At 71.2% G+C, this 57671-nt stretch carries 49 protein-coding genes and 1 tRNA gene (1 of these 50 running past the window's edge); 17 read left to right on the top strand and 33 right to left on the bottom strand.

Annotated elements, in window-relative coordinates; translation table 11 throughout:
- From rpe to V1260_RS09935, 12 genes are all read right to left on the bottom strand, one after another.
- A protein-coding gene (gene rpe / locus V1260_RS09990; protein ID WP_329746666.1) for a ribulose-phosphate 3-epimerase crosses the window boundary here: on the bottom strand, nt 1-634 show its 5' portion. 53 nt of this gene lie to the left of the window's left edge; 634 of the gene's 687 nt are visible here — the first part of the coding sequence; the start codon lies at nt 632-634; its stop codon lies beyond the left edge, outside the window.
- Entirely contained in the window at nt 631-2256 is a 1626-nt protein-coding gene (locus V1260_RS09985; RefSeq protein WP_329746665.1) for an RsmB/NOP family class I SAM-dependent RNA methyltransferase, read from the bottom strand. The genes rpe and V1260_RS09985 overlap by 4 nt, the downstream gene beginning before the upstream one ends.
- Nucleotides 2253-3221, bottom strand: a complete 969-nt coding sequence (fmt, locus tag V1260_RS09980) for a methionyl-tRNA formyltransferase (RefSeq protein ID WP_329746664.1) — start codon at nt 3219-3221, stop codon at nt 2253-2255. The genes V1260_RS09985 and fmt overlap by 4 nt, the downstream gene beginning before the upstream one ends.
- Nucleotides 3222-3293: 72 nt before the next feature.
- The gene (locus V1260_RS09975; protein ID WP_329746663.1) at nt 3294-5351 is read right to left on the bottom strand and encodes a primosomal protein N'; all 2058 of its coding nucleotides are present in this window, start codon (nt 5349-5351) and stop codon (nt 3294-3296) included.
- Nucleotides 5352-5503: 152 nt separating this feature from the next.
- Entirely contained in the window at nt 5504-5884 is a 381-nt protein-coding gene (locus V1260_RS09970; RefSeq protein WP_329746662.1) for an FKBP-type peptidyl-prolyl cis-trans isomerase, read from the bottom strand.
- Between the two features lie 35 nt (nt 5885-5919).
- A complete protein-coding gene (locus V1260_RS09965; protein ID WP_329746661.1) occupies nt 5920-6852 on the bottom strand; it encodes an FKBP-type peptidyl-prolyl cis-trans isomerase in 933 nt (310 codons plus the stop codon).
- Between the two features lie 74 nt (nt 6853-6926).
- Nucleotides 6927-8339, bottom strand: a complete 1413-nt coding sequence (gene pafA, locus V1260_RS09960) for a Pup--protein ligase (RefSeq protein WP_329746660.1) — start codon at nt 8337-8339, stop codon at nt 6927-6929.
- 4 nt (nt 8340-8343) lie between these two features.
- The gene (locus V1260_RS09955; RefSeq protein ID WP_329746659.1) at nt 8344-8532 is read right to left on the bottom strand and encodes a ubiquitin-like protein Pup; all 189 of its coding nucleotides are present in this window, start codon (nt 8530-8532) and stop codon (nt 8344-8346) included.
- Between the two features lie 49 nt (nt 8533-8581).
- Nucleotides 8582-10246 (bottom strand): depupylase/deamidase Dop, encoded by a 1665-nt coding sequence (gene dop, locus V1260_RS09950; protein ID WP_329746658.1) that lies wholly within the window; start codon nt 10244-10246, stop codon nt 8582-8584.
- Nucleotides 10243-11820, bottom strand: coding sequence for a proteasome ATPase (gene arc / locus V1260_RS09945; protein ID WP_329746715.1), 1578 nt, complete (start codon nt 11818-11820; stop codon nt 10243-10245). Before arc ends, dop begins: the two co-directional genes overlap by 4 nt.
- Nucleotides 11821-11899: 79 nt before the next feature.
- Nucleotides 11900-12982: a tRNA (adenine-N1)-methyltransferase gene (locus tag V1260_RS09940; protein ID WP_329746657.1), complete on the bottom strand. Its 1083-nt coding sequence runs from the start codon at nt 12980-12982 to the stop codon at nt 11900-11902.
- 68 nt (nt 12983-13050) lie between these two features.
- On the bottom strand, nt 13051-14166 hold the full coding sequence (locus V1260_RS09935; protein ID WP_329746656.1) for a site-2 protease family protein: 1116 nt from the start codon (nt 14164-14166) through the stop codon (nt 13051-13053).
- A gap of 109 nt (nt 14167-14275) precedes the next feature.
- On the opposite strand from V1260_RS09935, the gene V1260_RS09930 reads away from it, so the two are divergent.
- Complete coding sequence (locus V1260_RS09930; RefSeq protein ID WP_329746655.1) at nt 14276-15085, top strand: PAC2 family protein; 810 nt, start codon at nt 14276-14278, stop codon at nt 15083-15085.
- A 43-nt stretch (nt 15086-15128) separates the two neighbouring features.
- Here the strand turns inward: V1260_RS09930 and mshC are convergent, their stop codons facing one another.
- The 3 genes from mshC to V1260_RS09915 form a co-directional block, all read right to left on the bottom strand.
- Nucleotides 15129-16412: a cysteine--1-D-myo-inosityl 2-amino-2-deoxy-alpha-D-glucopyranoside ligase gene (gene mshC, locus V1260_RS09925; RefSeq protein WP_329746654.1), complete on the bottom strand. Its 1284-nt coding sequence runs from the start codon at nt 16410-16412 to the stop codon at nt 15129-15131.
- A gap of 34 nt (nt 16413-16446) precedes the next feature.
- Nucleotides 16447-17319: an undecaprenyl-diphosphate phosphatase gene (locus V1260_RS09920; RefSeq protein ID WP_329746653.1), complete on the bottom strand. Its 873-nt coding sequence runs from the start codon at nt 17317-17319 to the stop codon at nt 16447-16449.
- A gap of 193 nt (nt 17320-17512) precedes the next feature.
- Nucleotides 17513-17842, bottom strand: a complete 330-nt coding sequence (locus V1260_RS09915; RefSeq protein ID WP_329746652.1) for a DNA primase — start codon at nt 17840-17842, stop codon at nt 17513-17515.
- Between the two features lie 131 nt (nt 17843-17973).
- Here V1260_RS09915 and V1260_RS09910 point away from each other — a divergent pair, with 131 nt between their 5' ends.
- Together V1260_RS09910 and V1260_RS09905 are read left to right on the top strand one after the other, a co-directional pair.
- A complete protein-coding gene (locus V1260_RS09910; protein ID WP_329746651.1) occupies nt 17974-18270 on the top strand; it encodes a DUF5703 family protein in 297 nt (98 codons plus the stop codon).
- 67 nt (nt 18271-18337) lie between these two features.
- Nucleotides 18338-18838: a prepilin peptidase gene (locus V1260_RS09905; protein ID WP_329746650.1), complete on the top strand. Its 501-nt coding sequence runs from the start codon at nt 18338-18340 to the stop codon at nt 18836-18838.
- Nucleotides 18839-18871: 33 nt separating this feature from the next.
- On the opposite strand, the gene V1260_RS09900 is transcribed toward V1260_RS09905, so the two are convergent.
- From V1260_RS09900 to V1260_RS09830, 15 genes are all read right to left on the bottom strand, one after another.
- Nucleotides 18872-19717 (bottom strand): TrmH family RNA methyltransferase, encoded by an 846-nt coding sequence (locus V1260_RS09900; protein WP_329746649.1) that lies wholly within the window; start codon nt 19715-19717, stop codon nt 18872-18874.
- Nucleotides 19717-20184: a tRNA (cytidine(34)-2'-O)-methyltransferase gene (locus V1260_RS09895; RefSeq protein ID WP_329746648.1), complete on the bottom strand. Its 468-nt coding sequence runs from the start codon at nt 20182-20184 to the stop codon at nt 19717-19719. Before V1260_RS09895 ends, V1260_RS09900 begins: the two co-directional genes overlap by 1 nt.
- A 38-nt stretch (nt 20185-20222) precedes the next feature.
- Nucleotides 20223-21077: a ChbG/HpnK family deacetylase gene (locus tag V1260_RS09890; protein ID WP_329746647.1), complete on the bottom strand. Its 855-nt coding sequence runs from the start codon at nt 21075-21077 to the stop codon at nt 20223-20225.
- A 13-nt stretch (nt 21078-21090) separates the two neighbouring features.
- Nucleotides 21091-22467 (bottom strand): MFS transporter, encoded by a 1377-nt coding sequence (locus tag V1260_RS09885; RefSeq protein WP_329746646.1) that lies wholly within the window; start codon nt 22465-22467, stop codon nt 21091-21093.
- 176 nt (nt 22468-22643) lie between these two features.
- Nucleotides 22644-22729: transfer RNA gene (locus V1260_RS09880), tRNA-Leu, on the bottom strand.
- 91 nt (nt 22730-22820) lie between these two features.
- Nucleotides 22821-23240, bottom strand: coding sequence for a hypothetical protein (locus tag V1260_RS09875; protein ID WP_329746645.1), 420 nt, complete (start codon nt 23238-23240; stop codon nt 22821-22823).
- A 142-nt stretch (nt 23241-23382) separates the two neighbouring features.
- Nucleotides 23383-24345 (bottom strand): shikimate dehydrogenase, encoded by a 963-nt coding sequence (locus V1260_RS09870; RefSeq protein WP_329746644.1) that lies wholly within the window; start codon nt 24343-24345, stop codon nt 23383-23385.
- A complete protein-coding gene (gene mltG, locus V1260_RS09865; protein ID WP_329746643.1) occupies nt 24327-25484 on the bottom strand; it encodes an endolytic transglycosylase MltG in 1158 nt (385 codons plus the stop codon). The genes V1260_RS09870 and mltG overlap by 19 nt, the downstream gene beginning before the upstream one ends.
- Complete coding sequence (gene ruvX / locus V1260_RS09860; RefSeq protein WP_329746642.1) at nt 25481-26029, bottom strand: Holliday junction resolvase RuvX; 549 nt, start codon at nt 26027-26029, stop codon at nt 25481-25483. Before ruvX ends, mltG begins: the two co-directional genes overlap by 4 nt.
- A complete protein-coding gene (alaS, locus tag V1260_RS09855) occupies nt 26026-28734 on the bottom strand; it encodes an alanine--tRNA ligase (protein ID WP_329746641.1) in 2709 nt (902 codons plus the stop codon). The genes ruvX and alaS overlap by 4 nt, the downstream gene beginning before the upstream one ends.
- Before the next feature lie 110 nt (nt 28735-28844).
- Nucleotides 28845-29471: a 30S ribosomal protein S4 gene (rpsD, locus tag V1260_RS09850; RefSeq protein WP_329746640.1), complete on the bottom strand. Its 627-nt coding sequence runs from the start codon at nt 29469-29471 to the stop codon at nt 28845-28847.
- 169 nt (nt 29472-29640) lie between these two features.
- On the bottom strand, nt 29641-31005 hold the full coding sequence (locus tag V1260_RS09845) for a replication-associated recombination protein A (protein ID WP_329746639.1): 1365 nt from the start codon (nt 31003-31005) through the stop codon (nt 29641-29643).
- Between the two features lie 57 nt (nt 31006-31062).
- Entirely contained in the window at nt 31063-32196 is a 1134-nt protein-coding gene (locus V1260_RS09840) for a quinone-dependent dihydroorotate dehydrogenase (RefSeq protein ID WP_329746638.1), read from the bottom strand.
- The gene (locus V1260_RS09835) at nt 32193-32678 is read right to left on the bottom strand and encodes a hypothetical protein (RefSeq protein WP_329746637.1); all 486 of its coding nucleotides are present in this window, start codon (nt 32676-32678) and stop codon (nt 32193-32195) included. Before V1260_RS09835 ends, V1260_RS09840 begins: the two co-directional genes overlap by 4 nt.
- The gene (locus V1260_RS09830; RefSeq protein ID WP_329746636.1) at nt 32675-33037 is read right to left on the bottom strand and encodes a hypothetical protein; all 363 of its coding nucleotides are present in this window, start codon (nt 33035-33037) and stop codon (nt 32675-32677) included. Before V1260_RS09830 ends, V1260_RS09835 begins: the two co-directional genes overlap by 4 nt.
- An 89-nt stretch (nt 33038-33126) precedes the next feature.
- Here V1260_RS09830 and V1260_RS09825 point away from each other — a divergent pair, with 89 nt between their 5' ends.
- The 3 genes from V1260_RS09825 (at nt 33127) to sucB (ending at nt 38053) form a co-directional block, all read left to right on the top strand.
- Nucleotides 33127-34596, top strand: coding sequence for a leucyl aminopeptidase (locus V1260_RS09825; protein ID WP_329746635.1), 1470 nt, complete (start codon nt 33127-33129; stop codon nt 34594-34596).
- 220 nt (nt 34597-34816) lie between these two features.
- Complete coding sequence (gene lpdA, locus V1260_RS09820) at nt 34817-36220, top strand: dihydrolipoyl dehydrogenase (RefSeq protein WP_329746634.1); 1404 nt, start codon at nt 34817-34819, stop codon at nt 36218-36220.
- Nucleotides 36221-36244: 24 nt separating this feature from the next.
- Nucleotides 36245-38053: a 2-oxoglutarate dehydrogenase, E2 component, dihydrolipoamide succinyltransferase gene (sucB, locus tag V1260_RS09815; protein ID WP_329746633.1), complete on the top strand. Its 1809-nt coding sequence runs from the start codon at nt 36245-36247 to the stop codon at nt 38051-38053.
- 96 nt (nt 38054-38149) lie between these two features.
- On the opposite strand, the gene V1260_RS09810 is transcribed toward sucB, so the two are convergent.
- On the bottom strand, nt 38150-39709 hold the full coding sequence (locus tag V1260_RS09810) for a hypothetical protein (RefSeq protein ID WP_329746632.1): 1560 nt from the start codon (nt 39707-39709) through the stop codon (nt 38150-38152).
- A gap of 85 nt (nt 39710-39794) precedes the next feature.
- On the opposite strand from V1260_RS09810, the gene lipB reads away from it, so the two are divergent.
- The 3 genes from lipB to V1260_RS09795 all read left to right on the top strand — a co-directional run bounded on the left by lipB (nt 39795) and on the right by V1260_RS09795 (nt 42347).
- A complete protein-coding gene (lipB, locus tag V1260_RS09805; RefSeq protein ID WP_329746631.1) occupies nt 39795-40511 on the top strand; it encodes a lipoyl(octanoyl) transferase LipB in 717 nt (238 codons plus the stop codon).
- A gap of 63 nt (nt 40512-40574) precedes the next feature.
- Nucleotides 40575-41597, top strand: a complete 1023-nt coding sequence (lipA, locus tag V1260_RS09800; RefSeq protein ID WP_329746630.1) for a lipoyl synthase — start codon at nt 40575-40577, stop codon at nt 41595-41597.
- Between the two features lie 30 nt (nt 41598-41627).
- Entirely contained in the window at nt 41628-42347 is a 720-nt protein-coding gene (locus tag V1260_RS09795) for a DUF4191 domain-containing protein (RefSeq protein WP_329746629.1), read from the top strand.
- Between the two features lie 202 nt (nt 42348-42549).
- Here the strand turns inward: V1260_RS09795 and V1260_RS09790 are convergent, their stop codons facing one another.
- Nucleotides 42550-42705: a hypothetical protein gene (locus V1260_RS09790; protein WP_329746628.1), complete on the bottom strand. Its 156-nt coding sequence runs from the start codon at nt 42703-42705 to the stop codon at nt 42550-42552.
- A gap of 194 nt (nt 42706-42899) precedes the next feature.
- Nucleotides 42900-43334 (bottom strand): RDD family protein, encoded by a 435-nt coding sequence (locus V1260_RS09785; RefSeq protein ID WP_329746627.1) that lies wholly within the window; start codon nt 43332-43334, stop codon nt 42900-42902.
- 191 nt (nt 43335-43525) lie between these two features.
- Between V1260_RS09785 and glnA the strand changes: the two genes are divergently transcribed.
- The 8 genes from glnA to V1260_RS09745 all read left to right on the top strand — a co-directional run bounded on the left by glnA (nt 43526) and on the right by V1260_RS09745 (nt 57314).
- Complete coding sequence (glnA, locus tag V1260_RS09780; protein WP_329746626.1) at nt 43526-44956, top strand: type I glutamate--ammonia ligase; 1431 nt, start codon at nt 43526-43528, stop codon at nt 44954-44956.
- 273 nt (nt 44957-45229) lie between these two features.
- Nucleotides 45230-46246 (top strand): tyrosine-type recombinase/integrase, encoded by a 1017-nt coding sequence (locus V1260_RS09775; RefSeq protein WP_329746625.1) that lies wholly within the window; start codon nt 45230-45232, stop codon nt 46244-46246.
- 1056 nt (nt 46247-47302) lie between these two features.
- A complete protein-coding gene (locus V1260_RS09770) occupies nt 47303-48721 on the top strand; it encodes an AAA family ATPase (protein ID WP_329746624.1) in 1419 nt (472 codons plus the stop codon).
- A gap of 440 nt (nt 48722-49161) precedes the next feature.
- Nucleotides 49162-49866, top strand: a complete 705-nt coding sequence (locus V1260_RS09765; RefSeq protein ID WP_329746623.1) for a hypothetical protein — start codon at nt 49162-49164, stop codon at nt 49864-49866.
- A 47-nt stretch (nt 49867-49913) separates the two neighbouring features.
- A complete protein-coding gene (locus tag V1260_RS09760) occupies nt 49914-50372 on the top strand; it encodes a hypothetical protein (protein WP_329746622.1) in 459 nt (152 codons plus the stop codon).
- Between the two features lie 257 nt (nt 50373-50629).
- Complete coding sequence (locus V1260_RS09755) at nt 50630-55495, top strand: DEAD/DEAH box helicase (RefSeq protein ID WP_329746621.1); 4866 nt, start codon at nt 50630-50632, stop codon at nt 55493-55495.
- The gene (locus V1260_RS09750) at nt 55492-56856 is read left to right on the top strand and encodes an HNH endonuclease (protein WP_329746620.1); all 1365 of its coding nucleotides are present in this window, start codon (nt 55492-55494) and stop codon (nt 56854-56856) included. The genes V1260_RS09755 and V1260_RS09750 overlap by 4 nt, the downstream gene beginning before the upstream one ends.
- On the top strand, nt 56853-57314 hold the full coding sequence (locus V1260_RS09745) for a hypothetical protein (protein ID WP_329746619.1): 462 nt from the start codon (nt 56853-56855) through the stop codon (nt 57312-57314). The genes V1260_RS09750 and V1260_RS09745 overlap by 4 nt, the downstream gene beginning before the upstream one ends.
- Nucleotides 57315-57671: the final 357 nt, after the last annotated feature.

Below are 57671 nucleotides of genomic sequence, written 5' to 3'. Positions count from 1 at the left end.
CCGCGTTCTGCGCGCGGTAGATCGCGGAGCCGGCGACGAAGACGTTCGCCCCGGCCGCGGCGCAGCGCTCGATCGTCTCCCGGGAGACGCCCCCGTCGACCTGGATCGAGACCTCGAGGTTCGCGGCGCTGATCGCCCGGCGGGCGCGGCGGATCTTGGGGAGCATGGTCTCGAGGAAGGACTGACCGCCGAAACCGGGCTCCACGGTCATGATCAGCAGCATGTCGAACTCGCCGATCACGTCGAGCAGCGGCTCGACCGGGGTGGCCGGCCGCAGGGCCACGCCCACCTGGGCGTTCTTGCGCCGCAGCTCGCGCGCCAGGCGGATCGGGGCGGCGGCCGCCTCGAGGTGGAAGGTGACCGAGGAGGCGCCGGCCTCGGCGAAGACGGGCGCTTCCCGGTCGGCGTCCTCGATCATCAGGTGCGCGTCCACCGGGATCGCCGACCGCCGCACGATCTGCTCGACCATGCTCGCGCCGAAGGTCAGGTTGGGCACGAAGTGGTTGTCCATGACGTCCACGTGCACGCTGTCGGCGGTGCCGATCTTCTCCAGCTCGGCGCCGAGGGCGAGGAAGTCGGCGTTGAGGATGCTGGGGTGGATGTACTGGCCATCGGTTGAGTAGGCAGCGTTCATCGGGACTCGGATCCTTCCACGGAGGGGTCGGCGGGGGTGCGCAGCAGCGCGATGTACATGGCGTCGGTCCCGTGCACGTGCGGCCACAGCTGGACCGAGGGGCCGTCGCCGAGCTCGATCTCGTCCCGGCGGCCGGGCAGCACGCCGGCGCGCACGGCTGGCCGGGCGTCGAGCTGCTCGACCTCCGGCCGCTCCTTGAGCACATCGGCGACGACGAGGCGGGTCTCGGCGAGGTGCGGGGAACAGGTCACGTAGGCGACGACGCCGCCGGGGGCCGCGGCGTCGAGCGCGGAGCGGAGCAGGTCCCGCTGCACCCTCCCCAGGGTGGCGATGTCGGAGGGGCTGCGGCGCCAGCGTGCCTCGGGCCTGCGACGCAACGCTCCGAGCCCTGAGCAGGGGACGTCCGCGAGGATGCGGGAGAAGCGACCCGGCAGCTCCGCGCCGATGGTGGTGCCGTCCGCGGTGCGGGTCTCGATCTCGCAGCCGGCGTCCCGCAGGCTCGCGACGGCGCGGTCGACGAGCTCGGTGCGGTGGGGCTGCAGCTCGACGGCGAGGAGGTCCGCGTCGTGGTCGACGGTCAGCCCGCCGAGCAGGGCTGCCTTGCCTCCGGGACCGGCGCACAGATCGAGCCAGTGGGCGTCGTCGGCGCGGACCAGGTCGTCCGCGCCGAGGGCGAGGGCGAGGGCCGCGAGCTGGCTGCCCTCGTCCTGGACCGCGACGCGGCCTTCGCGCACCAGGTCAATGCCGCCGGGATCGCCCGAGGGCCAGGCGGCGGAGAAGACCGAGTACCGGCCCTGGCTCGCGCCGTGGTCGATCAGCTCGTCGAGATCGGTGAGGCCCGGCCGCATCACGAGGGACACCGCGGGGGCCTCGTTCTGCGCGGCGAGCAGGGCGTCGATCTCGTCGCGGGAGCGGCCGTGCCCGGCGAGGGCGTCCTGCAGTGCGCGCACCACCCAGCGCGGGTGCGAGTGGACGACGGCGAGGTGCCCGGCGGGGTCCTTCTCGCGATCCGGCGCGACCTGCGCGATCCACGTGGGCAGGTCCTTCTCCCCGACCCGGCGCAGCACCGCGTTGACGAAGCTCGCGCCGCCCGCGCCGACCTCGGAGCGGGCGAGGGCCACGGTCTCGCTCGTCGCAGCGTGGGGTGCGACGCTCATGTCGAGCAGTTGGTAAGCGCCGAGGCGGAGCACGTCCAGCAGCGCCGGCTCGACGTCAGCCAGCGGCCGGTCCACACACGCGGCGAGCACGGCGTCGAGACGCCCCTGGGCGCGCAGCGAGCCGTAGAAGAGCTCGGTGGTGAAGGCGGCGTCGCGCCCGCTCACGCGGTTGCTGCGGAGGAGGCGCGGCAGCACGAGGTTCGCGTAGGCGTCCTCCTCGCGGATGAGGCGCAGCCCCTCGAAGGCGACCTGGCGCGATGGCGTGCTGCGCCGGCCCCGCTCGGACGGGCGGGACGCGGACCAGCCGCGGCGCGGCCCGCCATCGCCGCGGCTGCCGGAGCGCTCGCGGCCCTGCGCGTCACGGGGCCGACGGTCTCCCCCGCCGTCCCTCCGACGGTCCTCGCGGCGACGGTCGTCCCGCCGGCCGTGGTCCTCGCGTCGGCCGCCGCCCCGCTGCTCGCTCATGCCTGCTCTCCGTCCTGCTCGTCCTCGAAGCGGGCGCCGGGGGCGAGCCCCGCGCCGCGCGCCCAATCGGCGGCGCGCATCGCCTTCCGTCCCGCCGGTGCGAGCGTCGAGATCGCGACCGTCTCGGTGCCGGTACCCACGAGGAGCTGCCGCTTGGTGGTGCCGATCTCGCCCGGTGCCAGGGCGGCTCCGAGCGCGTCGAGGGAGGCGGGCTGGACCGCCTCGACCCCGAGGATCTTGGTGCGGGCGCCGTCGAGGAGCGTCCAGGCCCCGGGCTGCGGGCTCATGCCGCGCACGTGGGCGGAGACCTCGTCGGCGGAGCGGGTCCAGTCCACGCGGGCCTCGGCGGGGCTGAGCTTCGGCGCGTGGGTCGCGGCGGCGTGGTCCTGCGGGGCGAAGGTCGCGGTGCCCGCGGCGAGGGCGTCGAGGGCCTCGAGCAGCAGGGCGGCGCCGTCCTGCGCCATCCGGTCCAACAGCTCCCCGGAGGTCTCGAAGGCGCCGATCGAGGTGCTCGCGGTGGTGATCACATCTCCCGTGTCCAGGCCCTCCTCGAGGCGGAACACGCTCATTCCGGTCTCCTGCTGACCGGCGAGCACGGCACGCTGCGCGGGGGCGGCGCCGCGCCATGCCGGCAGGAGGGAGAAGTGGAGGTTGACCCAGCCGTGGCGGGGGATGTCGAGCGCGGCGCGGGGCACGAGGTTGCCGTAGGCGACGACGGGGGCGGCGTCGGGCGCCAGCTCCCGCAGCTGCTGCTGCACGGCCTCGTCGCGAAGCGTGGCGGGGGTCAGCACGGGCACGCCGGCGTCGAGGGCGAGGGCCTTGACGGGGCTCGGCGCGAGCCGGCGACCGCGGCCGGCGGGGGCGTCGGCACGGGTGAGCACGCCCACCACCTCGTGGTCCGAGTCGAGCAGGGTGCGCAGGGAGGGCAGGGCGGCCTCGGGGGTTCCGGCGAAGAGCAATCGCATGATGGGCCGAGTCTACGTCCAGGCCGCGCGATCACCTGCGGACCAGCGGCTCCGCGCCCCGGCCGCTGCGGCTCAGAACACGTCGGGCGGATCCAGCCGCACGCGCAGGCTGCCGCGCGCCTTGCGGGCGGAGCGGGCGGCGACGGCGGTGCGCAGGGCATCGGCGAGCTCGCGGGAGCGGGACGGCGGCAGGCGCAGCACCGCCCGGGCGCGTCCTGCGGCGTCGGGCCCCTCGAGGTCCGTGGGGCCGAAGACCTCGGTGCCCTCGGGCAGGTCCGCGGCCTCGAGGAACTCGCGGCAGGCCTGCCGGTCCCCGACCACCTCCGCGATGCGGCGGAAGGGGGGCAGGCCCAGCTCGCGGCGGTCGGCGAGCACCCGGTCCGGGAAGACGGCGGAACGGTGGGCGACCAGATGGCGCACCGCGGGCAGCGTCGAGGTGCCGACCACGAGCACCTCTCCCCCGTCGTCGGCGCTGCGCACGAGGGCGATCGCGCCCTGCCAGCGGCGCACCGCCTCGACGTCGGCGTCGAAGGCCGCCCGGCCCAGCGCCGCATCGACGTCGAGCAGCAGGGCGGCCGCGTAGCCTCCCGCTGGCGCGGGCTCCGCGCCGGGGGTGGAGACGACGATCGCGTCCTCGGGCACGGCGTCGTCCTCGAGCGGTCCCTGGGCTCCACCGGCCACGCGCAGGCTCGCCTGCGGGAAGGCGCGGGAGAGTTCCTCGGCGGTGCGGGTGCTGCCCACCACGGCGGCCCGCACGTGCGTGCGATCGCATTCCGGGCAGCGGTAGGCGTCCTCGCGGCGACCGCAGACCCGGCAGTGCAGGGCGCCGTGGCGCCCGGTCACGGACAGCGGCGCGCTGCAGGTGGGGCACTGGGCGCGGGTGCCGCAGAAGGTGCAGGCGATCGCGGGCACGTAGCCGGTGCGCGGCACCTGCACCAGCACCGGGCCGCGCTCGAGACCGCGGCGGATCACCCGCATCGCCTCCTGCGGCAGCCGCGAGCGTCCCGAGGGGCCCTCGCGGTCCCGGAGGTACTGGTCCATCGCCACGATCCGGGGCCGCACCGCGTTCACCGGGGCGGGGACGGGCTCGAGGCGGGCGAGATATCCGACATCCACGAGGGAGCGCAGCGTCACCGACTCGCTCGCGCCGAGGAAGAGCAGGGCGCAGCGCTCCTCGGCGGAGCGGCACTGCAGCACGGTCCGGGTGTGCGGGTAGGGGGCGCGGGGCTCCTCGAGCAGGTCGTCGGCCTCGTCCCAGCAGATCACGAGCGCCAGATCCCGCACCGGCGCGAAGGCGGCCGAGCGGTTGCCGAGCACGATGCGGGTCGCGCCGCGGAGGATGCGTCGGAAGGTGCGGTACCGCTTCTCGGGCCCCTCGGTGCCGGCGAGGACCTCGTGCTCGATGCCGCGCTCGGTGAGCACCCGGGAGAGGCGTCGCACGTCTCGCTGGTCGGGGGCGACGACGAGCGCCCCCTGGGCGGGGTCGAGGGCGGCCAGGGCCTCCGCCGCCACCTGGGTCCAGGCGTCGACGGGGTCGAGGGTGAGGGTCGCGCGCGGGACGGGTCCGTCGGGCCGACCCGCGCGGGCGAGGAGCGCGGCGAGGCCCGGATAGCGGTCGCCGGATCTCCCCGCCGGCGCAGCCGACGCAGCCGACGGCGCCGACTGCGGGATCTCCTCGCCCGTCTCCTCCGCGGTCGGGCCGGACTCCGCCTCCTCGACGGTGCCCTCCTCCGCGGCGCTGTCCGCCTCCGGGGCGGACTCCGCCTCCGCGGCGGCACGGTCGGCCTTCTCGGCGCGGGCGTGGCGGGGTGGCAGGGCGAGGCGGAGCACATCGCCGACGGTGCCCGCGCTGCGGGCGGCGACCTCCTCGCAGACGCGCATCATCTCCGGCGGCACCACCACGTCCTCGGAGACGAGGCGGACGAGCGGGGCGAGGGCCCGATCGGTCGAGGGCTCGGCGCGGCGCTCGAGGACGATGCCCTCGGTGTCCTTGCCGGAGAAGCGCACCCGCACCCGCATCCCGGGCCCCGCCGCGGCGGTCTCCGGGGTGACCGCGTACTCGAAGGGACGGTCCAGGTGCGGCAGCACCCCGATCAGGCGGACGCTCGCGACCGGGAGCTCGTCCGCCACCGCGAACCCCGCGGTGGTGCGCAGACCACCGGCCCGGGCCGCATCGGGGCGGCCCGGGTCCGTGCGGGCGGGAACGGCGACGGCGGGGGCCGCGAAGAGGCTGGCCTGGTCTCCCGGCCGCTCCCGCTCCCCCGCCGTGCCGGCGGATCCGGTCAGCGCTTGTGCACCGCCACCAGGTCACACACGAAGATGAGCGACTCGCCGGGGGCGATCACGGGCGGCGCGCCGTGCTCGCCGTAGGCGAGGTGGCTGGGGATGTCGAGGCGACGGCGGCCGCCGACCTTCATGCCCTGGACGCCCTGGTCCCAGCCGGCGATGACCTGGCCGACGCCGAGCTGGAAGCGCAGCGGCTCGCCGCGGTCCCAGGAGGCGTCGAACTGCTCGCCGGTGGAGTGGGAGACGCCGACGTAGTGCACGTCGACGACGTCGCCGCGGCCGGCCTCCTCGCCGTCGCCGAGGATCTCGTCGGTCGAGACCAGCTCGGTGGGCGCGGAGCCCTCGGGGTGGTCGATCTCGGGCTTGCTGCGGTCCATGGTTCCTCCTGTGGGGTGGGGGTCCGGTGGGTGTCTCAGGACGCCGCGGGCTGGGCGTTCAGGACATCGATGACGAAGAGCAGGGTCTGCCCTCCGAGGGGGTTGGAGTCCGAGGGCTCCTCGCCGTAGCCGTCGACGGGCGGGATCACGAGCATGACCTGGCTGCCGACCGGGATGTCGAGCAGGTGCTCGTCCCAGCCGGCGATGACCTTGCCCTGACCCTGCACGAAGGTGAAGGGGGCGCCGCGATCCCAGGAGGAGTCGAACTGCTCCCCGCTGTCCCAGCTCCAGCCGGTGTACATCATCGTCAGCGAGTCGCCGGCGGCGGTGGGCTCGCCCGTGCCGCGGATCAGCATCTCGAGGGTCGTCTCCGTAGGCGGCTCGCCCTCCGGGGCGGCGGCCAGCGAGGGCGCGCCGTTCTCGGCGAGGGTCACCGCGGGGAAGTCGCCGGAGGGGGCGACGGCCTCGCCCTCGGCGCGCCCCGGGATGATCCGGTCGATGTCGGCGACCTGGATCAGGGAGTAGGCCTGGCCGCTCGTGGACTGCTGCCAGCCGGCCATGGCGATGCGCGAGCCGACGGTGACGGTGGTGAGGAAGGCGAAGGCTGCCGCTCCGATGCCGTCGGAGGTCACGGCGATGACCTCGGCGGGGGCGCCCTGCCACGAGGACTGCAGCACCTCTCCCGTGGAGGCGTCGACATAGAGGCTGCGCCAGCTGATCAGGTCGCCCTCGGCGATGGTCTCGCCGTCCCCCGCGACGACGACCTTCGAGTCGGGGGCGGAGATGTCCAGCGGCGCCGTGAACTCGACGATCGGCTCCGTCTCGAGGTCCTCGCTGATCGTGACCCCGGCCAGCGCCGCGGCGGCGGAGGTCGCCTCGGGGTCGGATCCGTCCTCGGAACAGGCGGCCAGCCCGAGGGCGGCGCTCGCGGCGAGGGCGGTGGTCAGGATCGTGCGACGACGGATCACGGGGGGCCTTTCACGGGGGTCGCCCCTTCGCGGGGCACGGGGACCAGGGTACGGGCTGGTGCCTGGGGCGGGGCTCAGGCGGGCGGGGCGTCGGACGACGGCGCGCCGAGCGCGCGGATCTCGGCCAGCAGGGCGTCGACCCCTTCATGGGAGGTGGTGAACGGGTCCAGGACCTGCACGGGCATGGCACCGGGACGGGTGAGGCGGAAGCTGGTCCAGTCCACGACGTGGTCGACGCCCGCCGCCTGGGCGGCCGTGACCACCTGGCCGCGCAGGTGGGCCCGGGTCGTCGCCGGGGCGGTGGTGCCCGCCTCCTCGATGCGCTCCTCGGGGAGCACCGACGGGGCGAGGCCCCGGGCGCGCAGCCGGGAGAACAGCCCGGTCCCCGGGTCGATGTCGTGGTAGGCGAGGTCGAGGCGCTCGATCGCGGGATCCTCGAGCCCCACTCCGCGGCGCGCGGCCACCTGCTCGACGAGGCGCTCCTTGATCGCCCAGTCGAGGTGCAGCGCGGCCCAGGAGCGGTCGCCCGTCGCGACGGCGTCCAGGGCCTTCTGCCAGGTCTCCAGCACCTCCTGCTCGGGCTCGTCGGCGAGGTCGGCGACGTGGTCGAGCCAGCGCTGCTGCACCTCGAGGGCGGTCGTGGTGCCGCCGCCGGTCAGCGGCAGCGGATCGCGGCCGGTGAGGTCGCGGGAGACGGTGCGGATCGCCGCGATGTCGTCGGCGAGGGCGAGCTCGGGCAGGGCGCGGCCCGACTCGATCGCACGCAGCACGAGGTCGGTGGTCGCGAAACGGAGGTGGGTCGAGACCTCGCTCATCGTCGAGTCGCCGACGATCACGTGCAGGCGCCGGAAGCGGGTGGGGTCGCCGTGCGGCTCGTCGCGGGTGTTGATGATCGGCCGGGTGCGGGTGGTGGCCGAGGAGACGGCCTCCCACATGTGGTCGCTGCGCCGGGAGAAGACGAAGCGCGCCCGACCGGGGGCGTCGGGGGCGGCGTCCTCCGCGCGGTCGAGGACGATCCCGCCCGCGCCCGTCACGATCTGGCGGGTGACCAGGAAGGGCAGGAGGTAACGGGGCAGGCGGGTGAACTCCCCGCGGCGATCCACGAGATAGTTCTCGTGCGAGCCGAAGGCGTTGCCGGCGGAGTCGACGTTGTTCTTCAGCAGGTGGATGCGGGCGTCCTCACCCGAGGCGGCGAGGCGCTCGTTCGCGCTGGTGACGAGGTCCGCGAGGATCCGCTCCCCGGCCCGGTCCTGGGCGACCAGCTCCCACCAGTCATCGCATTCGGCGGTCGCGAACTCGGGGTGCGAGCCGACGTCGAGGTACAGCCGAGCCGCATTGCGCAGGAACACGTTCGAGGAGCGCCCCATGGCGACGACCGGGGCGAACAGCTCGCGGGCCGCGGCCTCGGGCTCGAGCGCGCGGGTGCCGTCGGCCCGCACGCACACCAGGCCGAACTCGGTCTCCAGTCCTCCCACGCGGCGCTTCATCGGGTCACTGGCCGCCCTTCTGGACGAAGGAGCGCACGAAGGTCTCGGCGTTCTGGTCGAGAACGGCGTCGATCTCGTCGAGGAGGTCGTCGGCCGCCTGGGCGGAGGCGAAGGTCTGTCCGCCGGCGAGGGTCTCCTCGCCGCTGGCGTCGTCGTCGCCGGGGCCGGCGCCGTGCAGGGACTGCTGGGTCATGTCGTTCTCCTGGGGTGCTGCCGCCGGGTGGCGGGCGGGGCGGGGTGGGTCACTCGGCCGCGACGGCGCGGGCGAGGGCCTCGTGGAGGGCGGACGGCTCGGCGGCGAGGTCGACGTCGTGGTCACGGCACCAGTCCGCGGAGCCGAGCCGGGGGTCGGCGAGGCGGAGGCGGAAGCCGCCCGTCTCGCCCGCGAGGGTGATCGCGTCCCATCCGGCCGACGGCACGCGGCGCGGGTGGTGGCGGATCAGGGTGCCGCGCAGGTGCGCGCGGGTCGAGGCGGGGGGCGCGGTCATCGCGTGCTCCACCTCCTCGGCGCCGACCAGGGTGCCGACGGCACCGGCCGCGCGGAGCTTCTCGAACAGGCCGCGGCCGGGTCGCAGATCGGAGAACTGCAGGTCGACCATGAGCAGGCGGGGGTCCTCCCAGCCGAGCCCGTGGCGACGCCGGTACTGCTCGAGCAGGCGCAGCTTGGCGACCCATTCGATGCGGTCCGCGGCGAGCATCGGGTCCTCGGCGAGCAGGTCCAGCAGCTCGCCCCAGGCGGTGAGGACCTGCGCCGTCTCCGTGTCCGCGAGGTCGGCGACCGGGCGGAGGGCGTCGAGATGGGCGCGCTGGATCTCGAGCGCAGTCAGCTCGCGGCCGTCGGCGAGCGGGACCGTGGCGGCGAGGCTCGGGTCGTGGCTGATGGTGCGGACCGCCTGGACCGGATCGGCGAGGGGCAGGTCCGGCAGGATCGCGGCGCCGGTGCGGTGCTCCGTCTCGAGCGCGGCGAGCACGAGGGAGGTCATGCCGAGCTTGAGGAAGGTCGACTCCTCGAGCAGGTTCGCGTCGCCGATGATCACGTGCAGGCGGCGGAAGCGGGAGCGATCGGCGTGCGGTTCGTCGCGGGTGTTGACGATCGGGCGGTTCAGCGTCGTCTCGAGGCCGACCTCGGCCTCCATGAAGTCGGCGCGGGAGGAGATCTGGAAGCCGGGGTGCTGGCCGCGGGTGCCGCGGCCCACGCGCCCGGCCCCGACGAGCACCTGACGGGTCGCGAAGAAGGGCAGCAGCGCCGCGACGACCCGCTCGAAGGGGACGTCCCGGTCGAGCAGGTAGTTCTCGTGGGTGCCGTAGGAGGCGCCCTTGCCGTCGGTGTTGTTCTTGTGCAGCGCCACCTCGGGGATGCCGTCGGCCCGGGCGAGCAGGCCCATCGCGGCGCGGGCGATCTCCTCACCGGCGCGGTCCACCACCACCGCCTCCCGGGCGCGGAGCACCTCCGGGGAGGAGTACTCGGGGTGCGCGTGGTCGACGTACCACCGGGCGCCGTTGGTGAGCACGGCATTGCCGATGGAGCGCTGCGAGGCCCAGGCGAGCACCTCGGCGTCATCTCCCTCGGGCGCGACCTCGGGGCCCTGCAGCGGGGCGTCCGCGTCGACGCTCGGCACGTGCGCGTCCTGCACCTCGTCGGTCAGCTGGGTGGGGTGCGCCGCGGCGCGCTGCAGCTCGAAGCCGCGGGCGTCACGCAGCGGGGTCTCGTCGCCGTAGTCCCAGCGGACGCGGCGGCCGCGCTCCCCCTCGCGTGGGTCGAGCAGGGCGTAGGCACCGACGACCAGGTGGGAGAGCAGGATCGAGGAGCCGGCGCCCGCTCGGGCCCGGTCGTCGAGATCGGCGTGCAGCACCCCGAACTCGGTCTCGATCCCCATCACCCGTGCGGTGGTGATCCCGTCGCTCATGAGTCCTCCCCCGTCTGCTCCTCGGCGGCGCGGGTGCGGCCCTTGAGCGGCACGACCGCGACGACCCGGCGCCCCGCGCGGCCGTGGTTCCCGGAGACGCGGGCCCAGTCCTCGGGATGGGCGGCCGAGGGCATGTCCTCGTTCTCGACGAACTCCGCCGTGATCGCGGCGCTCAGGTGGTCGGCGCCGAGGCCCACCTGTCCGGTCGCGATCTGGTCCTTGACCGCGTGCTTCTTCGCCCGGTCGACGATGTTGCGCAGGGTCGCGCCGGAGACCACGTCGCGGAAGTGCAGGGTCTCGGTCTCCCCGTCGGAGTACTCCAGGCGCACGAAGGCCGCCTCGGGGCCGGTCGCGTAGATCTCGCGCACGGCGAGGTCGAGGAGCGCCTGGCGGTCCTCGCGCAGCGGCACCGACTCGTCGAGGTAGAGGCCGAGGATCTCGCGGCCGGCCCGCTGGTTCGGGCGGCGCACCCGGATCTTCACGTCGAGCCGGCCCGGGCGCAGGATAGCCGGGTCGATCATGTCCTCGCGGTTCGAGGCACCGATGACGATGACGTTGTCGAGGCCCTCGACGCCGTCGATCTCGGCGAGCAGCTGCGGCACGATCGTGGTCTCGACATCGCTCGAGAGACCGGTGCCGCGGGTGCGGAAGAGCGCCTCCATCTCGTCGAAGAAGATCACCACGGGGTGGTCCGCGGCGGCCTTCTCCCGGGCCCGCTCGAACACCAGCCGGATCGACCGCTCGGTCTCGCCGACGTACTTGTTCAGCAGCTCGGGCCCCTTGACGTTGAGGAAGGCCGAGTTCTCGAGCGCCTCGGCGACGCTCACGCCGCGCAGCTCGGCGCTGCGCAGCACCAGCTCGTGGGCGACCGCCTTGGCGATCATGGTCTTGCCGCAGCCGGGCGGGCCGTACAGCAGCACGCCCTGCGGGGGCCGCAGGCCGTAGGTGCGGTAGAGGTCCTGCTGCAGGAACGGCAGCTCGACGGCGTCCCGGATCGCCTCGATCTGGTCGCCGAGGCCGCCGATCTGCTCGAAGGAGATGTCGGGGACCTGCTCGAGCACGAGATCGGTGATCTCGGCGCGGTCGATGCGCTCGAGCACCAGCTGCGCCTTGAGGTCCACCAGCACGTGGTCGCCGGCGTGCAGGTCGGTCTCGGCGAGGACGCCGGCGCGCCGCAGCACCCGGGTGTCGTCGGGGGCGACCGCGACCAGCACGCGGGTGTCGGCCAAGGTCTCCAGCACGCTCACGACGTTGCCGGCATCGCCCGGGGGCACCGCCTCGACGGCCGCGAGGGACTCGTTCAGACGCAGCTCGGTGCCGGGCTCGAGCGCCTCGAGGTCGAGGCTCGCCGCGGTCGCGACCCGCAGCCGGCGGCCGTTGTGGAGCACGTCGATCGTGGTGCCCTCGCAGCGGCGCAGGAAGGTCGCGTACGAGTTCGGCGGGTCCCCGATGCGCTCGAGGTCGTTCTTGAGCTCGACGATCTGGGCGCGGGCGGAGCGGAGGCTCGTGGTGAGCCGGTCGTTGCGGTCGGCGAGCTGCTCGAGCTCGGCGGTCATCTCCGCGTAGGTCTTCATGGCCATGTGCTCCCCTTCCTGCGAGGTGCGGCGTGCCGGTGAGGCGGCGGTGGGTCGAGGGGACCGGGACCCGGGTGGGTCAGCGGTCGCGGCCCTGGCGGATGTCCCGCAGGGCCCGCTTCAGCTTGCGCGGGGCGACGCCGCGCTCGCCGAGGTCCTGGGAGGACCACTCCGAGTCGGTGCCGCCGAAGCCGTCGTTGTCGGGATGGTTCAGCTCCTCCTCGTCGCGAGAGCCGGGTGCCGGGCGCGTGGAGCGGGTCATCGCCCCGGTGCCGTGGGCGGTGCGCCGCGCGGTGAGCAGGAAGCCGGTGTGGGCGTTCATGCGGTGCTCGGGACGGACGGCGAGCCCCTCGAGGTGCCAGGGCCGCACGAGGGTCTCGAAGGCGTACGGCTCGGTGAACTCGCCGTGGGCGCGCAGAGCCTCCGCGGTGCGGGAGAGCTGGGTGACGGTCGCGACGTACGCGAGGTAGACACCGCCGGAGACGAGCACCTCGGCGGCCGCGTCGACGCACTCCCAGGGGGCGAGCATGTCGAGGACCACCCGGTCCACGCTCGGACCGTCGGGGCTGAGGGTCGGGGCGACGTCCTGGAAGTCGCCGATCGAGAGCTGCCAGGTCGGGGGCAGCTCGCCCTCGGGGGTGCCGAAGAAGGTGCCGACGTTCTCGCGGGCGACCTCGGCGAAGTCCTCGCGGCGCTCGATGGAGTGGACGGAGCCGGTGGGGCCGACGGCGCGCAGCAGCGCGGTGGTCAGGCCGCCTGAGCCGACACCGGCCTCGAGCACCCGGGCACCGGGGAAGATGTCGCCCCACATGAGGATCTGCGCGGAGTCCTTGGGGTAGATGATCGCGGCGCCGCGGGGCATGGAGAGCATGTAGTCGGCGTAGAGGGGGCGCAGGGCCTGGTAGCGGGTGCCGTGGTTGTCCTCCACGACGGACCCGTCCTCGGCGCCGATCAGCTGGTCGTGGCGGAGCACGCCGCGGTGGGTGTGGAACTCCCCGCCGGGCTTGAGGGTGATCGTGTTCAGCCGGCCCTTGGAGTCCGAGAGCTGCACCTTGTCCCCCACGTCGAGGGGGCCGGTGCGGTCCAGCCCGCGGCGCGGGGCGCGCGGGGCGGGGACGGTCGGCCCCTGGTCGGGGGCGGTCTGCGGGTGCTGCTCGGTCATGCGTTCCAGCATAGGACGGGGCCGCCGCGGGCGGCCCGTCCCCGGAGGCCGATGAGACGTGCGCCGCCTCAGGGGCGGTGCGGGGCGCGGAGGCGCCGCTGCACCTCCGCCGCGAGGACCACGCCGAGCATCCGCTGCTCGGCGTCCAGGACGGCGTAGGCCGGGGCGGGGCGCCGCATCATCGCGGAGACCAGCTGCTCGCCGCCGAGCGCCGCGGGGAGGAGGCCGAGCTCGCCGAGCGGGGCTGCGACCGCGCTGACCGGCGTCCTCTCGCGGTGTTCCGCGGGGACGGCGGCGACGGCGGCCGGATCGAGGCGCAGGACGCGGCCGAGCACCCCGGGCCGGGCGGTCCCGGGCTCGAGCACGAGCACGTCCTCCGGGGCGACGTCGAGGTCGCCGAGGGGCTGGGTCGGGGGGACGAGGCGGATCGGGCGGGCCAGGGCGGCGAGGTCGAGCCCCTCGATCCGCTGCTGCAGCCGCGCCCCGTTCAGCGCGCTGCTCGCGCCCTGCCAGAGCATGCCGGCGATGAGCAGCGCCCACAGCAGGGTGAGCAGGCCGAGGGTCCCGGTCCCCCCGGCCTCGAGGATCCGCCACAGCGGGACGCCGAAGGCGAGCACGGCGATACCCCGCCCGATCCACGCCGTGATCACCGTGCCGCGCACGGGGCTCCGGAGCACCCCGCCGAGCAGTGCCTCGAGGGCTCGCCCGCCGTCCATCGGCAGCCCGGGCAGGAGGTTGAAGACGGCCAGGGCGAGGTTCAGCAGCGAGCAGGCGGACCAGAACGCGAGCGCGGCCTCGCTCTCGACGGAGCGGGCCGCGAGATGGGCGAGGCCGGCGAGCAGCAGGTTGCTCAGCGGACCGACGAGGGAGACGACGATCGAGGCGAGGGCGCCGAGCGGCGCGCCGCGGTACTGGGTGTGCCCGCCCCAGAGGGTCAGTGCGATGTGATCGACCGTCGCCCCCGAGAGGTGCGCAGCCACGGCATGGGCCGCCTCGTGCAGCAGCACCGAGAGGATCAGCACGAGGGCGACGCCGACGGCCAGGGACGCGGCGAGGGCGAGGCTCGCCCCGGGCACCGCGACGCTGGGGAAGACCATCGCGGCGAGCAGCAGGACCGTGATCAGGGTGCCGGGGCTGACCTGGATCGGGGGCAGCGGGCCGAGGCGCAGCGCGGGGCGGGGCATGGGACGTCTCCTCCTGTCCCGGGGCGCACGACCGCGGGGCAGGCCGAGGATAGCCGTCCGGCCTGCGCCCTCGCCGCTCAGGCGGTGGCCCCGGGGCTACGATGGGTCGATGAGTCGAATCGCCATCGCGGCCTTCAGCGGCTGGAACGACGCCGGGGAGGCCGCCACCGGGGTGATCGATCACCTGCTGGAGACCTGGCCCTCGCGGCCCGCCGGCCGGGTGGACGCTGAGGAGTACGTCGACTTCCAGGTGAACCGCCCCGACATCCGCACCACCGAGGACGGGCTGCGGGTCGTCGACTGGCCGGACACCGAGCTGCGGATCGTCACCCCGCCGCAGGGGCCGGAGATTGTCACGGTCCTCGGCGCTGAGCCCTCGCTGCGCTGGAAGAGCTTCTGCGACGAGGTGCTCGAGCAGATGCAGCTGCTGGACGTCTCCGCCGTGGTGTGCCTCGGGGCGCTGCTCGCCGACGTCCCCCACACACGTCCCCTCCCGGTCAGCTCGCAGGTCGAGCCGGGTGCCGCGGAGTCCGTCGGCGACCGCGACCAGTACGTCGGCCCGGTGGGCATCCCGACGATCCTCGCCCGCCGCACCACGAGCGCGGGCCTGCGCACGACGAGCATGTGGGTGCAGGTGCCGCACTACATCTCGCACTCCACCTCGCCGAAGGCGGTGCTCGCCCTCGTGCGCGAGCTGCAGGAGCTGATCTCGGCGCCGATCCCGCAGGACGAGCTCGAGGCGATCGCCGAGGGCTGGATGCGCGGGGCCGATGAGCTCGCGCGCACCGATCAGGAGATCGGCGCCTACGTGCGCGAGCTCGAGCAGATCCAGGACGCCGGCGAGCTGCCCGGCGCGAGCGGCGAGGCGATCGCTCGGGAGTTCGAGCAGTTCCTGCGCCGTCGGCGCGAGGCCGACTGACACCTCCCGCTGCGGAGCGGGCCGGCCCGTGGGGCCGGGCCGCTCAGTCGGTCAGGGCGAGTCCGAGGAGGGCATCGCAGGCGGCGGCGACGTCCCCGGGGCGCGCCTCCGCCGCGTCGGGCCCCGTCTCCCCCGCCGCCCGCTCGTCCGCGGGATCCGCGGCACCGGCACTCGCCGCCCAGGCGTCGAGGGCGACGAGAGCCGACGGCGTGTCGAGATCCTGCCGCAGCGCGGCGCGCAGCGCCTCGACGGTCTCCGGGTGCCGACCCCCGCGGGCCGCCGCGGAGCGGTAGGAGGCCAGGCGCGCCTCGGCCTGCGTCAGCTCCGCCTCGGACCACTCCCAGTCCGCCCGGTAGTGGTGCGCCATGAGGACGAGACGGATCGCCATCGGGTCGACCCCGTCACGGACCAGGCGGTGGACGAACACGAGGTTGCCGAGCGACTTGCTCATCTTCTCGCCGTCGAGGGCGACCATGCCGCTATGGGCATAGGCGGTCGCGAAGCCGCGGCCGAGGGCGACGGCATGGGCTGCGCTGAGGTCGTGATGCGGGAAGACCAGGTCCGAGCCGCCGGCCTGCACGTCGAAGGGGAGCCCGAGGCCGCCTTCGGCGATGCATACGCACTCGACGTGCCAGCCGGGGCGTCCCCGCCCGAGCTCCCCGGCATCCCAAGCCGGCTCCCCGGCGCGCTCGGCGCGCCACAGCAGCGGGTCGAAGCGGCCGCGCTTGCCGGGGCGGTCGGGGTCGCCGCCGCGCTCGGCGAAGACGGAGAGCATCTGCTGCTCGCTCCATCCGGAGACGTCCCCCAGCGCGCCGTCCACGGAGAGGTCGAGGTACCAGTCCTCGCCCTCGGCGTCGGGCGTCTCCACCCGGTAGGCGCGGCCCCGCTCGTGCAGTCGCTCGACGGTGGCGATGATCTGGTCCATCGCCTCACTCACCGAGAGGTAGGTCTCGGGGGCGACGATGCGCAGCGCCTCCATGTCCTCGGCGAAGAGGTCCACCTGGGAGGCGGCGAGCTCGCGCCAGTCGACGTCGTCCCGTTCCGCGCGCTCGAGCAGGGGGTCGTCCACGTCGGTGATGTTCTGGGCGACCTCCACCTCGAGGCCGCTGTCGCGCAGCGCGCGCCGCATCAGATCGGCGGCGTGATAGGTCGCGGCATGCCCGAGATGGGTCGCGTCGTACGGGGTGATCCCGCAGACGTACAGCCGCGCGGTACCCGGCGTGAGCGGCACCAGCGGGGCGATCCGACCGGTCCGGGTGTCGTGCAGCCGCAGCGGGAGGCCGGAGGCGGGGAGGGGCGAGATGCTCGGGGAGGTCCAGGAACGCACCGGTCGATCATACGGTTCCCGCCGAGGTCAGCGGTCAGGCGCCACCCAGCGGATCGACCAGGCCCGTCCACAGCAGGATCAGCAGCACGAGGCCGGCGACGACGCGGTAGACCACGAAGACGGTGTAGGAGCGGTTCTCGATCATGCGCATGAACCAGACGATCACCGCGTAGCCGACGCCGAAGGCGACGAGGGTCGCGACGATGATCACGAGCAGGGAGGGTTCCCCGGCGGCCGCGGCGGCGGCCCGTCCGTCGGCCGTGAGCAGCGCCGGGACCTCCTTCGCGGCCTTGTACAGGCCCGAGGCGAAGACGGCGGGGACGGCCAGCAGGAAGGCGTAGCGGGCCGCCGCCTGGCGGGTGTAGCCCATGAGGAGCCCCGCGGTGATGGTGCCGCCCGAGCGGGAGACCCCGGGGATCAGGGCGAGCGCCTGCGCGAGGCCGAAGAGGATGCCGTCGCGCCAGGAGAGCTCCTTCAGCTCCTTGCGCTGCGGCGCGATGCGATCGGCGAGGCCCAGCAGGAGGCCGAAGACGATGAGCATCGTGGCGGTGATGTAGAGGTTCCGCAGGCCGTGGTCGATCTGCTCCTCGAAGAGGAGACCCAGCACGCCGATGGGGATCGAGCCGAGGATCACGAGCCAGCCCATCCGGACGTCCGGATCGGACTGCGGGAGGCGGCCGACGAGGGCCCGGCACCAGCGGCCGATGATCCGCGTGATGTCCTTCCAGAAGTAGATCAGGACCGCGGTCTCGGTGCCCAACTGGATGATCGCGGTGAACGCCGCACCGGGATCCTGCCCGGGGGCCATGAGCTCGCCGACCACGCGCACGTGCGCGCTCGAGGAGATCGGGAGGAACTCCGTGAGGCCCTGGACGAGGCCCAGGATCACTGCCTCGATGAACGACATGCGGACTCCTCGACGGACGGCGACGGCGGGACGGGCCGGGGATGCTCACCGGCCCAGGACAGAGTACGCGGCGCCGGGCGGGGTGCCCGGCGCCGCGTGGGGGCCGTTCGTGCAGACGTCGTGAAGGGTCGTCGATGTCGCCGTGAGAGAACCGGGACGACAAGGGGATGACGTCGGGGACGGGGAGCGCTGCTCAGCGCTCGTCGTCCTCCTCGTCGTCCTCGAGGTCGTCGTCGCCGAACTCCTCGTCGTCGTCCTCGTCGTCCTCGAAGTCGTCGAGATCGTCGAAGTCGTCCTCGTCATCGTCCTCGTCATCATCCTCGCCGTCGAAGACGATCAGCGGGGTGGCGATGTCGTAGGCGTCGAAGAGGGCGTCGTCATAGTCGTCGAAGGCCGTGGTGAGCTGCTCGGTCGCAGCCTCCAGGGCGGGATCGTCGTCACCGCGGGAGGCGGCGGCCGCCTCGTAGTGACGTTCGAGGGCAGCGATCAGCGCAGCGAGAGCGGAGCGAGGATCCGTGTTCATGGTTGGACGGTACATCGTCCGGCGGCAGAATGGACAGCGGAAACTGCCGTGGCGAGGTCACGGATCCGTGCCGCCTGCCAGGCCCGGACCCGACCCGGCGCGGCGTCGTCGATCCCCGGAAGCGAGTGCCCGTGCCGTCCCAGCCACCACCCCTCGTCGCGCGCATCGAGATCTTCCGGGATCCGCGCGGCCTGAGGGACCTCCCCCTCGAGCGCGGCCGGTCGGCCGAGGACTACGAGTTCCAGATCATCACCGTCCCGCGGGAGAGCTCCGTGTCCCAGGTGCGCGCGGCGCTCACGGAGCACGCGGAGTACGGCCGGTGGGAGCATGCGCGCACCCGGAAGTACCTCGGCGGCGGCCGGAAGGTCTGGATGCGGCGCCGGATCGTGCGCGTGGAGTCGGCTCTCGGGGCGGACCGCTCGGACTGACCGCCGCGCTGTCCACAGAGCGCGGGGCGCGGGAGCGCCGACGGGCGCGGTCTGATGGACTGGGCGCATGCCATCTCCGGTGCTGCTCCCGCTCCTCGTGCTGGCGGTCGCCTATGTGCCGCCCGCGGTGGTGCTCGCGCGCATCGATCTGCGGGAGCACCGGCTGCCCAACCGGTGGATCGGCCTGCTCACGGCCGCGGTCGCGATCGGCCTGATCCTCTGCGCCCTCGTCGAGCCCTCCCTCCGCGCGCCGCTGCGATCGGCGGCCGTGCTCGCGCTCGTCCTCGGCCTCGGCGCGGTGCTGCTCGCCCTGCTCGCCCCGCAGCTGCTGGGGATGGGCGATGCCAAGGCGCTGCCGGTCGTGGTGCTCATGAGCGGGGCCCTCGGCGGGGAGGAGCTCCTCGCCGCGCTGTTGGGGATCGCCCTGCTCGGAGGGATCGTCGGGTCGGTGCTGCTGCTGCGCGGCCGGTCCGGGGAGCGTTTCGCCTACGGTCCGATCCTGCTCTCGGGCCCCATGCTGGGCCTCGCCGGGGCGCCGCTCGTGGCGGTCGCCCTCGGCACGGCCTGACCCCGCTCCCCCGGCGTCCCGCCCGGGCCCCGATCAGCGGGCCGCGGCGTCCCGCTGGCGTCGCGCTTCGTAGAGGGCGATCGAGCCCGCCACGGCGGCGTTGAGCGAGGAGGCGCCCGTGCCGGGGACCATGGGGATCTCCGCGATCACGGCGCAGGCCTCCCGCCACTGGGCGCTCATGCCCGCGGTCTCGTTGCCGACCACGAGCAGCACCGGCCCGGTGAGATCGGTGCTCTCGAGCGTGTGCCCGCCGGCCTCGTCCAGACCCACCACCCGCCAGTCGACGCCCTCGGCCCGTTGCCCCTCGAGATGCGCGAGGACCTCCCGCGGCGAGGACAGGCGCAGCACCGGGAGGGCGAAGACGCTCCCGGTCGAGGCGCGGATCGCGGCGGGATCCCAGACGTCCGCCGCATGACCGGTGGTGATCACCGCGCTCGCGCCGAGCGCGTCGGCCGAGCGCACCAGCGAGCCGATGTTCCCCGGACCGGAGGGACGGTCGAAGGCGACCACGAGCGCGTCGGGGCCGAGCACCTCCGGCGAGAGGCGCGAGAGGTCGTCAGCGGGGATCGCGGCGAGGGCGAGCAGCTCGGGGGTGCCCTCCTCCCGCTCCCCCAGCTCGGCCATGAGCTCGGGGGCGAGCTCGATGACCGGCGCGGGAGGGTCCGCGAGGAGCTCGCGCGCCCAGCGGCTCGGGGTCTCGCGGCCGTCGCTGAGCAGGGTGCGGATCTCGATGCCGTGCTCGAGGGCGAGCGTGAGGGGACGCACCCCCTGGATCACCATCTCCCCGCTGCGGGTGCGCTTGGTGCGGTTGGTCAGCAGCGCCTGCCATTGCTGGAACTGGGCGTTGCGGCGCTCGATGCGGACGGGACGTCGGGCCATCACACGCCCGCCCCGTCGTAGCCGTTCTGGCGCCAGGCCTCGTAGACGGCGATCGACACCGAGTTGGCGAGGTTGAGCGAGCGGCGCGCGGGCAGCATCGGGATCCGCACCCGGGCGGTGACCCGCGGATGGGAGAGCGCCTCCGCGGGCAGCCCGCTCGGCTCGGTGCCGAACAGGAGCACGTCGTCCGGCCGGTACTCGACCTCGCCGAAGGTGGTCTCGGTGCGCGCGGTGAAGGCGAAGACCCGGGAGCCCGGGACGGCCGCGAGGGCCGTCTCCAGATCGGGGTGGACGTTCACGTCGGCGAGGTCGTGGTAGTCCAGCCCGGCGCGGCGCAGTTTCGCGTCCTCGAAGTCGAAGCCGAGAGGCTCGATGAGGTGGAGGCGTGCCCCGGTGACGGCGGCGAGGCGGATGGCGTTGCCGGTGTTGCCGGCGATCGCGGGCTCGTGGAGGAAGACGTGGACCATGCCGGGATTCTTCCACGGGCGGGCACCGCTCCCCCGCCTCACCAGCGGTCGACGAGCTCGACCCCCGTCGATGCCAGGGCGTCCCGCCACTGCGCATCGGGCAGCAGCCGCGCCTCCCAGGCCCGCTCCGGCGGGATGCCGGGGCCTTCGCCCGACGGATGGAGGAACAGCTCCGAGGTGCCGGGCGGCAACTGGGCCACGCCGTGCAGCAGCCGGTCGCGGAGGGCCTCGTAGGAGCCGAGGAGGCGGGCGGGGAGCGGGTTGGTGAGGATCGCAGCCGGGATCGGCACCCCGAGGTGGTCGGCGAGGTCCACGGCCCGGCGGTGCCGCGCCTCGCGCTCGGTCGGACCGAGCAGGGAGGACCGCGGCGCGGCGGCACCGGGCCGGTCGAGGTGGCGGAGCGGCTCGGGGTCGCGGGGCAGGCGCACGGCGAGGCCGTGCCGGGCGGCCCAGTGCAGCGCCCCGGGCAGGAGCCCGCCGCCGTGCAGACCGTAGAGGGTTCCGGTGTGCGAGTCGACGGCCCGCGGTCGCAGGCCCCGGTCATGCATCCACCCCAGTTGGGCCTCGAGCTCGGCCAGCACCTCCCCCTCCTCGACGCGGAGCTCGGTGAGCGGGTCGGCGAGGCGCAGGTCGCCGTCCGGCTCGTGCAGCGAAGGGGCGTCGGTGAGCAGCCGCCACGGTCCCCCGGTGCTCTCGGCGACGAGGCAGGTATGCAGGTGCGGGGTGATCCCCGCGGCGTGGACCGCTCGGGCCGCCTGGTCCGTGTGGGGCGTGGTGACGAGCAGGGAGGCGGCGGTGATGGCCCCGGCCGCGGCGAGCTCGGCGATCACCTGGTCGGTGAGGGGGTCCCGGCCGAGGTCGTCGGCAGTGATGACGAGTCGTCGAACGGCCACGGCACCTCCCGGATCAGCCTGTACTGGACACTACTCCAGAATCTTCGGGAGCGGACGGGATGCGCACGAAACGGGCGGCGATCGCCCCGAGGACCACGAGGCCCAGCGGGTAGGCGCACAGGTAGACGCGGAAGGCGAGACCGGTCCGCTCCCCCGGGTCCTCTCCCGAGTAGTAGCCGAAGAACACCCCCAGCGAGGCCAGGGCCAGGCCCGAGACGACGCCGTTAAGCCGGCCGAACACCCCGAAGGCCGACAGGAACAGGCCCTCCCGGCGCGTCCCGTGCCGGGCTGCATCGGCATCGAGCACCCGGGCGACGACGAGATCGTGCGTCGCCATCATCCCGGCCCAGCCGGCGCCGAGCACCACGCCCGCTCCGATCGCGGTCGCCAGCGTCGGCGCCATCAGCAGCAGCGCTAAGCCCGCCGCCAGCACGACGAAGGCCCAGCGCCAGGCGCGCAGGGCACCGAGTCGCGCGATCACCTGCGCCCACACCGCGAGCCCCGCCGCCGCCACGACGATCACCGCCCCCTGGAGCGCGAAGGCGTAGGCGACGGGAAGCCCGAGGGTGTGACGGACGTAGAGCTGGACCCCCGAGAGCACGAGGCCGAGCGCGGCGGTGTAGCAGGCGCCGGTGAGGCCCACGGACCAGAACTGCCGGGTGCGCAGGATCTGCAGCACTGCCCGGCCCAGACGCGGTCGCTCGAGCGCCGAGTGGCGGGGATCCTCCCGCGCACCGAGGGCCATCACGACGATCACCACGACCGCGATCACGCCGTAGAGCAGCGCGGTGCGCGAGAAGCCCTCGGTGCCGTGCTCGCTGCCCAGCCAGGAAGTCGTCAGGATCGGGGTGAGGGCGAGGGAGACGATCATGGCGATCAGCTGGAAGCCCTGGCGCAGGGCGTTGGCGACCGCACGCCGTCGCTCCCCGGGGAAGAGCTCGGGCAGGAGCGCTCCGTAGTTCGCGTTGAGCATCGAGTCCATCAGCTCGCAGAGGATCGCGAAGACGGCGAACCAGAGCACCAGGGCCGTGCCGTCGAGCGCCGCGGGCGGGCTGAACAGCGCGATCATCGAGGCGGCGAGGAGCGGAGCGCCCACCAGGAGCCAGGGTCGACGTCGGCCGAAGCGGCTGCGGGTGCGGTCGGAGAGATGACCCAGCAGCGGGTTGTCGAGCGCGTCGATGATCGCGTAGACGATCATCACGGCCGCATAGGCCCGCACGTCCAGCCCCAGCTCGTCGACGTAGAAGAGGACGGTCGACCCCTTGATGAAGTTGATCGGGATCGAGGTGCCGAACATGCCCAGGGCGTAGCGCCACGGCAGGGTGGGGCGGACCGCGGGCACGTCCGACGGGGGCTCCGCCGCGGGGACGGGTACGGGCAGGCTCGTCACGGGGGCTCCTTGTGCGCCGGATGGCCGCATCGTAGCGAGCGGGCAGCTGCCGAGGAGCGGCTGACCGCCCCGCCGGCACCAAGCCCCCGGGAGGTGCTCGGGACCGAGCCGCCCTGTCCGCTCCGCCCGGCGACGACGAAGGGCCCCGGTGAGAACCGGGGCCCTGCGTCATACCGTGTCCGAAGGGGGACTTGAACCCCCACGACCTAATACGGTCACTAGCACCTCAAGCTAGCGCGTCTACCAATTCCGCCATCCGGACGAATGGCCGCCGTAGCGACTCGAGAAGATTAGCACGACCCCGGGTCCGTCGACGACCGATCTGGGCTCTGCCAGGCATGACGTGGCCATCATCACGCTGGGGCTGTCACTCGCGATCCGGGCATGACGGCGTGGAGGAGATCGAGGACGAGGGCGATCTGGGACCCCGCCCCCACCCGCGCAGGATCCGACACGCGCTCGGCGAGGTCCTGCAGCGAGGCGGCGGCGAGGGCCAGCATGGTCGGATCGGGGTCGACGACCCGCTGCGGCTCCCAGGTGCTCAGCTCGGCGAGCACCAGCTCGAGCTCGTCGGCCGAGCCGTGGACGGAGGGCGTCAGGAGATCGACCCGGGCCCGGGCCGCGAGGGCGGTGCAGCGGCGCAGCAGCGGGGTGGACGTCTCGGGGAGGATCGGGAGGGAGGTGGTGTCCGTGGTCGGGCGCAGCGACGGCGGGGAGTCGATCTCCGTGCGCGGGGTCGCCGTCGGCTCCCAGGATCCTCGCCGTGTCTCCATGAGTCACTCCCTCGTGCTCGTCCGATGGCCCTCTGCCCCCGTGGATCCGTCCGACTTTACTATCCCTTGACTGACGGATTCAAGGGACCATCGACCCTCCGCGACCGCCCTCGCGGCGACGGCCCCGGGACGCTCGCGCGGCTCAGCTCGAGCGGGAGGCGAGCTCGCGGCGAGCGGCCTCGAGCATGGCCCGGACCGGGGCGCGCTGCACCCCGAGCATCGAGCGGACCTGCAGATCCGCTTGATGGGCGAGCATCTCGAGCCCATCGGCGACCTCGCCGCCGAGCGCCCCGACGAGACCGGCGAGGGGTGCCGGCCAGGGGTCGTAGAGGACATCCAGAAAGACGCCCGGCACCGCTCCCGGTGCCGTATCCCGCTGGCCGCCCGTGGTCCAGTCCGCGGCGACGGCCTGCGCCCCGGGGACGGCGAGGGCGCTCACGACGAGGTCCGCGGTGAGCAGCTGCCGGTTGTCCTCCCAGGCGACGTGGCGCACCTGCACGCCATGTCCCGCGGCCAGGACCTCGAGGGGGACGAGCTTCTCGGGGCTGCGGGCGCTGAGCAGGATCTCGCAGGCACCCAGCTCGACGAGCGCCGCGACGGCGCTCAGCGCGGTCGCCCCCGAGCCCAGCACGGCCCCCGTCGGCCCGGCACCGCCCGCGCTCGATGGCGCGACCGCTCCCCGACCGCGGCGGTCGGGGGCCCCGTGATCGCGCAACGCGGCGACGATGCCGTGCACGTCATGGTTCTCGGCCCGCCAGGTGCCATCGGGCCGGCGCACGAGGGTGTTGGCGATGCCGAGTGCCGTCGCGGTCGCATCCCGTTCGGCCGCCAGGTCGTGCGCCTCGGGCTTGCCGGGCATGGTAACGCTCAGCCCCTGCAGGTCACGGCCTGGACCGTCGGCGAGGAAGGCCGCGAGCTCGCCCGCACCGACCTCGTGGCGCACGTACTCGGCATCGGTGACGCCGAGCTCCGCGTAGGCGGTGCGGTGCAGCACCGGGGAGAGCGAGTGGTCCACGGGCGAGCCGATCACGGCGAAGCGTCGCCGCGGGAGCGCCTGCCCGATCGCAGGCTCGGGCTCGGCCGACATCACTTCGACTGCGCCCATTCCTGCCAGTCCGCGACGTTCTGCTCGTGCTCGGCCCAGGTCTCTGCGAAGCGCGTCTCGCCTGTGTCGGTGTTGACCGTGACGAAGTAGAGCCAGTCGCCCGCGGGCGGGGACACCGCTGCGTCGAGGGCCGGTCCCCCGGGGGCGGCGATCGGACCGGGCGGCAGACCGGCGTACTTGTACGTGTTGTACGGGGAGTCGATGGCGCGCTCGGCATTGGTGGTGGCCACCGCCGAGTTCTTCCCGGCCACGTAGTGCACGGTCGAGTCGAACTGCAGCGGCATCGGCGTTCCGCCGGCCTCCCCGGCACCCTCGAGGCGGTTGAGGATGACGCGGACGACCTTCCCGTAGTCCTCCTCCTTGTTCGCTTCGAGCTCGGCGAGAGAGGCGAGGGTGAGCGTGCGATGCCAGTCGGCCTCGGCGATGCCGCGGTCCGTCAGCTGCTTCTCCATGCGGTCCCACATCATCTGGATCACCTGCTCGGCGGTGGCGTCCTCGGGGATGTCGTAGCGGCCCGGCCAGAGGTAGCCCTCGAGGGTCCCGGCGGAGTTCTCCGGGATGCCGTAGGCGGTGTAGTCGACCGCCGCGGCCTCGAAGTCCTCGACGGGGATGCCGGAGGCCTCGGAGAGCAGCGGCCAGATCTGGGTGAGCCGCAGCCCCTCCGGGATGATCACGCGGTGGCCTGCGAGGTTCGCCGGATCCAGGAGCGCGTTGAGCGCATCGGCCGAGGACATCTCCAGCTTGAGCCGGTAGACGCCCGGCTCGATGCCGGCGGCGTCCGGGGTCGAGGTGAAGAGGTTGATGAAGGGACCGCTCGACTTGATGACGCCCGCCTCGACGAGGGTCCCGGCGATGTCCGTGCCGGTGTCGCCCTCGGCGACCTCCACGATCGCCTCGCCGGAGCCGGGGCCCGGGAAGTCCGTCTCCTCCGCCTCCATGGAGACGTTGGAGGTGACCCAGCGGTAGCCGGTGTAGCCGCCCCAGCCGATGCCGACGACGACGGCGATCACCAGCAGTGCCGGGAGCACGGTGCGCAGGAAGCCCCCGCGGCGACGTGTGGCGCGGCGCCGTCCCCGGCCGCTGCCGGATCCGTGCTGCTCCTCGGCGAGCTCCTCGAAGCTCGAGTCCTCGTCGTTCATCCCGCTTCCTCCTGTCCCACGGGGCCGGCGTCGCCCGGGAGGTCGGTGTCGACCTCGACGAGCTCCCCGGCTCGCGCCCCGGTCGACCGTTCGATGTCCAGCGCCTGCTGGAGGATCATCACGGCGGCGACCTGGTCGACGACCTGGCGGTGCTTGCGTCCCTTCCGCCCGGAGGCGTGCAGGGCCTGGTGCGCCGAGACGGTGGTGAGACGCTCGTCGAGCATCCTCACCTCCACGTCCCGATCGCTCCGGTCGAGCTGTGCGGCGAGCCGTTCGGCGAAATCGCGCGCCTTCCTCGCCGCTGCGCCCTCGCTGCCATCCAGGGAGCGCGGGAGTCCGACCATAATGACACGGGCCTCGGCCTCGACGGCCTCGGTGAGGACCCGTGTCACCGCGGTGTCGCGGGGGGCGGTCTGGACGGGCGTGGCGATCAGTCCGTCGAGGTCGCTGCGGGCGATGCCCACACGGACGTCGCCGACGTCCACGCCGAGGCGGACCCCCCGGGGCAGGCCCGCGGGGGCGTCCGAGCCGGGAGCGCCGCTCATGCGCCCGCGGTCGCCTCGATCGCGGCGCGCACCGCGGCCAGGGCCTCGCCGATCCGCGCGGGCTCGCCGCCGCCGCCCTGAGCCATGTCCGGCTTGCCGCCGCCGCGTCCACCCATCGCCTCGGCGCCGCCCTTCAGCAGGTCACCCGCCTTGAGGCCGAGCTCCCGGGCGCCCGCGCTGGTCGCGATGACGAGCGCGGCGCGGCCGTCCTCGTGGCCGGCGACCGCGACGACGACGGGCGAGTCCTCGCCCAGACGGGCGCGCAGGTCGAGCGCGAGAGTGCGCAGATCGCCCGCGGCGATCCCCTCCCCCGCATCGTGCGCGAGCAGACGCACGCCGGAGACCTCGGTCGCGCCCTCGACGAGACGACCGGCCTCGGCCTGGAGCTGCTGGCCGCGGAGCGCAGCGAGCTGCTTCTCCATGTCCTTCATCCGCTGCGTGAGCGAGCGGACCCGCTCAGGGATCTCCTCGCTGCTGCCGACCTTCAGGATCTCGCTCAGCTGGGAGACCAGCGCGCGCTCCTTCGCCTGATGGCGGTAGGCCGAGAGTCCGACGAGGGCGTCGACGCGGCGCACGCCGGAGCCGATCGAGGCCTCGCCCATGAGCTGCACGGAGCCGATCGCGCCGGTGCTGGCGACGTGGGTGCCGCCGCACAGCTCGCGCGACCAGCCCCCGCCGATCGAGACCATGCGGACCACGTCGCCGTACTTCTCGCCGAAGAGCGCCTGCGCGCCGGCCGCCTTCGCCGCGTCGAGGGACATCTGCTGGTCGGTGACCTCCAGCTCCTCCTGCAGCAGCGTGTTGACGCGCCCCTCGATCTGGCTCAGCACGGAGGCGGGGACCGCCTGGCCGTACCGGAAGTCGAAGCGCATCCGGCCCGGGGAGTTCTCGGACCCCGCCTGCGTGGCGCCGTGGCCGAGCTCCTCGCGGAGGGCCTCGTGGACCATGTGGGTCGCGGTGTGGGCGCGGGCGATCGCCCCGCGACGCTCACGGTCGATGGTCGCGAGGGCGGAGGCGCCCGCGGCGAGCTCGCCCTCGACGAGACGGCCGCGGTGCACGATCAGACCCTTGACCGGCTTCTGCACGTCATCGACCTCGACGAGGCCGCCGCCGGTCAGCGCGATGCTGCCCTGGTCCGCGAGCTGACCGCCGGACTCGGCGTAGAACGGGGTCGCCGCGAGCACGATCTCGACCTGCGCCGGTGCCTGCACGGAGTTCACGAGCGCGCCGTCGACCAGCACGGACTCGACGGTCGTCGCGACGGTGTCCTCGGTGTAGCCGAGGAAGGGCACCTCGCCGCCGCGCTCTCCCAGGAGCCGGTTGTAGATCGCGGTGTCGGTGTGGCCGGTCTTCTTCGCCGCCGCATCGGCGCGGGCGCGCTCACGCTGCTCCTGCATCGCGGAGCGGAACGCCTCGGCGTCGACCTGGAGGCCCACCTCCGCCGCCATCTCCATCGTGAGGTCGATCGGGAAGCCGTAGGTGTCGTGGAGCTTGAACGCCTCGTCACCGGGGAGCACCCGTCCGCCATCGGCCGAGGCCGCCTTCGCGACCTGGTCGAAGAGCGCGGTGCCGGTCTCGAGGGTGCGGCGGAAGGTCTCCTCCTCCGCGTAGACGATCTCGGCGATGCGCGGGAAGTCCGCCTCGAGCTCCGGATAGGACTCGGCCATGAGGTCCTTGGAGATCGGCAGCAGGTGCGGCATGGCGGGCTCCGCGTAGCCGAGCAGGCGCAGGGAGCGCACCGCGCGGCGGATCAGGCGGCGCAGCACGTAGCCGCGGCCCTCGTTGCCGGGCCGCACGCCGTCGCCGACGAGCATCAGGGCGCTGCGCACGTGGTCGCCGATGATCCGCAGGCGGACGTCGTCCTCCTCGTCGTCGCCGTAGCGGCGGCCGGAGAGCTCCTGCGCCTTCTCGATGACCGGGAAGATCTGGTCGATCTCGTACATGTTCTGCTTGCCCTGCAGCAGGTAGGCGAGTCGCTCGACGCCGAGACCGGTGTCGATCGCCTTCTGGTCGAGCTCGCCGACGAGCTCGTAGTCCTTGCCGCTGCCCGGACCGCGCAGGAACTGGTCGAAGACGAGGTTCCAGATCTCGAGGTAGCGATCCTCGGCGCGCTCGTCCCCGGGCCACTGCGGGAGGGTCCCGGTGGGCGCGTCGGGACCGTACTCGGGGCCGCGGTCGTAGTACCACTCACCGGTGGAGCCTGCGGGTCCGGGCTGCCCGGTGTCCCAGCAGCTCTCCTCCCAGGGGAGGCGCACGATGCGCGCCGGGTCCAGGCCGATCACCGAGGTGAGGTGCTCGTAGGACTCGGCGTCCTCCTCCCACAGCGTGATCCAGAGGCGCTCGGGCTCGAGGCCGAAGCCTCCGTCCTCGACGGAGGAGGTCAGCAGCTCCCAGGAGAAGTCGATGGCGCCGCGCTTGAAGTAGTCCCCGAAGGAGAAGTTGCCGGCCATCTGGAAGAAGGTGCCGTGGCGGGTGGTGCGGCCGACGTTCTCGATGTCGTTGGTGCGGATGCACTTCTGCACGCTGACGGCGCGGTCGTAGGGCGCCTTCTCGGTCCCGACGATGTAGGGGATGAAGGGGACCATGCCGGCGATCGTGAAGAGGATCGACGGATCGCTCGAGACCAGCGAGGCGCTGGGCACGACCTCGTGCGCCTTCTTCTCGAAGTGGGCGAGGTAGCGCCGATGGATCTCAGAGGTGCGCATGGTCGGTGGTGGTCCTTCCGGGACTGCGGTGGACGGAGGGGGACACGAAGGCCCCGGTCAGGGTACCGGAGTACACCTGCCGGGGCCGTTCGCGACGCGTGAGGCGGAGGTCAGCGCGCGTAGTACTCGACGACCATCTGGACGTCGCAGGTCACGGGGACCTCGGAGCGCTTGGGGCGCGAGACCAGCTGGGACTTCAGCTCGGCGAGCTCGACCGACAGGTAGGACGGGACCTGGGCGAGGACGTCGGAGTTGCCGCCCTCGGCCGCGATCTGGAAGGGCTCCATCGCCTGGGACTTGGGCTTGATCTGGATGGTCTGGCCCGGCTTCACGCGGAAGGAGGGACGGTCCACCAGCTTGCCGTCGACCAGGACGTGACGGTGCACGACGGCCTGGCGGGCCTGGAGGATGGTGCGGGCGAAGCCGGAGCGCAGCACGAGCGCGTCGAGGCGCATCTCGAGCAGCTCGACCATCGACTCACCGGTCAGGCCGGACTCCTTCTTGGCGTCCAGGTAGGAGCGGTGCATCTGCTTCTCGCGCAGGGCGTACTGGGCGCGGAGACGCTGCTTCTCGCGCAGACGGACCGCGTAGTCGGACTCGGTCCGACGACGGGCGCGGCCGTGCTCGCCCGGGGGGTACGGGCGCTTCTCGAAGTACTTGACCGACTTCGGGGTCAGGGGGAGCCCGAGGGCTCGGGACAGGCGCGCCTGACGACGCGCGCGGGTGACGTTGGTCACGAGGTCTACCTCTTATCGCGTGTGGTGAATCCAGTCTTGCAGCCGCGGATTCAGCGACCAACACTAGCGCAGGGCCCCGCGCTGCTCAACGGTTCGCGGCGCAGGTCGCGCGCGGATTCCTGTGGAGTCGCCCACAGGGCGGCGATGCTCTCGCCGCCCTGGACCCGCCTCATCCGCCGCGCAGGATGCGCCGCAGCGCCTCGACGCGCCGTGCGGTCTGCGCCTCCTGGCCGTGTCCGGTGGGCTCGTAGTAGTCGGTCCCCACCAGGTCGTCCGGCGGGTACTGCTGGGCGACCACCCCGTGCGGGAAGTCGTGGGCGTAGCGGTACTCGACGCCGTGCCCCAGGGACGTCGCCCCGGAGTAGTGGGCGTCGCGCAGGTGCGCGGGGACGCCCTGGCCGCGCCCGGCGCGCACGTCGGCGATCGCGGCGTCGAGCGCCCGGTAGGAGGCGTTGGACTTGGGGGCGGTGGCGATGTGCACCACCGCCTGCGCGAGCGGGATCCGCCCCTCGGGCATGCCCAGCAGCTGCACGGCCTGCATGGCCGCGACCGCGACCTGCAGCGCCGTCGGGTCCGCCATGCCCACCTCCTCGCTCGCGGCGATCACGACGCGCCGGGCGATGAAGCGCGGGTCCTCGCCCGCTTCGATCATGCGGGCGAGGTAGTGCAGCGCGGCGTCGGCGTCGCTGCCCCGCATGGACTTGATGAAGGCGCTCGTGACGTCGTAGTGCTGGTCGCCGGCACGGTCGTAGCGCAGCGCCGCCCGATTGACGGCCTGCGCGAGCGTCGCGGCGTCGATCTCCTTCGACTCCTTCATCAGCGCGGCGGCCGCCGCGGCCTCGAGCGAGGTGAGGATCTTGCGGGCATCGCCCCCGCCGAGCCGCAGCAGCGCCTCCCGGGCGTCGTCGGCGAGCGTGACGGCGCCGCCGAGCCCGCGGTCCTCGGTGAGGGCCCGGTCGATCAGCGTGTCGAGATCGGCGCGGTCCAGCGACTCGAGGGTGAGGACGATCGAGCGCGACAGCAACGGGGAGATGACCGAGAAATGCGGGTTCTCGGTGGTCGCGGCGATCAGCGTCACCCAGCGGTTCTCGACGCTGGGCAGGAGGGCGTCCTGCTGGGACTTCGAGAAGCGGTGCACCTCGTCGACGAAGAGCACCGTCTCCTTCCCGATCGTCCGCAGCCTCGACCGGGCCTGGTCGACGACGTCGCGGATGTCCTTGACCCCGGCGAGCACGGCGGAGACCTCGACGAACTCACGGTCGCCGGACTGCGCGACGACGTACGCGAGGGTGGTCTTGCCGGTCCCGGGCGGACCCCAGAGGATCACCGAGGACGGCGCGGTGCGGGAGTCGTCGGCCGCGACGAGCCGGCGCAGCGGGCTGCCGGGCTCGAGCGCGGCGTGCTGCCCGACGATCTCCTCGAGGCGGCGCGGCCGCATCCGCACCGCGAGCGGGGCGCGGTGGTCGTGGTTGCGGTCCGACAGGGTGCGCGGCGCCGGGGCGTCGTGCGACACCGAGAACAGGTCCTCCTCCATGTCCCTCAGACTATGCCGCGGGGCCGACGGCAGGGCGATGCGCCCCGGCCGGGGAGGTCAGCCCCACGGATCCGCGCCGAGCTTGCGGACGATCCTGCCGGCCCAGCCGGGACCGCGGTAGATCAGCGCGGTGTAGCCCTGGACCAGGTCGGCGCCGGCCTCGAGCCGGGCGCGGAGATCGGCCGCGGTGGTGACGCCGCCGCAGCTGATGATCACCGCCTCCTCGGGCAGCTCGCGGCGCAGCAGGCGGAGCATCTCGAGGGAGCGCTCGGCGAGGATCGGGCCGGAGAGCCCGCCGGCACCGATGCTATGCACCCGGTCCGCGTCGGTGAGCAGGGACTCGGGTCGCGCGATCGTGGTGTTCGCGGCGATCACCCCGGCGAGGCCGACCTCGGTCGCGAGGCGGGCGACGGCGAGGACGTCGTCGTCGTGGAGGTCGGGAGCGATCTTGACCAGCACCGGGACCTCGCGGCGCAGGCGTCGGGCGGCGGCCCGCGCCTCCTCGAGGACCGCCTCGAGGATGGGGCGCAGGGCCTCGGTGGTCTGCAGGTCCCGCAGGCCCGGGGTGTTGGGGCTGGAGACGTTGATCGCGAGATAGGTGGCGTACGGCGCGAGCAGACGGGCGGAGAAGCGGTAGTCCTCCGCAGCGTCCTCGAGCGCGGTGACCTTGGACTTGCCGATGTTCACGCCGATGACCGCGCGCTGGCCCCGTTCGGTGCGGCGGGCCGCCGCGAGGTTCCGGGCGAGCTCCTGGGCGCCGTGGTTGTTGAAGCCCATCCGGTTGATGAGGGCCTGGTCGGCGAGGAGCCGGAACGAACGGGGCGCGGGATTGCCCGGCTGCGCCTGGGCCGTGACGGTCCCGACCTCCACGTGGCCGAAGCCGAGGTCGAGCAGGGCGAGGGGCACCTCGCCGTCCTTGTCGAAGCCGGCCGCCATCCCCAGCGGGGAGCGGTGCTCGGCACCGAGCACGGTGCGGGCGGGCCGACGGTCGCGGAGCGGGTGCGGGGTGCCGAAGACGGCGCGGAGCAGCGCCGGACCGCCGGGCACGGCGTGGGCCAGACGGAGCGCGCGCACGGTCAGCCGGTGGGCCTGCTCGGCGTCGAGCCGGGTGAGGACGTGGCGGAAGAGCGCGGCGTAGGCGCCGCGGGGGGCGTCGTCGGTGGAGGGCACGGCCTTACGGTACGTGCTCATGCGGCGGCGATCGGGGTCGCACGTCCCGCCCGGCGGGTCAGGAGCACGTAGACCAGGGCGATCAGCGGCAGCGCGAGCGGCACGAAGCCGTAGCCCTGCCCGTAGTGGGTCCAGACCGTCGCATCGGCGAACAGTCCCGGCAGGGCGTAGGTGAGGGTGCCGACGAGCAGCACGCCGGCCAGCTCGACGAGGCACAGTCCTAGCACGACCGGGGAACGGCGGCCGCCGCGGATCAGCGCGACGGTCACCGCGATGTAGGTGAGCGCGGCGGCGAGGGAGAGCAGGTAGGCGAGCGGGGCCTGCTCGAAGCCGCGCAGGATCTGCACCAGGCTGCGCGCCGTCGCCGAGAGGGCGAACAGGGCGTAGACCAAGATCAGGACGACCTCGAACCCGCGGGAGGCACGGGTCGGAGCGGCCGCGGGACGCTCCCCGTCGGCCGGGGTCCCGGTCCCGTCCTCGAGCACTGCGTCGTCCTGGGTCATGCGAAGCCTCCCGGCCAGATCTGGTGGAGCCGCAGCAGCAGCACGAGCGAGGTCGCAGCCACCACGGCGATGACGAGGCTGCCCCAGCGGGACCGCTCCCAGAGCGAGACCCAGCCGCCCCCGATCACCATCGCGATCGCGGTCAGCAGGTAGCCGTAGAGGGTGATCGGATCCTCGGGGGTGCCGCCGGCCAGGTCCCGCACCAGCAGGGCGGCCCCGAGCACGATCCACAGCAGAGCGGTGAGGGCGCAGGCTCCGAGCAGGACCAGGTCGGTGCGGAGATCGCGGACCGCGTAATAGAGACCCAGCAGGGCGGTGAGGCCGCCGACGACGCTCACCACGATGCTCAACGCCGCCATGGGTGCCGTCCGTCCTCTCGGGCGCCGACCTCTCGTCGGGCGCTGTGACCGCCCGGTACGGGATGCCCGAGCGCCCCTACGATAGATCCATGCCCACACTGACTGCTGCGAACACCGCCCTGACCGACGTCGACGTCGACGTCCTGATCCTCCCGCTGGTCCCCGGCTCCGACGGCGCCCCGTCGACCGTGCCCGGCGCCGCCGACATCTCCTCGGCCATCGCGAGCCTCGACCCCTCCGCGGCGCGCGGGGACGTGCACCGCATCCCCTCCTACACCTTCGCCTCCGCGGGCTCGCTGCTCCTCGTCGGGCTCGGCGAGGCCGATCTCGCGGAGCTCTCCGCAGAGGACCTCCGCCTCGCGTACGGCGCCGCCGCCCGCTCGCTGGTCGGCGTCGAGCGCGCCGCGGTCGCCCTGCCCGGAGGGTCCCCCGAGCAGCTCGCCGCCGCCCTCGAGGGCGCCGCCCTCGGCGCCTACACCTTCACCGCCTTCAAGTCGGGCACCGCGGGGTCCGCCCCGGACGGCGCCCTCGCCGAGATCGTCCTGCTCGCCGATGACACCGCCGCGGCGAAGTCCGCGATCGCCCGTGCCGAGGTCCTCGCCGACATCGTCACGGTCACCCGGGACCTGGTGAACACCCCACCGAACCTGCTCTACCCGGCGGAGTTCGCCCGCCGCGCCGAGGAGCTCGCCGCGGGCCTTCCCCTCGAGGTCACCGTGCTCGACGAGCAGCAGCTCGCCGAGGGCGGCTACGGCGGCATCGTCGGCGTCGGCCAGGGCTCGGCCCGCCCGCCGCGGCTCGTGCGCCTCGCCTACTCCCCCGAGGGCGCGACCGCCTCGGTCGCCCTGGTCGGCAAGGGCATCACCTTCGACACAGGCGGCATCTCGCTGAAGCCCGGCGCGGGGATGGACGAGATGACCTCGGACATGACCGGGGCCGCGACGGTGCTCGCTGCGACCCTGGGCGCGGCCCGCCTGGCCCTGCCCGTCACCGTGACCACCTATCTCGCCCTCGCCGAGAACATGCCCGGTGGCGGCGCCCAGCGCCCCGGCGACGTGGTCACCATGCGCAACGGCACGACCGTCGAGGTGCTCAACACCGACGCCGAGGGCCGCATGGTCATGGCTGACGCGCTCGTGGACGCCGTCGCCGACGAGCCGGACCTGGTGATGGACGTCGCGACCCTCACCGGTGCCGCGATGGTGGCGCTCGGCAAGCGCACCGCGGCCGTCATGGGCACCGACGCCGGCCGCGAGAGCGTGCTGAGCGCCGCGGACACCGCCGGCGAGCCGTTTTGGCCCCTGCCCTTCCCCGCGGAGCTGCGCGCCGACCTGACCGGTCGCGTCGCGGACCTGCGCAACATCGGGGAGCGCTGGGGCGGCGCCCTGTCGGCAGGGATCTTCCTCTCCGAGTTCGTGGGCGAGACCGAGTGGGCGCACCTGGACATCGCCGGTCCGGCCTTCGCCTCCGCGCCGCTGGGATACATGGGCAAGGGCGCGACGGGTATGAGCGTCCGCACCGTGCTGCAGGTCCTCGAGGACCGCGCCGCCGCGCGCTGAGCCGGCTCCCGGCTCCGTCGGATGCCGACGGAGCCGGGAGGACCGGACCGGGGTCCACCGGTCAGCCGGTGTGATCCGCTCCTCGTCACGGGGCCGAGAGTCCACGTCAGCGGGCCGACGGGCGCCGCCCCGTGCCCTAGCATGGGTCACGCAGGCGGCGCCGTCGGCCATCCGGGTGGATGCGCGCCGGGTAGACACCCATACACCGAGGAGCACACAGGTGGCGGATACAACCACTGACCAGTACGACGTCGTGATCCTGGGCGGTGGCAGCGGCGGCTATGCGGCTGCGCTGCGCGGAGCCCAGCTCGGCCAGAAGATCGCGCTCGTGGAGAAGGACAAGCTCGGTGGCACCTGCCTGCACCGCGGCTGCGTCCCCACCAAGGCGCTCCTCCACGTCGGCGAGGTCGCCGACGCCCCCTCCGAGGGCAAGGAGCTGGGCCTCGACATCTCCCTGAACAGCATCGACGTCACGAAGATGCTGGACTTCAAGGACAAGATCATCGGCCGCCTGTACAAGGGTCTGCAGGGCCTGGTGAAGTCCCGCAAGGTCGAGTACGTCGAGGGCTTCGGCCGCCTCACCGGCAAGAACACCGTCGAGGTCGAGACCGCCGAGGGCACGCGCACCCTGACCGGTAAGAACATCGTCCTCGCCTCGGGCTCCTTCTCGAAGTCGATCCCCGGCATCGACCTGGGCGACCGCTTCCTGGACTCCGAGGCCGCGCTGCAGCTGCCCGAGGTCCCGAAGAACCCGATCATCCTGGGCGGCGGCGTCATCGGCGTCGAGTTCGCCTCCGTGTGGAAGTCCCTCGGCGCCGAGTCCGTGACCATCATCGAGGGCCTCCCCCACCTGGTCGCGAACGAGGACGAGTCCCTCTCCAAGGCCCTCGAGCGCGCCTTCAAGAAGCGCGGCATCGCTTTCTCCCTCGGCGTCTTCACCGAGAAGGCCGAGCAGGATGAGAACGGCGTGAAGGTCACCCTCGCGAACGGCAAGGTCTACGAGGGCGACTACCTGCTCGTGGCCGTCGGCCGCGGCCCGAACACCCAGGGCCTCGGCTACGAGGAGCAGGGCATCGAGATGGATCGCGGCTTCGTGCTCGCGAACAAGGAGACCCTCGAGACCAACGTGCCCGGCATCTACGCCGTCGGCGACATCGTCCCCGGCCTGCAGCTCGCGCACCGCGGCTTCGCCCAGGGCATCTTCGTCGCCGAGCGCATCGCCGGCCAGAGCCCCGCGCCGATCGTCGAGTCCGGCATCGCCCGCATCACCTACTGCGAGCCGCAGCTCGGCTCCGTCGGCCTCACCGAGAAGCAGGCCAAGGAGCAGTACGGCGAGGACGGCGTCGAGTCCTACGAGTACAACCTGGGCGGCAACGGCAAGTCCCAGATCCTCGGCACCACCGGCTTCATCAAGCTGGTCCGCGAGAAGGGCGGCGCGATCGTCGGCGTCCACATGATCGGCTCGCGCATGTCCGAGCTGATGGGCGAGGCCCAGCTCATCGTCAACTGGGAGGCCTACCCGGAGGACGTCGCGTCCCTCATCCACGCCCACCCGACGCAGCACGAGGCCATGGGCGAGGCCGCGCTGGCGCTCGCCGGCAAGCCGCTGCACGCCCACGCCTGAGACCACCCCCCGAGGAGAACCACCATGTCCGAAACCGTGAAGATGCCAGCCCTCGGCGAGTCCGTCACCGAGGGCACCGTCACCCGCTGGCTGAAGTCCGTCGGCGACACCGTCGAGGTCGACGAGCCGCTGCTCGAGGTCTCGACCGACAAGGTCGACACCGAGATCCCCTCGCCCGTCGCGGGCACCATCGAGCAGATCCTGGTCCAGGAGGACGAGGACGCCGAGGTCGGCGCCGACCTGGTCGTGATCGGAGACGGCTCCGGCTCCGCCGCGTCCGACGCCGGTGACTCCGGTGCCGCCGCCCCGGCCGCCGAGGAGGCTGCCGTGGAGGAGTCCGCCCCCGCCGGGGAGGATCTCGCCTCCGACGAGACCGCCGCTCCCTCGACCGAGACCCCCGTCGCCGAGGAGAAGCCCGCCGCCGAGGAGGCACCGGCCGCCGGTGGCTCCGGCGAGGGTCAGGAGGTGACGATGCCCGCGCTCGGCGAGTCCGTCACCGAGGGCACCGTCACCCGCTGGCTCAAGTCCGTCGGCGACACCGTCGAGGTCGACGAGCCCCTGCTCGAGGTCTCGACCGACAAGGTCGACACCGAGATCCCCTCCCCGGTCGCGGGCACCCTGCTCTCGATCGCGGTGCAGGAGGACGAGGACGCCGAGGTCGGCGCCGTGCTCGCCGTCATCGGCGATGCCGCCGGCGCCTCGGCCCCGGCGGAGCCCGCCGCCCCGGCCCCGGCCGAGGAGAAGGCTGCTCCGGCGCCCGCTCCCGAGGAGAAGGCCGCTGCCGAGGAGAAGCCGGCCGCTGCGGAGGAGAAGCCCACCGCCGCTCCCGAGCCGGCTCCGGCTGCTGCTCCCGCGGCTCCCGCCCCGAAGGCCGACGAGGCCGTCTCGGGTGCGGAGTCCTCCGGCTATGTGACCCCGCTGGTGCGGAAGATGGCGGCCGAGGCCGGCGTCGACCTGTCCTCCGTCGCCGGCACCGGCCTCGGCGGTCGCATCCGCAAGCAGGACGTGCAGAAGGCGATCAAGGAGCAGAAGGCTGCGGCCTCCGCTCCCGCCGCCGCTGCCGCTCCGGCCGCGGACTCCGCACCGAAGGCTGCGCCGGCGGTGAACGTCTCCTCCAAGCGCGGCACCGAGGAGAAGATGCCCCGCATCCGCAAGGTCATCGGCCAGCGGATGATGGAGTCGCTGCAGGGCATGGCCCAGCTGACCACCGCGGTCGAGGTCGACCTGACCCGCGTGGCGAAGCTCCGCGCCCGGGCGAAGGACGACTTCGCCGCCCGTGAGGGTGCGAAGCTGACCTTCCTGCCGTTCCTGATGATGGCCGCGATCGAGGGTCTGAAGACCTACCCGCAGCTGAACTCCACCATCGGTGGCGACAAGATCGTCTACCACGGCTCGGAGAACATCGGCATGGCGGCGGACACCGAGCGCGGTCTCGTGGTCCCGGTCATCAAGAACGCCGGCGACCTGAACCTGGCGGGCCTCGCGCGCCAGATCGGCGATCTCGGCGGCCGCGCCAAGTCGAACAAGCTCGTCCCCGACGACCTGGCCGGCGCGACCTTCACCATCACCAACACCGGCTCGGGCGGTGCCCTCTGGGACACCCCGATCGTGCCCGCTCCACAGGTGGGCATCCTCGGCACCGGCACCATCACCAAGCGTCCGGTGGTCGTGCAGAACGCCGAGGGCGATGACACCATCGCGATCCGCTCGATGATGTACCTGTTCCTCTCCTACGACCACCGCATGGTCGACGGCGGCGACGCCGCCCGCTTCCTCACCTTCATGAAGAAGCGGCTCGAGGAAGGCGCGTTCGAGGGCGAGCTCGGTCTCTGACCTCCCCTCTCCGCGGAAGACCAGCGACTCCGCGACCGGGACGGGCCCGGCACCTTCGGGTGCTGGGCCCGTCCCGCGTTCCGGGGCTGGTCCGCGTCACGCGTCGGGCTCGCGCACCTCCGTGATCAGCCACTGGCGCCCGTCCCAGGCGAGATCGAGGATCACGGTGCCGGGCGCGGTCGCGGGCACCTCCGTGGCCTCACCCGCCGCGTCGGTGATGGTCGCGGCCTCGGTCGAGGTCTCCAGTCGGAGCGCGGCGGTGCCGGCGTCGAGATCGATCTCGAGCAGTTCCGCGTCCTGCACGACCGGTCCGCCGCCGCGGACGGTCGCGCCCTCGTACGCCGCGCGCACGGCGTCGTCCTCCGCGCGGGCGGCGCTTCCGGCGGCGGTGGGTGCCTGGTCCGAGGCGCTGGTGAGATAGGCGTGACGGGAGCCGGCGAGCTCAGCGCCGAGCGACCACGGGTCCTCGATCGGGTCCGCTGCGGTCCCGGCCCCGGAGTCCGGCCCTGCCCCGGTTCCCTCCGTCCCCGACTCCCCCGTCGTCTCCCCGGTCCCGACCTCGCTCGCCGACCCCTCCCCGCGAGGTCCGTCGGAGAGCAGCCAGCCGCCGGTGCCGAGGACGAGACCGGCCGCGAGCACGCTCGCCCCGCTGAGCAGCGCGATACGGCGGGTACCGGGATCGACGATGAGGGGGTGCACGGATCGCACCAGGTGGGCGACCGGTGTGCTTCGAGCGCCCCGGGTGCTCTGGGTGCCCCTGTTGCCCCACCGGGTGCTCCAGTTGCTCCGTGAGCTCCGTGGGGAGTCGACCTCCGCCGCCCGCGGGGCAGGGCGGGGCCCGGCCCGGTGCTCGGCCTGCCCCTCCGCCCCTGCCGGCCGGTCGCCGTGCTCGATCTCCTCGGCGGGGACCGCCGGCCACTGCCGGACCGGCTCGGTCGTCCCAGCAGGCCCGTCCCCGACCGCCACGGGCGCCTGTTGCACCGCTCGATGGCCGTCGATGCGGCGGCGCAGGGTGCGATCGCGGTCCAAGAGGGTCGCGTCGATCCAGTGCCGATCGGCGAGCTGATCCAGAGCGTCATCACCACGACGCAGGCCGCGCAGGTCGAGGAGCACGACGGTGCCGTCGGCCCGGAGCCCGAGCGCCGAGGCCCCGCGGGCACCGAGCAACCAGCCCCGCTCATGGAGCGCCCCCACGAGCGCCTCGAGGTCCTCGCGCACCACCCCGAGGGCGAGCCGTTCGGCCGTCGGAGGAGTGCCGTCGTGGTCGGCGCGGCGCCCGCCCCGCCGCGCCAGCTCCGGGGCGGATTCGCGCAGGTAGGCGTCGTCCTCGAGGGCCAGCACCATCGGGGCCGCGCGCAGGGCATCGACCTCGAGGGCGGCGAGCAACTGTGCCTGGTCCCGCACAGCCCGTCGGCCGTCCCCGCTGAGAGCGCGCACCCGCACCACGCCCTCGCGCCCCTGTTGCGCGACCTGCTCGACCACCACGTCCCCGTCGGCGTGGAGGATCCGCGGCCGCTCGACCAAGGTCGTCTCCGACCGCGCATGTCGCCCGGCCGACGGTCGCGTCCGGTCCCCGTCGGCCGACCAGCCGCTCCCGCGCGGGCCGGACAGCGACGGCGCTCCGGCCGCGAAACGATCCTCGTCGTAGTCGTGCATGGCGACCAGTGAAGCCCACCACGCCCCCTCCCCCGTCGGTCATCCACAATGCGCAGGTGAGGGCCCGCGGGAGTACTCTGGGCGGATGCTCGATGTGATCCGTCTCGGCTTCAGCGAACCCCTCCCCGGCGGGGACCGCCACGAGGAGTTCGGCCTGCCGGAGGGGCCGGTCGACTACCGCGCCGCCTGGGATCTGCAGCGCCGGCTCCATGCCGAGGTCGTCGCCGGGGAGCGGCCGGACACCCTGCTGCTGCTCGAGCACCAGCCCGTGTACACGGCGGGCAAGCTCACCGTAGACCACGAGCGACCCCGCGACGGCGCCGAGGTGGTCGACATCGACCGCGGCGGGAAGATCACCTGGCACGGGCCCCAGCAGCTCGTCGGCTACCCGCTCGTGAAGCTGCCCGTGCCGATCGACGTGGTCGGCTTCGTCCGCGATCTCGAGCGGACGATCATGGGCGTGTGCGGGCAGGTGGGCGTGGACACGATCCCCGTCGAGGGGCGCAGCGGCGTGTGGGTGCGCGGCACCGAGGGCGCCGCGGGCGAGCTGGCCGAGGATCGCAAGGTCTGCGCGATCGGGCTGCGGGTCTCCAAGCGCGCGACCATGCACGGCTTCGCCCTGAACTGCGACAACGACCTCTCGTGGGCCCGCAACGTGATCCCCTGCGGGATCGACGACGCCGGGGTCACCACGCTGACTCGGGAGGCGGGCCGCCGCATCGCCGTCGCGGACGTCGTGGACCTCGCCGCGGAGGCGCTGACCGATCTCGTGGCGCACCGCACCTCGCCCCGGGTCGCGTGACCGGCACCCGGAGCGCCCGGATCGATAGACTGCCAGGACCGTCAAACGTATGGAGGCATCACGGTGACACTCGCTCCCGAGGGCCGACGCCTGCTGCGCGTCGAAGCACGCAACGCGGAGGTGCCGATCGAGCGCAAGCCCGACTGGATCAAGACCCGCGCGGTAATGGGTCCGGAGTACAGCGCGATGAAGAAACGGGTGCACGGCCAGGGCCTGCACACGGTCTGCGAGGAAGCGGGCTGTCCGAACATCTTCGAGTGCTGGGAGGACCGCGAGGCGACCTTCCTCATCGGCGGGGACACCTGCACCCGCCGCTGCGACTTCTGCGACATCGCCACCGGCAAGCCGATGGCCGTGGACCCGATGGAACCCTTCAAGGTCGCGAAGTCCGTGCAGGAGATGGGACTGCGCTACTCGACCATCACGGGCGTGGCCCGCGATGACCTGCCCGACGGCGCGGCCGGCCTGTTCGCCCGCACCTGCGAGCAGATCCACGCCATGAACCCCGGAACCGGCGTCGAGCTGCTGATCGACGACATCAAGGGCAACGGCGAGGCGCTGCAGCAGGTCTTCGACGCGAAGCCCGAGGTGTTCGCGCACAACCTCGAGACGGTGCCGCGGATCTTCAAGCAGATCCGTCCCGCCTTCCGCTACGAGCGCTCCCTCGACGTCATCTCGCTGGGCAAGTCCGCCGGGATGATCACCAAGTCGAACCTGATCCTCGGCATGGGCGAGACCACCGACGAGATCCTCGACTCGCTGCAGCGGCTGCGCGACGCCGGATGCGACATCATCACCATCACGCAGTACCTGCGCCCCTCCAAGCTCCACCATCCGATCGACCGCTGGGTCAAGCCCGAGGAGTTCCTCGATCTGTCCCATGCGGCCGAGGAGATGGGCTTCCTCGCGGTGATGGCCGGACCGATGGTCCGCTCCTCGTACCGCGCGGGCAAGCTGTGGGCGCAGTCCATGAAGAAGCTGGGGCGGGAGATCCCCGAGAACCTCCGCCACCTCGATCAGGACCAGCCCGCCCGTCAGGAGGCCGCGAGCGTCGTCGCCCGTCGCTCCCCGGCCGCCGCGAGCTGAGTCCGCACCCCCGGAAGGACCCCCACCCCCATGGCCCGCAAGAGCGAGTCCGAGAAGTCCGCGCCGAAGAAGCCCGGCCGCCTCAAGCAGATGCTCGAGGTGTACAGGTACACCCAGGAGGTGGACCGCACCACGCTGCCGCTGATGCTGGCGGCGATGCTCGGCGCGATCGTCGTCGGCGTCCTCGTGTCCTGGCTGGTGCTGAACAGCCCCTGGTACGGCATCTTCCTGGGCATCGCCGTGGGCCTGCTCGGTGCGATGCTGATCCTCGCCCGGAAGGCGGAGCGCGCCGCGTTCAGCCGCATCAAGGGCCAGCCCGGAGCGGCGCTCGCCGCCATGCAGTCGATCCGTCGAGGCTGGAACGTGACGGAGGAACCGGTGCAGATCGATCCCCGCAGCCAGAAGATGCTCTTCCGCGCCTCCGGCCGGGCCGGCATCGCGATCGTCGCCGAGGACTCCTCCTCGACCTCGATGAAGCTGCTCGAGAAGGAGCGTCGCTCGATCCGCCGCGTGCTCCAGCACGAGGGCGTCCCGGTGCACCAGATCGTGGTGGGCGACGGTGAGGGCGAGGTGCCCCTGCACAAACTCCCCGGCTACATGACCCGCATGAAGCGCGAGCTCACCAAGGACGAGGCCTCGCAGGTCACCAAGCGTCTCTCGGCCCTGCAGCGCTCGATCCGCCAGCAGGTACCCAAGGGCGTGGACCCGATGCGCGCCCGCCCCAACCGCAAGGCGATGCGCGGCCGCTGATTCCCCAGCCCCCGCGCCTTAGCGCTCCAGACGCCCCCGCCCGGCTCCGGCCGACGGGGGCGTCGCGCTGTCCCGGGAGTCGTCGGTCAGGACCACTGCCGGCTGTTGCCGATGCGCGGCATCTGCCCGTGACGGCGGCACCAGTGCACATAGTGGTCGTGCACGAGCGCCACGTCCGGGTCCACGCGGTCCCTCTGTCGGATCAGCCGCGCCCGTGGATCGCGGCCGCTTCGAGGAATCCGATCGCCACCAGCAGCATCCAGGTGCCCGCCCCGGTCGAGCTCATCCGACCGAGGTCGACGAGCCGCCTCCCGAGCACGGGATGCAGGTCGGGACTCGTCGAGGGACGCTCGGTCACGCCGCCCGACCTCGCGTTCCGGCGTCTCGTGATCCGACCGTTGCCGCCGTGACCTTTTCGTAACCAAACTTTCTTCTCGCAGGTCAGAAGGGGAATCCGCCCTCAGCGGTCTGCTCGACCGGCGAGCAGCGCGCCGGGGCGCTTCCCGGCGTCCCGGGCCGTCTGCAGCCCTCGTCCGCTCCCGTACGGACCCGTCAGACGCGGATCACCGCGGTGCCCGCGGCGGCGTCATGGAGGGGCTGCGCATCCCGGTTCCACACCACCGCCGGGAGCAGCAGGAGCATCAGCCCGGTACGGATCAGCGCGCGCAGGATCATCGGGCTGCGACCGCGCACCGGTAAGGTCCGCATCCGCAGCACGTACTGCCCCGGAGTCGCCCCGAAAAGCGTCAGGAACAGCACGTTCACCGCTGCGAAGAGGACCAGGTTGGCGAGGGCGTCGTAGTCGAAGGCGACGGTCGAGACCCCCACGGCGAGAGCCCAGTCGATCACCAGCGCGAGGGGCCGGCGCCAGAACGGGGCGACGGATCCGTGACCCGTCGGCGGCAGTCCCAGGGACGAGCCCTTGACGTATCCGGGGTCGCCCGGGGCGCCCTCCATCCAGGAGCCGAGGTCCTTGCGTTCGATCACGGAGCGACCCTATCCGGGGGTCCTGGGCGAGGACGTGCTCCGGGAAGGCGTCACCGACGGCGCATAAGCTTGCTCCCACCGAGTCCGGCCCGCAGCGCGTGCCGGCCTCGGAGCAGGAGATCGCCCGTGCGGCACGACGAGCCCCGGGCAGGACCAGAACGGCGCGCCGCCCCGGCGCGGATGGAGGAGATGTGTTCAACAATCCCAGCGAGGTCGTCAAGTACATCGAGGAGGAGGGTGTCGAGTTCATCGACATCCGCTTCTGCGACCTTCCCGGCGTCATGCAGCACTTCAACGTGCCGGCGAGCAGCTTCAACGAGGAGGCCATCGCCACCGGTCAGCTCTTCGATGGCTCCTCGATCCGCGGCTTCCAGGCCATCCACGAGTCGGACATGAAACTCGTGCCGGACCTCGAGACCGCCTACCTCGATCCCTTCCGCGAGCGGAAGACCCTGATCGTCAACTTCTCGATCGTGGATCCGTTCACCGACGAGCCCTACTCCCGCGACCCGCGCACCGTCGCCGCGAAGGCCGAGGAGTACCTGAAGTCGACCGGCATCGCCGACACCGCCTTCTTCGCCGCCGAGGCCGAGTTCTACATCTTCGACGACGTCCGCTTCAAGACCTCCGTCAACTCGGGCTTCTACTCGATCGACTCCGACGAGGCCGTGTGGAACACCGACCGCGACGAGTCCGAGTTCGGCGGCAACCAGGGCTACAAGACCCGTCTCAAGGGCGGCTACTTCCCCGTCCCGCCGAACGATCAGATGGCGGACCTGCGCGATGAGATCTGCGCGGTGCTCAGCGAGGTCGGCCTGGAGGTCGAGCGCGCCCACCACGAGGTCGGCACCGCCGGTCAGCAGGAGATCAACTACCGCTTCAACACGCTGCAGCAGGCGGCGGACGACGTCATGAAGTTCAAGTACGTCGTGAAGAACACCGTGTGGGACGCCGGCAAGACCGCGACCTTCATGCCCAAGCCCCTCTTCGGCGACAACGGCTCGGGCATGCACACCCACCAGTCGCTGTGGAAGGACGGCGAGCCTCTGTTCTTCGACGAGCGCGGCTACGGCGGTCTCTCCGACATCGCCCGCTGGTACATCGGCGGCATCATCGCCCACTCCCCCGCGCTGACCGCCTTCACCAACCCCACGGTGAACTCGTTCAAGCGTCTGGTGCCGGGCTTCGAGGCCCCCGTGAACATGGTCTACTCGGCCCGCAACCGCTCCGCCGCGATCCGCATCCCGGTCACCGGTTCCTCCCCGAAGGCCAAGCGCATCGAGTTTCGCGCCCCGGACCCGTCGGCGAACCCGTACCTGTCCTTCGCCGCGCAGCTGATGGCCGGCATCGACGGCATCCGCAACCGGATCGAGCCGCCGGAGCCGATCGACAAGGACCTCTACGAGCTGCCCCCGGAGGAGCACGCGCAGATCCAGCAGCTGCCCGACTCCCTCGGCGCCGCCCTGGACGCCCTCGAGGCCGACCACGACTTCCTCACCGAGGGCGACGTGTTCCCCGAGGACCTCATCTCGACCTGGATCGAGCTGAAGCGCACCACGGAGATCGATCCGTTCCGCTTCCGCCCGCACCCCCACGAGTTCGAGCTCTACTACGACATCTGAGCGATAACCGGGCATTTTACACCTCTGACCTGCAGTTTCATAGGTCATGATCCTTCGTCTGTTGCATGCGTGCAGTAGGCTCAAGTCACACGGAGTACAACCGAGCTATCGCACGGTTGTCGCACGACTTGGAGGTCAGAGGTGGCAGGTTCCCGACGTCGCGGACGTCGCTCCTTCGGGGCGGTGCGGAAGCTTCCCAGCGGGAGGTACCAGGCGAGCTACCTGGACCCTGCAGGGACGCGTCGCACCGCCCCGGAGACGTTCACCGCGAAGATGGACGCCGATACTTGGCTCGCGATGCAGCGTGCCGCCATCGAGAGCGGCTCATGGCGCGGCCGCGACGACCGCACGACGGTCGGCGAGTTCGCCGATGAGTGGGTCAAGGCGCTCCAGGTCCGGGACCGCACGCGCTACCACTACCAGGTGAACCTCGATAAGTGGATCAAGCCCGCCTTCGGCACCACACCGATGAGCGCCGTGACTCCCGCGATGGTCCGGAAGTGGGTAGGCGGGTTCCCCGTCGACACGCCGGCCGCTCGGGCCAACGCATACCGCGTGCTGTCGCAGGTTTTTCGAGCCGCAGTGGAAGATGGGATCGTCAGCGAGTCGCCCGTGAAGGTGAAGGGCGCCGGCCAGTACACCCGCAAGCGTGAGGGACATGCGTTGCAGGCCCCCGAGGTCTATGCGCTCGCGGACCAGGTGCCCAAGAGCCGCCGGCTCGCGATCCTGCTCGGCGCATTCTGTGCGCTCCGGCCTGGTGAGGTGCTGGGGCTTCGGCGGCGGGATGTCGATCCTCAGACGCACTCTCTGAGCATCCGCGAGACGGCGTCTGCGGTGCACGCCGGGTCCAGCCGCATAGGCCCCGTCAAGACCGCCAGCAGCGTACGGACCGTCCACTACCCGTCAGCTCTCCAGGAGGCCGTTCTGGAGCACCTGGAGAAGCACACAGGGACCGCGCTGACCGACCATCTCTTCCCTTCGCCCCGCGGGGGCGGCGAGCCACTCTCCTACGGCGGCTATCTCCACATGTTCAAGCGGGCCGCAGCAGCCGCGGGTCTGGGTGACCTCAAGCCGCACGACCTCCGCCACACGGGCGCGACCCTGGCTGCTGGTACGGGAGCAACCACGCGCGAGCTGATGGCACGGCTGGGGCACACCTCCCCCACTGTCGCCATGCGCTACCAGCACGCGGCGAAGGAGCGGGATAGGAGCATTGCTGACGCGCTGGCCGGCGACCTACCTACCGAGCAAGCTGGTCGCTTCGAGCTGGAGGGGAAGACTCATGGCTGAGGAACGTGAACAGCTCACAGGCCGAAGTGACGAGGCGAGGCGGCGGGAGTTAGCCGACGGCGACGCAAGAGCCGAACTCCAGGCCGTACCGATCGTCGCCATCCCCTTCCAAGCACGCCAATGGCTCTCACGCCAGAAGACGCTTGATGAGTGGTACCCGAGAGGTAGGGCTCCTTGGACGCGCGTCCAGTGCGGGATCGGTGGTCGATGGCACGACACGGGGGTGGAGATGAGGCTCGAGCGCGCGGCCTCCGGCAGATGGTGGGTGAAGGTGCGCCCCGGGGCCCGCTACGAAAAGGTGTCGACCATTGTGGCCGCTGAGCACGAGCCCCCTGAGGTCAAGGAGCCGAGCTGGTGGGAGATCCGTTGCAGGGCGTGTATGAGGCCGACTCGACGAAACCCTATTGACTTCCTCGGTGACCAGATGTTCATCGCTCTGGTGGAGTACCGCAGTCGGCTCGCCACTGAAGACCGCTCAAGGGCAAGGCGTTGGCCCCCTCAGCTCCCATGGACCGCTCCTAACGCTTGATGTAGTAGCATCCAGCCAGGCCCACGCGGAGCCTTGATTCCGCCACACCAGGGGTTCCCCGCCGGGGTTCGTCGCCATGTCCAGCTCCCTAGGATGCGCTTTAGTGCGCCATGCTCCAGGGAGCTTTTCTATGCACAACCCCATCTACGAGGCTCGATCTCGCCTCGCACTCGCCACCCGCTACGGCGACTCTGCCGCCGCTCAGGACGCTCGTCGCGACCTTGCCGCGGCCAAGCTCGAAGCAGCGATCAGTCGCACGCTCGCAGGCACAGGCCCACTGACGAGGACGCAGGTTGCTCATCTCGTTCGTGTCCTCCGCGAGGAGGCCAAGCGATGACGAGCTCGCGCTTTGTGCCGCTTTCCGTCGCAGCGGAGTACGTGTCCATGTCTGAGGCCGGGATGCGCAAGTTCATCGCTGAGGGACGTCTCACTGGCTACCGCCTAGGTAGGCGCGCGATCCGTGTCGACATGAGAGAAGTCGAAAGCCTGCTGCGACCGATCCCGACAACGAAGCAGGCAGGCCGCCGATGACGAAGCCCAGGAGAGGAACAAAGAGGCTCACGAGAAGGACCGCCCCGGAGTCGGTTCCGAGGCAGTCCAGAGGCGTTGTGGGGACGCATGATCACGGTAGCCGGGGAGCGGCGCCCCTTTCTCGTTCGAGGAGTACTCCAAGCAACATCATTCTGTGTACTGACTGCGGTGAGCAGCTGCAGAGGTGCGGCTGTGATCCAACGCCGGCAGTTGACGGGGCGAAATGGCTCTTCGACCAGCCGTCGGAGGTTTCGGCACGTTGGGGAGCAGGGAGTGAGGTTCTTTGGGCGGTTGGCCAGGCTCTAGTGCTCGCCGGCCGTCAGGGGACTGGAAAGACGACCATAAGCGGCCAGCTGGTCCGTGCTCTTATCGGTCAACAGAACAGCGTCCTCGACTATCCAGTGAGGCCGGCGCGACGGGTTCTCTACCTTGCGATGGATCGTCCTAAGCAGATCGCCGCAGCACTCTCGCGGCCGTTCAAGCAGGACGACAGAGGGGCCGCAGAGAGGCGCCTGGTCTTCAGAGAGGGGCCGCCACGGAAGGATCTCGCGAAGCACCCCGAAGAACTTCGGAACCTTGCGCTCAAGCACGGTGCCGATGTGGTTGTAGTCGACAGCCTGAAGGACGCAGCCATCGGACTCACGGACGACGCAGTCGGCGCCGGATGGAACCGTGCCCGACAGACTGCCATCGCCGCAGGAATCGACGTCCTCGAGCTGCATCACCTGGTGAAGGCACGCCCGTCGCATAAAGGACCGCCGACTATAGATGAGATCTACGGGTCGACGTGGATCACGAGCGGTGCTGGCTCGGTGATCCGTCTCGATGGCCGTCCAGGAGACCGGGTGATCACGCTTCATCACCTGAAGCCGATCAAGGATCCCGTGGAGCCGATGAGGATCGAACATGACCACCAGGCAGGTACATCCCGTGTCATCAAGGGAGCTAGCCCTCTGGCGCTCTTGCAGGCCTCTCCTAACGGGCTGACGGCTCCCGAGCTCGCCAAGGTCCTCCATGGCACGGAAAAGCCGGATAGGAAGGAAACCGAGGCTGCAAGGCGACGGCTCGATCAACTGGTCAAGCAGGGCATCGCCCGCTTTGATGAGGAAGCTCTCGATGGCCAAGGTGGGCGCCCCTCCAAGAGGTACCGAGCGGACACGGTGGGAACCACGATCGCTGATTCAGGAGAGGACCCACGAGAGCTCCACGGAGACCAGTTCTCGGAGAAGAGGGCAGGTCAATCAACCACGCCTTCAACCACGTCAACCACGCACGCGTCAACCACGTCTTCCCACCCCCCTGAAAGGGGTGGGAGACGTAAGAGGGCGAAGCGCGGAGGTCCCTCCAAGAGCGCGAAGGCGACAGGCAGCTCACGCTCTCCAGAGCTGACCGCCGCAGATCCTCGTCAGCCGTAACGAGATCACCGCTGATGGCTTCTTAGCTGTCCCCTCGGAAGGGCCGAGCTCGGACCTCCTGATCGCGTGAGCCCGCATTGCAGGCGGTCAGTAAGGGAGCCCGAAGCGGGGGCTGCAGCGGTCCGGCGAACGACTCCCCGGTGCTTGTATCCGAACACATGCATCGGGGAGTCACGCGCTGGATCTAGCAGCTCCGGATCAGGTCCGGTGTGAACTGTCGACTGCCTTGTGCACCGGGCAACCGGCGCGTGCGTCGTCGCTTCCGCGCCAGCGGCTCGTCCTACACAGGCTGTAGTTCATCAGTGCTACTCGATCGCTTCACTCGTCCGGAACCCCGTAAAGGATGCAGCCACGTGCATCGCATAGCGGCAGTTTCGACATGGATTTTCTGCCCCCTATGGGAATCTTCAACCACTAGCACCATGTCAAGAGAGGCACCCATGAACCGCACACTTCGCTGCTTCGCGTTCCCTGCGCTAGCCGCCCTAGCCCTGGCAGGATGCAGCACCTCTGCAACCGAGGCAGAACAGACCACCGACGAGGCCACGAGCGTCGAGCAGACTGATGCTCCTTCGGACGGGGATGAAGCTTCCGCCTGGCCTGATGTGGACGACGCCGAAGAACAGGGGTTCTACGGACCGGGCAAGTACCTGGCGATGAACATGACGGGCGCGGGGTTCATCATGACGATCCCTGCTACGGGCCCCGAAGACATCGAGGCGTACAGGCAGGCGACAGGGCAGGAAGCTGTCGGCTACATCCAGGTCGAGATCGACAACACGAATGGGTACGAGGATGCCGCCCCGTACAGCGTCACCATCGTGGACTACCACGGCCAGGAGCTTGAGTACAGGTCCGCCTTCTCCGTGATCGAGGAGTGGGGTCCGACGATGCGCGATGACGGCCCGGAGGACGTGAACGATGGCTACTGGTACTCGATGCCGGACGGCACCGAGATCTCGGAAGAGGAGTACGGGCGGCTGAACTCCCAGGGGATCGACGTCTACAACGCCTACCTCGACACATCTGCCAGCCCCACTGCGAAGAAGACAGTGTGGCTCCTCGGCCCCGAGGTGCCGTCAGAGATGACCTACATCGAGCTCAGCGAGACGACGGACTCCTACCAGGCAAGTCCGCTCGAGTGAGCGTCGAGAGAATGAGCCAGTCGTCGCATCACAAAGACCCCGGTTCCATGAAGACACCAACTAGAGGCGACGTCCGCTTCATGCATGGCGGCGGCCATGAGGAACGGGGCGTCTACGGGACGCTCCAGGACGCCGTTGTAGCGGCTCAGCGGGCCGTTGACGGATCGAAGGGCGTGGTCTTCTGGTCGCCAGCATCGCGTAGCGCAGATGGGCAAGCAACACGTGCTGTGGTGGCCCTCAGAGTGCCCGGCGAGGGCGTCTACGACTTCGAGGACACCGACGAGGTGCTCGTGTGGTGGAGGGCCCTTCCATCCGCAGTACGTGAGGCACTCGAAGCTGAACCAGGCAAAGTGCTCACTGCCGATGAGCTAGTTGCCGTGACCAACACCAGACCCTACGGGGCGCGTGCAGCGTCGGTGTCATGGGTGGGTACCGGTGACGCAGCGGAAGGGCGCTACCGCCTCTTCACCGACCTCCAGCGCTTCGTCTCCGCCATTCGCTCCTGAGAGGTCCTACCGGCGATCGCAAGATGCCTACGCGGCGAGAGGCTCACGTAGCGGGCTCCGTCACCTCTCTCGCTGGCACCGAGGTCCCAGCCGAGATATATACGTGAGGGCCTCAGAGCACTACGTAGGCGGTGTCGAAGATATACCGCGTTAGCCCGTCCTGCTGGAGTCGGGGCCGCCATCTTGGCATGGGCCTTTCCCGCTCATAGTGCGGCGTTCGTGCATCTCTCGATCTCTTCTCCGAGATACTTGGAGCCATGACTGTCACGGCGCCCTCCCCGATGAAGCTGTTGGATCGCATGTACAACTCTGCGTCTTCGACCGCGGATCAGGGGACGATGTTCGAGCGGTTCACGCAGTCGTTCCTGCAGACGGATCCGCTGTGGGCGGAGCAGTTCTCGAAGGTGTGGATGTGGGACCAGTGGCCTGAGAAGTGGGGTCACGACTCCGGGATCGACCTGGTCGCGCAGCGGCGCGACGGCGGGCTGACGGCGATCCAGTGCAAGTTCTTTGCGCCGACGCACCGCGTGTCCAAGGGCGATCTCGACAAGTTCCTGGCGGCGTCGGGGCGGGGCGGTTTCACGGAGCGTCTCGTCGTGTCGACGACGACGCAGTGGGGTGCGACGGCGGAGGAGACGATCCGGGAGCAGTCGGTGCCGGTGCGGCGCCTGGGGCTGCAGGACTTCGAGCAGTCGCGGATCGACTGGGCGACGTTCGATCCCGAGACGCCCGCGGCGCTGTCGCTGTCGGGAGCGTCGGATCTGCGGCCGTATCAGCGCACCGCGATCGACGATGTGAAGGCAGGGTTCGGGACTGCGGACCGTGGCCGACTGATCATGGCGTGCGGCACCGGCAAGACCTTCACCTCATTGCGGCTCACGGAGGAATACGTGGGGGCGGGCGGCACGGTGCTGTTCCTGGTGCCGTCGATCGCATTGCTGTCGCAGGCGCTGCGGGAGTGGTCGAAGAACACCTCCGTCGGGATCACACCGCTCGCCGTGTGCTCGGATGCGAAGGCCTCCCGCGCTGGCCGGTCCTCCGAGGACTCCTCGGAGATCTCCGTGGTGGATCTGCCGTTGCCGGCGACCACGGATCCGGAGCGGCTCGCGCGGCATCTGCGGGAGGCGCGGACCGACGGCACGGGGATGCGGGTCGTGTTCGCGACCTACCAGTCGATCGACGTCGTGGCGCAGGCGCAGAAGCTCGCGGGGCTGGAGCCGTTCGACCTGATCGTGTGCGACGAGGCGCACCGCACCACGGGCGAGACGCTCGCCGGGGCGGAGGAGTCCGCGTTCGTGCGCGTGCACGACGACTCCTACCTCAAGGCCTCGAAGCGGCTGTACATGACCGCGACGCCGCGGATCTACGACGACGCCTCCAAGGCGAAGGCTGGCAAGGCCCAGGCCGTGCTCGCCTCGATGGACGACGAGGACGTCTACGGGCCCGAGTTCTACCGTCTCGGCTTCGGGGAGGCCGTGGGGCTGGGGATGCTCACCGACTACAAGGTCCTGATCCTCACCGTGAACCAGGAGGCGGTGAACGAGGCGATGCAGGACGCGTTCGCCCGCGACGGCGAGCTGACTCTGGATGATGCGACGCGGCTGGTGGGCTGTTGGAACGGTCTCGCCAAGCGCGGCGACTCGGAGCACTCCTTCGGCCTGGATCCGCAGCCGATGCGGCGCGCGGTCGCGTTCGCGCGGGACATCAAGTCCTCCAAGAAGGTCGCCTCCCAGTTCGAGGAGGTCGTCTCCGCCTACGTCGAGAACCACGAGGACGAGGACCCGGGTGACGTGCTCTCCGTCGAGGCGAAGCACGTGGACGGGTCGATGAACTCGATGGAGCGCACCGCCCTGCTGGACTGGCTGAAGGAGGACACCGACGAAGACACCTGCCGGGTCCTCTCCAACGCCCGCTGCCTCTCCGAGGGCGTCGATGTCCCGTCGCTGGATGCGGTGATGTTCCTAAACCCCCGCCGCTCCGTCGTGGACGTGGTGCAGTCCGTGGGCCGCGTGATGCGCCTCGCTCAGGGCAAGAAGTACGGCTACATCATCTTGCCCGTCGTCGTCCCCGCCGGCGTCGAGCCGGAGAGGGCGCTGGATGACAACAAGAACTTCCAGGTCGTCTGGGACGTCCTGCAGGCCCTGCGCGCGCACGACGAGCGGTTCGACGCGATGGTCAACAAGGTCGAGCTGAACAAGGGCCGCGACTCCAAGATTGATGTGATGGGCATCGGCTTCGCCGACCCGGACGAGCGCGAGGACGGCGAGCCGACCAGCAGCGACAGCAACACGGGTTCGGTGCAGGGTGCGCTGGATCTGCGGCTGTCGCAGATGGACGAGCTGCGCAACGCGATCTACGCCCGCATGGTGAAGAAGGTCGGGTCCCGCACCTACTGGGACCAGTGGGCCAAGGACATCGCCGTCATCGCCCAGGCCCACATCACCCGCATCACCTCGCTGGTCGACGATCCCTCGACCGCCGCTGCGGGACAGTTCGAGGTGTTCCATGACGCGCTGCGCCGGAACCTCAACGAGTCGATCACCCGGGATGGGGCGATCGAGATGCTCGCCCAACACATGATCACCAAACCCGTGTTCGACGCGCTCTTCGAGGGCTACGCCTTCACGGACCACAACCCCGTCTCCCAGGTCATGAACCGCATGGTAGACGCACTCACCGCCATGCACGTCGACGCCGAGGCAGGGCGACTCGAGGCGTTCTACGAGTCCGTCCGGATTCGCGCCGCAGGGATCGACAACGCCGAGGGCAAGCAGAAGATCATCACCGAGCTCTACGAGAGCTTTTTCAAGAACGCCTTCCCCCGCGCGGCCGACGCGATGGGCGTGGTCTACACCCCGATCGAGATCGTTGACTTCATCCTCCGCTCCGTCAGCGACGTACTCGAGAAGCAGTTCGGCCGGTCCATTAGCGACGAGGGCGTGCACGTCCTCGACCCCTTCACCGGCACCGGCACGTTCATCGTCCGCCTGCTCCAGTCCGGTCTGATCCGGCCCGAGGACCTCGCCCGCAAGTACGCCTCCGAGCTGCACGCGAACGAGATCCTGTTGCTCGCCTACTACATCGCCGCAATCAACATTGAGACCACCTTCCACGACCTCCAGGCCGAGGCCGACGGGGTCGAGCTCTCGACGGAGGCGTACGAGCCGTTCGACGGGATCGTCCTCACCGACACCTTCCAGCTCACCGAGGACGGTGACCTCACCGACGAGACCGTCTTCCCTACCAACAACACCCGCGCAGAGGCCCAGAAGGCCCTCGACATCCGCGTCATCGTCGGCAACCCGCCCTACTCCGTGGGCCAGAGTTCCGGCAACGACGACAACGCCAACGTCAGCTACCCCACCCTCGACGCCCGCGTGCGCGACACCTTCGCCGCCCGCACTGATGCCAAGAACAAGCGGAGCCTCTACGACTCGTACATGCGTGCCATCCGCTGGGCCAGCGACCGTATCGGCGATGAAGGCGTGATCGGGTTCGTCACCAACGGTGGATGGATCGATGGCAACACCGCAGCCGGTGTCCGCAAGACACTCACCGACGAGTTCAGCACGATCTACGTTTTCAACCTCCGCGGAAACATGCGCAACACAAACTGGAAGGCGGAGGGCGGCCAGATCTTCGAAGGCGGCAGCCAGACGACGGTCGCGGTCTTTCTCCTCGTTCGTGTCAAGCAGCATGACGGCCCCGCGACGATCCACTACCGCGATATCGGCGACTACCTCACCACGAAGGACAAGCTCGCCATTGTCGCGGACGCCTCGCTCGACACCGTCCCGTGGCGCCAGATCCAGCCCAACCCGCACGGCGACTGGATCAACCAGCGCGACGAGGACTACCTGACCTACCCCATCCTCGGCGGCGACACCAAGAACGGCGTACGCGTCTTCGAGAGCTACAGCGCGGGGCTCCAGACGAACCGTGACGCCTGGGTCTACAACTCATCCGAGAAAGCCCTCGACGCGAACCTCAACCGCTTCCTAGCCACCTACGAGACTGAACGCATCAAGTTCCGCGACTACGCAGAGCAGCAGCACCTGAAGTCACCCAAGGGAACCGACACCGTCGGCGTCGTCACCACAGACGACACACTCATCAAGTGGACAAGTGGCCTGCGAGACCGGCTGGCAAAGGACAAGCCACTCAGGCGACAGCAGGATCACCTATCGATGAGCCTCTACCGCCCTTTCAACGCCCAGCACATCGATCTCACCGACGGGCTTATCCACCGACCCGCTATTGCACGCCGCTACTTCCCCACACTTGGTCTCGAGAACTACGGGTTCTACATGACCGGGATCTCGTCACACCACGAGTTCTCGCTTCTCGCGACGCGGGTGCTCCCTGACCTCCACGCACTGGACACTGGCCAGTTCTTCGCCCGCTACCGTTGGGAGCCTCTCCCAGATGGAGAACTCGACCTCGGCCTCGACGGAGACGTGGTGGATGGCTACCGCCGCGTCGACAACATCACCGACGAGTTCCACCAGCTCATGCAGGAGCGCTACGGCAGCAAGGTCTCGAAGGACGACATCTTCTTCTGCATATACGGCCTGCTCCATTCCCCCGAGTATCGCGAGCGGTATGCCGGCGAGCTGAAGCAGATGCTCCCCCGGGTCCCGAACGTCCCCGCGGAGTCGTTCGGGGCGTTCACGTCGGCAGGTCGAGAGCTGTTCGGCCTGCACGCCGACTATGTGGACGCCGAGCTCTACCCGCTGACGGTCAAGGGCGGAGAGCAGCCGCCGATGGGCGGCGAGGCGGATTACTACCGCGTCGAGAAGATCCGCTTCCCCTCCGGCAGGAAGGCAGCTGATGCCCCGGACGCACTCGTCCTTAACCCGAACCTCACCGTGACCGGGATCCCGGAGGAGGCCTACCGCTACCAGCTTGGCTCCCGCAGCGCGATCGAGTGGGTCATGCGGCAGTACCAGGTCTCTACCGACAAGGCCTCAGGAATCGTGAACGACCCGAACCAGTGGGGCCTGGAGCACGGCAACCCTCGCTACATCCTCGATCTCCTGCAAAAGGTCGTCACCGTGTCGGTGCGGACGGTGGAGATCACGGAGAACCTGCCCGCGCTCGACAGCGAGGGAACCGCGTCATGACCGACTGGATCATCGCCTCGGACGGGGCGAAGTTCGATGTTGACCGCGCGTTCTCGCAGCGCTCTGTCGTGGACTGGAGCGAGGCGTCCCGCGCTCACCTTCGCGGCGGGGATCGTGTGTTCCTGTATCAGGTGAAGCCGGTCCAAGCGATCACCCACGTCTGCCAAGTAGTCCAGACGGGCATCGACAGCGGGGACATGATCGGCGACCGCGAGTTCTGGGTCGACGCTGCAGCTTTCGAGGAGCGCCTAGAACGGACATGGATGAGGCTCTCTCTCCTGCACACTGTGCCTCTAGCCATCAGAGGAGAGCTCTCGCTCGACCGCCTTCTCGACGCGGGGATCAACGGGGCGCCGCAGGGACGGATGCGAGCACCTGCGGGGGTGACCGAGCTCGTCGCCGAGGTCCTCGACGCTGCTCGGCCGGACTCCTCGGAGTTGATCCGTCGCGAGAGGGATCTGATTGCGGACCTCGGCATCGAGCGGCCGCCGTGGAGGTTCAAGCGAGGCCGTCGCGGCGGCACACGGTCGCTCGCGTCGTTCACCTATGCACTGTCGATGCCTGACGCCCCCACGGCCCTTGCCATGTTGCGTGCGTACATCATGGCCGCGAGCCTCGACCGGTCCGAGGGCTGGGGTGTCTCCGCAATGCCGAGCTGGGCCGGTCCGACCGATCATCAGCGCTTCGCCACGATCGCAGGCGGCGGCATCGAACTCTTCTATGTGTGGTTCGAGTCCGCGAGCGGGCTGGTCACCGAGTGGGGAGCCCGCTTCCCTGCGGATCTCGCGCCGCAGAACACCGACCCGGAGCGGGTATGGCTCAGCACCGGGGACAACGGCGATACAGGCGTGCACGGTGAGACCCTCGATGACCTCATCACTGTCATGGATGACCCGGAGTTCCTGCGCGCTCTCACAGCCACGCGAGAGGCAAGGGCGACGTCCCGACGAGCTGACTGGCACAACCCCTACCTGGGCGCCCTGCTCGGCGCCAGCGGTGCACCCGCCGAGAAGGACTCAGAGCCCGTCCAGGACGAGGACGTCGAGTTCGAGCGACGCTACATCGAGCGAGTCACCAAGCACCGGCTGCATCAAGCACCCCTCCGTGAGGCAGCGCTGCGCCGCTACGGCGCCCGGTGCATGTATTGCGGGCTCGACGTCGAGCAGGTGCTCGAGGCCGCCCATGTCATCCCCGACAGCAAGGGCGGTGCGGCGAGCACCGACAACATCCGTATCCTCTGCGCCAACCACCACACTGCGCTCGATGCAGGGCTGCTCAGAGTGACGGCGAAAGGGGACGTGGTGCCTGCTCCAAGCGTCCCGCCTGTACCGCCCCTCCCTGATCAGGGCGGACCCGAATGAACGAGGCGTCATGGGTCGACATCGTCGGCCTGATCATCTCGGCGTTGACCATGCTCTCGATAATCTTCGCCGTGACGCAGATCGTGGCTCAGACACGGCAGATGCATCGCGACTTCGAGGCGCTCTACGTGGAGCGGTACTGGACTCTCATGGATCGCCGCTCCGGCGAGTTCGAGCGCGGCGGGAAGCCCCGAAAGGAGGACCGTCTGGTGATCCACCAGTACCTGCAGCTCTGTGAGGACGAGATCGACCTGCGAGGTGAGGGGCGGGTCACCAACGACACCTGGGACTTCTGGGAAAGGTCCATCCGCGCGCAGGCCACAGAGCCTCACTACCTCACCGCTCTGCGTAGTTCCGCTGCGCACGAGTACCCGAGTCTGAAGGCGCTCCTCCGCTCGAAGGAGGCCTACGACCCCCTTCACTGGAAGGCCTCCCGGAGGTGGTGGAAGGGGCTGTGACGGCGAGCATTGGAGGACGATCACTCTTCGCCGCCTGATCCTCATCGCCGAGCTGCCCCAAGCAGCCAAGTCGGGAGTCTTCGTGAGCGCCGATAGACTCACAGTCGATGTAAACACCAGCAGCAGAGGGAGTTCGGGCGCTGCTCGAACCGCCTTCGCCGACTCTGACCACTATTGCACGGTAGACGCACGCCTACTCATCACTGCAGGTCGTAAGCTCTATCAGCTGTACTACGACATCTGAGCCCTACGGCCCGATGCAGCAGCGGGGAGGGGGGGGGGGGGGGGGGGGGGGGGGGGGGGGGGGGGGGGGGGGGGGGGGGGGGGGGGGGGGGGGTAGGGGGGGGGGAGGTGAAG

Origin of the sequence: Brachybacterium sp. J144 (assembly GCF_036321705.1) — a bacterium.
Lineage (GTDB): Bacteria > Actinomycetota > Actinomycetes > Actinomycetales > Dermabacteraceae > Brachybacterium.
The sequence above is the reverse complement of the archived record's forward strand: the minus strand, read 5'-3'. Positions and strand labels throughout refer to the sequence as shown.

Excerpts from the sequence above, each read along its gene's own strand:
- V1260_RS09985 (WP_329746665.1), bottom strand. The coding sequence starts at position 2,256 with ATGAGCGAGCAGCGGGGCGGCGGCCGACGCGAGGACCACGGCCGGCGG.
- fmt (WP_329746664.1), bottom strand. The coding sequence starts at position 3,221 with ATGCGATTGCTCTTCGCCGGAACCCCCGAGGCCGCCCTGCCCTCCCTG.
- V1260_RS09970 (WP_329746662.1), bottom strand. The coding sequence starts at position 5,884 with ATGGACCGCAGCAAGCCCGAGATCGACCACCCCGAGGGCTCCGCGCCC.
- pafA (WP_329746660.1), bottom strand. The coding sequence starts at position 8,339 with ATGAAGCGCCGCGTGGGAGGACTGGAGACCGAGTTCGGCCTGGTGTGC.
- V1260_RS09955 (WP_329746659.1), bottom strand. The coding sequence starts at position 8,532 with ATGACCCAGCAGTCCCTGCACGGCGCCGGCCCCGGCGACGACGACGCC.
- dop (WP_329746658.1), bottom strand. The coding sequence starts at position 10,246 with ATGAGCGACGGGATCACCACCGCACGGGTGATGGGGATCGAGACCGAG.
- arc (WP_329746715.1), bottom strand. The coding sequence starts at position 11,820 with ATGAAGACCTACGCGGAGATGACCGCCGAGCTCGAGCAGCTCGCCGAC.
- V1260_RS09940 (WP_329746657.1), bottom strand. The coding sequence starts at position 12,982 with ATGACCGAGCAGCACCCGCAGACCGCCCCCGACCAGGGGCCGACCGTC.
- V1260_RS09935 (WP_329746656.1), bottom strand. The coding sequence starts at position 14,166 with ATGCCCCGCCCCGCGCTGCGCCTCGGCCCGCTGCCCCCGATCCAGGTC.
- V1260_RS09930 (WP_329746655.1), top strand. The coding sequence starts at position 14,276 with ATGAGTCGAATCGCCATCGCGGCCTTCAGCGGCTGGAACGACGCCGGG.
- V1260_RS09920 (WP_329746653.1), bottom strand. The coding sequence starts at position 17,319 with ATGTCGTTCATCGAGGCAGTGATCCTGGGCCTCGTCCAGGGCCTCACG.
- V1260_RS09915 (WP_329746652.1), bottom strand. The coding sequence starts at position 17,842 with ATGAACACGGATCCTCGCTCCGCTCTCGCTGCGCTGATCGCTGCCCTC.
- V1260_RS09905 (WP_329746650.1), top strand. The coding sequence starts at position 18,338 with ATGCCATCTCCGGTGCTGCTCCCGCTCCTCGTGCTGGCGGTCGCCTAT.
- V1260_RS09900 (WP_329746649.1), bottom strand. The coding sequence starts at position 19,717 with ATGGCCCGACGTCCCGTCCGCATCGAGCGCCGCAACGCCCAGTTCCAG.
- V1260_RS09895 (WP_329746648.1), bottom strand. The coding sequence starts at position 20,184 with ATGGTCCACGTCTTCCTCCACGAGCCCGCGATCGCCGGCAACACCGGC.
- V1260_RS09875 (WP_329746645.1), bottom strand. The coding sequence starts at position 23,240 with ATGGAGACACGGCGAGGATCCTGGGAGCCGACGGCGACCCCGCGCACG.
- V1260_RS09870 (WP_329746644.1), bottom strand. The coding sequence starts at position 24,345 with ATGGGCGCAGTCGAAGTGATGTCGGCCGAGCCCGAGCCTGCGATCGGG.
- mltG (WP_329746643.1), bottom strand. The coding sequence starts at position 25,484 with ATGAACGACGAGGACTCGAGCTTCGAGGAGCTCGCCGAGGAGCAGCAC.
- ruvX (WP_329746642.1), bottom strand. The coding sequence starts at position 26,029 with ATGAGCGGCGCTCCCGGCTCGGACGCCCCCGCGGGCCTGCCCCGGGGG.
- alaS (WP_329746641.1), bottom strand. The coding sequence starts at position 28,734 with ATGCGCACCTCTGAGATCCATCGGCGCTACCTCGCCCACTTCGAGAAG.
- V1260_RS09845 (WP_329746639.1), bottom strand. The coding sequence starts at position 31,005 with ATGGAGGAGGACCTGTTCTCGGTGTCGCACGACGCCCCGGCGCCGCGC.
- V1260_RS09840 (WP_329746638.1), bottom strand. The coding sequence starts at position 32,196 with ATGAGCACGTACCGTAAGGCCGTGCCCTCCACCGACGACGCCCCCCGC.
- V1260_RS09835 (WP_329746637.1), bottom strand. The coding sequence starts at position 32,678 with ATGACCCAGGACGACGCAGTGCTCGAGGACGGGACCGGGACCCCGGCC.
- V1260_RS09830 (WP_329746636.1), bottom strand. The coding sequence starts at position 33,037 with ATGGCGGCGTTGAGCATCGTGGTGAGCGTCGTCGGCGGCCTCACCGCC.
- V1260_RS09825 (WP_329746635.1), top strand. The coding sequence starts at position 33,127 with ATGCCCACACTGACTGCTGCGAACACCGCCCTGACCGACGTCGACGTC.
- sucB (WP_329746633.1), top strand. The coding sequence starts at position 36,245 with ATGTCCGAAACCGTGAAGATGCCAGCCCTCGGCGAGTCCGTCACCGAG.
- V1260_RS09810 (WP_329746632.1), bottom strand. The coding sequence starts at position 39,709 with ATGCACGACTACGACGAGGATCGTTTCGCGGCCGGAGCGCCGTCGCTG.
- lipB (WP_329746631.1), top strand. The coding sequence starts at position 39,795 with ATGCTCGATGTGATCCGTCTCGGCTTCAGCGAACCCCTCCCCGGCGGG.
- V1260_RS09795 (WP_329746629.1), top strand. The coding sequence starts at position 41,628 with ATGGCCCGCAAGAGCGAGTCCGAGAAGTCCGCGCCGAAGAAGCCCGGC.
- V1260_RS09775 (WP_329746625.1), top strand. The coding sequence starts at position 45,230 with ATGGACGCCGATACTTGGCTCGCGATGCAGCGTGCCGCCATCGAGAGC.
- V1260_RS09770 (WP_329746624.1), top strand. The coding sequence starts at position 47,303 with ATGACGAAGCCCAGGAGAGGAACAAAGAGGCTCACGAGAAGGACCGCC.
- V1260_RS09765 (WP_329746623.1), top strand. The coding sequence starts at position 49,162 with ATGAACCGCACACTTCGCTGCTTCGCGTTCCCTGCGCTAGCCGCCCTA.
- V1260_RS09760 (WP_329746622.1), top strand. The coding sequence starts at position 49,914 with ATGAAGACACCAACTAGAGGCGACGTCCGCTTCATGCATGGCGGCGGC.
- V1260_RS09755 (WP_329746621.1), top strand. The coding sequence starts at position 50,630 with ATGACTGTCACGGCGCCCTCCCCGATGAAGCTGTTGGATCGCATGTAC.
- V1260_RS09750 (WP_329746620.1), top strand. The coding sequence starts at position 55,492 with ATGACCGACTGGATCATCGCCTCGGACGGGGCGAAGTTCGATGTTGAC.
- V1260_RS09745 (WP_329746619.1), top strand. The coding sequence starts at position 56,853 with ATGAACGAGGCGTCATGGGTCGACATCGTCGGCCTGATCATCTCGGCG.